We start from the raw sequence: 57,671 nt of genomic DNA, 5'->3' as shown, positions 1-57,671 counted from the left end.
ACACCCTTTTCACACCTGAAACATTATCCATCGGCCATCCCCCGGTCGTGGCCGCAGCACTCCATCCCGGGTAGGAAAATGCCTACCATGGGTGACCGGGTGCTGGCCTGTCTCGTTCAGATTCTGCCGGCGGACTTTCTGGCCGGCATGGAGGATTAACTACGTGGACGGGCGACAATCGTCAAACCGGCCAGTAGTTTTACTGAGGGAAGTTTGGCTGTCGCTGCGGGTTTTACGGATGGGTAACCCTGCGGTGCCAACGACGGACAGCGATTCTGTACATTCTGTTGAAAGAATTGCTGTCTCGTTAGTATCGATAACCATCCACCACTCAAGGAACGGGAAGGGGATTGCCATGCTCACGATGTCAGACCGGATCCGTGGGGCGCGGACCAGTGCAGGGCTGTCGCAAACGCAACTCGCGAATGAAACTGGCGTGAAAAGAAGTGCGGTAGCGCAATGGGAAAGAAAAGAGGGCACGCATCCGAGCGTCGAGCACCTGGCCCGCATTGCGGTGGTGACGCAGGTGCGTTTCGAGTGGCTGGCCACCGGGCGGGGCTGCGGCAAGGCCGATGGCGGCGAGTTGAGCGCCGCGGCGCCCACCGCCGATTACGCGCGCAACGACCTGGAGGGCAACATCCTGTCGCTGTTCCGGCGCCTGCCGCCGCGCAAGCGGCAGGTGGCGCAATCCATCATCGAAATGCTGGGTGTGTAGACAACGACGGTAGGTAACGACTGTTGGTCGTTACGCCGACATCGGCGGCAACGACCAGTCGATGCCGCCCAGGCCCCGTCGCTCCAGGTACTGGTTGGCCGACGAGAAGTGTCGGCATCCCAGGAAACCGCGATGCGCCGACAACGGCGATGGATGCGGTGCCTTGAGCACGCGGTGGCGGCCGGTATCGATCACCTTGCCCTTCTGCTGGGCGTAGCTGCCCCACAGCAGGAACACCAGGCCCTCGCGCTCGCGGTTGAGGGTATCCACGACGTGGTCGGTGAAGCCTTCCCAGCCGCGTTTCTGGTGGGAGCCGGCCTGCCCCTCTTCGACGGTCAGCACCGCGTTGAGCAGCAGCACGCCACGGCGGGCCCACGGCAGCAGGCAGCCATGGTCGGGGCGTGGCAGGCCGAGGTCGGCTTCCAGTTCCTTGTACATGTTCAACAGCGACGGCGGCACCGGCACGCCGGGCATCACCGAGAAGCTCAGGCCATGGGCCTGGCCCGCACCGTGGTACGGGTCCTGGCCCAGGATGACTACCTTGACCTGGTCGAACGGGGTGGCGTCGAACGCGGCAAAGATCTGTGGGCCTGGCGGGAACACGTGCGCGCCGGCCGCCTTGCGCTGGCGCAGGAAGGCCGCCAGGTCGCGCATTTCGGGGCGCAGCAGGTAATCGCCAATACGCGCCTTCCAGCTCGGTTCAAGCTGGATGGTCGGGTGTACGTCGTCGTTCATCGCACCAGGGGTTTGTCGTTGAGGCGTGACAGGCGCAGCTGGAACAGCACCTTGGTGACCAGCAGGCGCTCTTCGATCGGCTTCTGCACCAGGTCGTTGGCGCCGGCCTGCAGCAGCCCGGACTGGTTGAGCGGGTTGCCGTCGCCGGTCATCACCAGCACCGGCAGGCGCCGCTTGCCGTAGCCGAAGTCCACGCGCACGCGCTCGACCACATCCAGCCCACTCAGCTCGCCCTTCAGGGTGACGTCGGTAAGCACCAGGTCGATGCGGTGGCTGCTGCGCCCCAGCGATTCGGCGGTGAGCAGTGCGAACGCCTCTTCGGCGGTCATCACGTGCAGCACGTTCAGGCTCTGCCGTTCGAGCATGCGCTTGGTCGCTTCGGCGACCACGCGGCTGTCTTCCACGTACAGGATGGTGGCGCCGGGAATGGTTTCCGGCTGCACATAGCCACGGATGAAAGTCGCCAGGGCTTCATGGCCCAGCGCCTTGTCGAAATAATCGGTGACGTAATCGGTGAAACGGCGCTGCTCAAGGTGCTGCTGGGCATCACCGGAAACCACGATCACCGGCACGTAGGCCTGCCCGGCGGTTTCGCGTACCAGCCGGGCCAGGTCCAGGCCATCGCCATCACTGAGCGTCAGCGAGGTGGTGACCAGGTTGACCGGACCGGCGGCCAACGCCATGCGCGCATCTTCAATGCTGGCGCAGCCCACCACCTCGACCGCCGGCAGCTCGCGCTGCAACACGTCGGCGATGAGCTTGCGGACCAGCTTGGAACCATCGACCACCATGACGCGTGGTGCGTCGTCGACCAGGTGCTTCAGTACTTGCGGACGCATGCAGGGCAGGCCTCAGGTTTCGGTCGGACGGGTCTGGCGCAGGAAATGCCCCGTCACCAGCCACGCGCCCAGCCAGCCCAGCACGACAGTGCCGACCAGCACGAGCGAAGAATGCAACAGGTCCAGCCCATGCAGCACGAAGGGGCTGGCATAGCTCTGCGACAGCGCGGCCAGTGGCGGGCGCAGCGCGAGCCCGGCCCCACCGACCAGCGCCAGGGCCAGCGCACCGGCACCCAGCCCGTACCACGCGCCCAGGTAAAGGAACGGGCGGCGGATGAACCCATCGCTGGCGCCCAGCAGCTGCAGCACGCCGATTTCATCGCGGCGCGCCTGGATATCCAGCCGCACCGTGTTGCCGACCACCAGCGCCGCGCCCAAGCCCAGCAGCACCGACAGCACCTGCACCAGGCGCGTGCCGAAGCCCAGCCAGGCATCCAGGCGCTTGCGCCACAGCGCATCGTGCTGGACCAGATCGGCCTGCGGCATGCCTTCCAGCGACTGCGCCAGGCGTGCGTCGTCTGTACCGTTGGCCGGGGTGATGATCAGCAGCGATGGCAACGGGTTGTCGTGCAGCGCATCGATGGCTTCGCCCAGCCCGGCGCTGTCGCGCAGCTCGGCCAGGCCTTCGTCCGGCGAGCGCAGGGTCACCCCGGCCACATCGGCGCGACCGCGCAGCGTGTCGGCGACCTGACGGGCGGCGGCGGCGTCGACGTCGGTCTTCAGGAACAGGTTGATGTCGCGCGACTGCTGCACGCTGCCGGCGAAATGCTTGAGGTTGTCAAGCGCGATCGACAGCCCCAGCGGCAGGGCCAGGGCGAGCGCCATCACCATCACGGTCAACAGCGTGGCCCACGGCTTGCGCCAGGCACGGCCCAGGCTGAACACCACGCTGTGGCCGTGGTGGTGCAGCCACACGCCCAGGCGCGACGGCGCCGCGGCTTCCTTGTTGGTGGCGGTACTCATTCGGCCAGGTCCTGCGGCGAGATGTCGTCAATGAGCTTGCCGTGGTCCAGGATCAGCACGCGCTTGCGCATGGCGCGCAGCAGCGCCAGATCATGGCTGACCACCAGCACGCTGGTGCCGCGCTCGGGCAGTTCGGCGAACAGCGCCATGATTTCAGCGGCCAGGGTCGGATCGAGGTTGCCGGTGGGTTCGTCGGCCACCAGCAGCTTGGGCTCGCCGACGATCGCGCGGGCGATGCCCACGCGCTGCTGCTCACCCGCCGACAGCTGAGACGGCAGCGCCTTTTCCCGATGGCCAAGGCCCATGCGCTCGAGCACCGAACGCACGCGCTTGCCGATATCGCCCCGCCGGGTACCGCGCAGGATCAGCGGCAGGGCCACGTTTTCGGCAATGCTGCGGTCCATCAGCAGGCGGTGGTCCTGGTAGACCGCACCCACCGCGCGACGGTGGTGCGGGATATCGCCGCCGCGCACCTTGAGCAGGTTGCGCTCGTCGAACACCACCGCGCCACGGCTGGGCCGTTCGTCGAGGTGGATCAACTTGAGCAGGGTGCTCTTGCCGGCGCCGGAGTGCCCGGTCACGAACAGCATTTCACCGGGTGCGACATCGAAGCTGACGTCCACCAGAGCCTGGTGGCCGCCCGCATAGTGTTTGCTGACATTGTCAAAACGCAGGACGCTCATTCCTCCGATTATGCAGGAGGAGGATGGCGGCGTGGGAACGGCGTGTCGCCCGGCCACCGGCCGGGCGCTACCGTTGATCGGTTTTGGAATGCCGCCCCACCAACGGTGGGGGGCTACGCGGTAGGTAACGACCGTTGGTCGTTACGCCCCTGAAAGCATCCGGCGGATCTTGCGGCCGATGCGGGTCAGGAAGCCTGCACCCGGGTCGGCGGCCGGCGCGGTGTTGCGCATCGGCTTGGCGGTGACCTGCACCGGCGTGACCGACTGCGCGGCACCCTCGGCACCTTCCACCGGACGACCGTGGCGACGGCGGCGGCGCTTGCGCGGTGCACGCTCGCCCTCGGCCGCACCTTCCGGCGCACCTTCGGCGCGCGGCGGGCGCGGTGCCTGGGCAGGCTTTGCAGCCTCCACCGGTGCGGCGCCTTCCACGGCCACAGCGGGCTGCTCGCCTTCCACGCGCGGCTTGCGCGGGCCACGCGGACGGCGTTCGCCGCTGCGCTCACCACTGCGCTCGCCACGGCCACCGCCGGAACGGCTGCCGCTGGACGACCGACCGCCGCCGCGACGCTCTTCCTCTGCGGCGCGGGCTTCGCGCGCTTCGCGGAAGATCTGGCCGACGCTTTCGTTCTCGTCGCCTTCCTCGCCCGGCGCGGCCGGTGCGCGTTCCGGACGCGGCAGCGCGGTCAGGATTTCGCTGGTGACCGCTTCCACCGGGATCTTCTGCTCGATGTAGGCCTCGATATCCGGCAGGCCCATCGCGTAGCGTTCGCAGGCGAAGCTGATCGCATCGCCTTCCTCGCCCAGGCGGGCGGTACGGCCGATGCGGTGCACGTAATCTTCGGCGTCGAACGGCAGGTCGTAGTTGTAAACGTACTTGATGCCGTCGATGTGCAGGCCGCGCGCGGCAACATCGGTGGCCACCAGGATTTCCAGCTGGCCCTTCTGGAAGCGGTTGAGCAGGCTCTCGCGCTTCTTCTGCGGCACATCGCCGGAGAGCACGCCGACGCGGTAGCCGGCCTTCTCCAGCGAGCGCGCCACGCGCTCCACGAACACCTTGGTGTTGACGAACACCATGGTGCGCGCGCCTTCGCTGCGCGAGAGCAGGCCCAGCAACAGCGGGATCTTCTCTTCGTCGGCCGGGAAGTAGATGCGCTGGCGCACGCGCGCGGCGGTGATCGATTCGCTTTCCACCACCAGCTTCTGCGGCTCGTTCATGTGCTCATAGGCCAGCTCCAGTACGCGGTGGCTGAGCGTGGCGCTGAACAGCAGGGTCTGCCGGGTGGTGCGCTCGGGCATGCGGCGCAGCAGGAAGCGGATGTCCTTGATGAAGCCCAGGTCGAACATGCGGTCGGCTTCGTCGAGCACGCAGATTTCGCAGGCGTGCAGCGAGACCACCTTGTGCTGCTTGACGTAATCGATCAGGCGGCCCGGGGTGGCGATGATCACGTCCACGCCCTGCTGCAGCAGTTCGCGCTGCTTGTCGTAATCCACGCCGCCGTAGACCAGCGCAAAGCGCAGGCCGAGATCCGAGCCGAACTTCACCGCATCCTTGTGGATCTGGATGGCCAGTTCGCGGGTGGGCGCCAGGATCAGCGCGCGCGGGTCTTCCGGCTTGCGGTCGGCCAGCGCCGGGCGGGTCAGCAGCCGGTTCACCACGGCCACCAGGAACGCCAGCGTCTTGCCGGTACCGGTCTGGGCCTGGCCGGCGACATCGCCGCCGGGCAGTGCCACGGGCAGGGTCAGCGCCTGGATCGGGGTGCAGCGGGTAAAACCAGCGCCTTCAAGGCCAGCCTGCAGGGCCGGATGCAGCTCGAAGGAGGAGAAGGTCAAATCGGTCAGCGGTTTGTCGCTCATGAGTCCGTCTTGGTAAGGCCAGCCGACAGAGATGCGGGTGGCTTGCAATCTTGGGGGGCACCGTCGCCATTGGGCCCTGCGCCTGGGAAGGCGGAGGCCGGACCGAACCGGTCCCGGGGCGCCGCACAGTGGGCCAGTTTAACGCAAAGCGGCCGGCAAACCGGGGGAGGCCGTCGCAGACCCCCATGCGACGCCCCGGCCAGCCGTAGCGCCACGCCCTGCGTGGCGGCCTTTCACGGCCCCCACCCCCAGTTGAACGCCCGGATCCAGGGGGCTGGAACCGCCAGAGCCCCACCCGCATATCGTTCCCGCCTGCCCCGGCAAAGCGCGATGACGGTCACAGGATGATTCTTTCCAACCGGTGTCTGCCGCCTCGCGACGATAGGGGTACACTGCCGGCCGTGAGCGTCCAGGCATCCATCGGACGCACCGCTGGCCGCACCCGCGGCCACGAGGCAGCAGACGCGGACCAGGCCCCCAGCCCTGTCCAGGTTCAACCCCTCCGGCCCTGCCGGGTGCACTCCAAAACGAGAGACCAAGATGAGCGACAAGGTTGTACATGTCGGCGATGCCGACTTCGATAGCGCCGTGCTGAATTCCAAGGAACCGGTCCTGGTCGATTTCTGGGCCGAATGGTGTGGTCCCTGCAAGATGATCGCCCCGGCCCTCGACGAGCTGGCCGACGCCTACCAGGGCCGCGCCAAGGTCGTGAAGGTCAACGTGGACAACAACCGCGCACTGGCGGCCAAGTACCATGTGCGCTCGATCCCGTACCTGGTGGTGTTCAAGGGCGGTGAGAAGGTTGGCGAGCAGATCGGTGCCGTCGGCAAGGCCCAGCTGGCCGGCCTGCTCGACAAGGCCCTGGCCTGAGCCACCCGGCAGCCGGCCACCCCGGCTGCCCCGCGGGCCCCACGCCCGCATGAATGACCCTGCCCCACCCGGCTTGCGCGCTGCCGCGAGCCGGTGTTAGTGTCGGCATATCCGGCCGCATTCGCGCGCCGCATCTTCTGGACGACGTTTCTTTCCAGAATCCCTTCCCAACGTTCGCCGCCCCTGCCGGGCGCTCGCACCTTCCAGCGAGGAATTCAGCACTTGTCCGATATCACTACTTCCGAACCCGGGAGCGCCGACGCGCCCGCCGAGAAGCGCGTGCGCAAGCCGCGCGTCGCCAAGGCCGCTGCCAGCAGCGCCGACACCGGGTCTTCCCCCGAACAGAACGCCCTGCCCCTGGCTGCCGCGCCCGCCGCGCCGGCGCCGGCTGCACCGGCAGCGCCGCAGCAGGCCCCCCAGGCACCGGCCGCTTCCGGCGGCGATGCCCCGGCCCCGCAGGGCGGTGGCCAGGACGCCGCCGACGGCGGCCAGCGCAACAACAACAGCAACAACAACCCGCAGGGCGGCCAGAACCCGTACCAGCAGGGTCAGAACCAGGGCCAGGGCCAGGGCCAGAACCAAGGCCAGGGCAACCGCCGTGACCGTTTCCGCAATCGGCGTGACCGCGACCGCAATCGCGGCGGTGGTGGTGGTGGCTTCCGCGACGACGGCATGCCGCAGGACAATGGCGAACAGCAGCCGTTCGTGCGCAGCCAGCAGGCCAACGTGCCCGAGGGCTTCCCGGTCTATTCGCTGAGCGACCTCAAGCGCATGCCGGCCCAGAAGCTGCTGGAAATCGCCGAGCAGCTGCAGATCTCCGAAGGCGTGGCCCGCGCCCGCAAGCAGGACGTGATCTTCGCCCTGCTCAAGGTGCTCACCCGCCATGGCGACGGCGTGGCTGCCGACGGCGTGCTGGAAATCCTGCCGGACGGCTTCGGCTTCCTGCGCGCGGCTGAAGCCAGCTACCTGGCCGGCCCGGACGATACCTACATTTCGCCCAGCCAGATCCGCCGCTTCAACCTGCGCACCGGCGACCACCTGTCCGGCCGCATCCGCTTCCCGAAGGACGGCGAGCGCTACTTCGCGCTGTCGATCGTGGACACCATCAACGGTGAGCCGCTGGAAGCGTCCAAGAACAAGGTGCTGTTCGAGAACCTCACCCCGCTGTTCCCGCGCAAGCGCTTCACCCTGGAACGTGGCAACGGTTCGTCCGAAGACATCACCGGCCGCATCATGGATCTGATGGCACCGCAGGGTAAGGGTCAGCGTGCGCTGATCGTCTCCCCGCCCAAGGCCGGTAAGACCATGCTGATGCAGCAGGTGGCGACGGCGATCACCACCAACCACCCGGACGTGCACATGATCGTGCTGCTCATCGACGAGCGTCCGGAAGAAGTGACCGAAATGCAGCGCACCGTGCGCGGCGAAGTCATCAGCTCCACCTTCGACGAACCGGCCGCGCGCCACGTGCAGGTTGCCGAAATGGTGATCGAGCGCGCCAAGCGCCTGGTGGAACACAAGAAGGACGTGGTGATCCTGCTCGACTCGATCACCCGCCTGGCACGCGCCTACAACAACGTGGTGCCCAGCTCCGGCAAGGTGCTCACCGGTGGTGTGGACGCCAACGCCCTGCACCGCCCGAAGCGCTTCTTCGGTGCCGCCCGTAACGTTGAAGAAGGCGGCAGCCTGACCATCATCGCCACCGCGCTGGTCGACACCGGCAGCAAGATGGACGAGGTGATCTACGAAGAGTTCAAGGGCACCGGCAACAGCGAAGTGCACCTGAACCGTCGTATCGCCGAAAAGCGCGTGTACCCGGCCATCGACATCAACCGTTCGGGCACCCGCCGCGAAGACCTGTTGATCGAACCGGAGCTGCTGCAGAAGATCTGGATCCTGCGCAAGCTGCTGCACCCGATGGACGAAATCGCCGCGATGGAGTTCCTGCTCGACAAGATGAAGAACACCAAGTCCAACGACGAGTTCTTCGGTTCGATGAAGCGCTGACCGGCGCCAACATCGAAACAGGAAAAGGCCCCGCACTGCGGGGCCTTTTTCATGGCTGGGGACCCCAACCGATCGGCGCTGGCTGACGGTAGGTGCCGACCGTTGGTCGGCACGCCTCACGGCCGCATGCGATCCAGCAATGGTCCGAACTGCAGCGGCCCCAACGAGGCCACCGGTTCCAGCGGCGGCTCCACCACGCCCACTGCATCGACCTCGGCGGCGCCCTCCTGCACCGCCGTCCCATCCCCGTGTTCGAACCCGATCCCTGCCCGCACCATGGTCGCCACCCCGACCAGGATCAGCAGCGACAGCCCACCCAGAACATGCATCAGCGTCACATCGATTCCCCCGCGCCCGTGTAGCTCACACGCTACGCGTCACCCGGCGGGAATCCCCTGCAACAACTCCCATTTTCGCGGCAAACCCGACACATCCTGGCGTGGTAGCGCCGGCCGTTGGCCGGCCCATGCATCCCCTACCGCTTCACCGGCACTCCACCACACCCTCGGCCTTGTCCGCCTTCGTCGCCACCCGCACCTGGGTGAAGGCCGCCGCGAACGGCTTGTCCGCGCTGACCACGAACGGGGCTTCCACCGCGCCCAGGTCCACGCCCTTGCTGGCGAAGCAGGCCAGCGGAATGGTCACGGTGCGCTTCTGCCCCGCGGTGAGCGTTGCCAGCGCCGGGGCGATATCCACCCCGCCCTCGCAGCCGGTGCCGCACTGCATGGTCACCGTTACCGGCGAGGCGGGCGGGTGCTGCACCATCACGTCGAACTGCAACGCGCCGTTGCTGCGCGCCAGCGCGCCCAGGTTGCGCCGCGATGTGCTGCGCGCGATCAGCTGCGCGGGGGCCAGCCAGGTCACTTCGCGTGCGTCCTGCTGCGTGTTGATCTGCACCGTGCGCACGTCGGCCACCGGCGTGGCGGCGGGCCAGCGCAGGCTGGCGTTGAGATCGTTGCCGAGTGGCTGGGTGGCACCGCCGGCGGCGATGTGCAGCGAGAACGGCGCGGTATCGACGCGGTTGAAGATCGGCAGCGTGGTCACTTCACCGCAATGGTCCGGGTTGGTTTCGGGAAGGCGCGCGACCTGCGCGGGCTTGGCATAGCTCAGGCCATAGCCCAATTTGAACAGGTCCGGGCGCTTCGGGTCCGGGCGGTCGATCGGTGCCGGGCACGGCAAGCCCGGCCACGGGAAGCTGAGCCGGCCGTGGAAGTCATGCGCGGGCCTGCCGTCCTTGCCTGCCACCAGCACGTCGGTGATGCCCTTGCCTTCGGTACCCGGCAGCCACGCGGCAACGAACGCCTGCGACAGGTTGAGCAGGTCGTTGGTGTACATCGGGCGGCCGGAGAAGTACACGGTGACCAGCGGCTTGCCGGTGGCGGCGGCGGCCTTGAGCACGGCCAGGTCCTGCGGCTGCGCACGGCTGTGGCTGACCGTGTCCGAGGCGAGGATGTCGCCGTTGGTTTCGGCGTACGGCGTTTCGCCGATCACCGCGACCACCACGTCGAACGCCGACGCATCGATGCCCTTGGCATCGGCGCTGTAGGTCACCTGCTGCGTGCCCAGCTCGGCACGCAGCGCACCCAGCACCGAATCGGCATTGGGGAAATCGGCGTTCGTGTTCTCCGTGCCCTGCCAGGTCAGCGACCAGCCCCCGGCCTGGTCGGACAGGCTGTCGGCACTCTTGCCCACCACCAGCACGCGCGCATCGCGCTTGAGCGGCAGCACCTTGTCCTGGTTCTTCAGCAGCACCAGCGATTCGCGCACGGCTTCGCGTGCCAGTTCGCGGTGCTGCACGGCGTTGGCGTCGCCCGCGAAGCGGCTGTCGGACGGCTTGTGCTCGAACAGGCCCGCACGCAGCTTCACGCGCAGGATGCGGGTCACCGCATCGTCGATGCGCGCCATCGGAATCTCGCCGCTCTCCACCTGGGCGATGGTGTTGGCGATGAAGGCCTTCCAGTCGTCGGGCACCATCACCATGTCGATACCGGCGTTGATCGCCTGGGCGCAGCTGTCGTTGCGGCAGCCGGGTACCTGGGCGATGCCGTTCCAGTCGGAGACGACGAAGCCGTCGAAACCCATCTTTTCCTTCAGCGCGCCGGTAAGCAGCGCCTGGCTGCCGTGCATCTTGCCGTAGTCCACGCCGCCGGCACGGTCGTTCCAGCTGTTGAACGAGGCCATCACCGTCTGCACGCCTTCGCCCAGCGCACCGAAGTAGCCCTGGCCGTGCACGTTGATCATGGTGGCCTTGTCCACCGTGGCCTCGCCCTGGTCGCGGCCGTTGTCGGTGGCCCCATCGCCGATGTAGTGCTTGGCCGTGGCCACCACGTTGCCGTCGCCGGTGAAGCGGCCCTGCGCGCCCTTGACGTAGGCGGTGGCGTATTCGCGCACGATGGATGGGTCGGACGAGAAGCTTTCGTAGGTGCGGCCCCAACGCGGGTCATGTGCCACGGCCAGCGTGGGCGCGAACACCCAGCCGATGCCGGTGGCACGGGTGGCGCTGCCGGTGGCGGCGCCGATGCGCTCGATCAACGCGGCATCGCGGGTGGCGCCCAGGCCGATGTTGTGCGGGAACAGCGTGGCGCCGAACACATTGCTGTGGCCGTGCACGGCATCGGTGCCCCAGATCACCGGCACCGGGGTGCGTGCGTCGGTGGCCAGCGAGGCGGCGTGGTAGGCATCGGCCAGCTTCACCCAGTCGGCCACGCTGGCGTGCTTGTCCATGCCCGGCCACGAGCCACCGCCGTTGAGCACCGAGCCGATGTAGTAGGTACGCACCTGCTCCGGGGTGATCTGCTTGATCTCCGGCTGGGTCATCTGCCCGACCTTCTGGGCCAGGGTCATCTGCGCAAGGATGCTGCGCACGCGGCTTTCGATGGCCGGGTCGGAGGCGATCGCGCTGGTCACCTGCGGCCAGTCCTGCAGGCGCTCGGCGGCGGGCGCGGCGTGCGCTTGGGCGGCCAATGCCGTCAGGACACAGACGGTAAGAAGAGTCTTCCGGGCGCTGCTCACGTGCATCTACCTCCAAGAAAATGTGCGGATGATGGACCGGCTCGGGCTGCTTCAGCGCTTCCGGTGACAGCGCTGTCATATAAGCCGGGCGTAGCCCTGTCAACTGCTTGGCGAGCGCGTTGTCCTGGCATCCCCGTGATTGCTGGGCCTGCTGTCTTCGAATGGGAAGAGAATCCGCAGTTGCTGTTGCAGCGCCGCATGGAAATCCGGACCGTGCACGAATACCCCGCAACGTGGCACCATCCGCCTGCTTCGGTAATCCCGAAACGACTCAGGCGCATTACCATCGGCAGCGGCCGGCCGGGCTCTCCAGGAGGATCCATCGCACCATGCGTAGTCGTATCGAGGATGTCGCCGCCATTGCGGGCGTTTCGATCAAGACCGTATCGCGCGTGCTCAACAACGAGCCGAACGTACGGGTGGAAACGCGCGACCGCGTGCTCGCTGCGGTCTCCCGGCTGGGATACAAACCGAACCTGTCGGCGCGCAGCCTGGCCGGGCAGCGCTCGTATGCACTGGCGCTGGTCTACAACAACCCCTCGCGCAACTACCTGATGGAAATCCAGAACGGCATGCTGGAAGCCTGTCATGCCAACCACTACAACCTGATCCTGGGGCCGGTCGGCATCGGCCGGCGCACCCTGCCCGACCTCGCCGCACTGTTCGAGAACTCGAGGCCCGATGGCGTGGTGCTGATCCCGCCGCTGACCGACGATGCGGTGGTGCTGGCGTACCTGGAAGACAACGAGATTCCGTTTTCCAGCATCGCACCGCGCCATCCCGAAGGGCGCATCGGCGTGCGCATGGACGAAACCACCGCAGTGGTGGAACTGATCGGCCATCTGGTCGCGCAGGGCCACCGTCGCATCGCCCACATCAAGGGCCCGCGCGCACATGGCGCCTGCCAGTGGCGCCTGGCCGGCTACCGCCAGGCACTGCGCGAGGCCGGGATCGAGTACGACCCGGCGCTGGTGGTGAACGGCCAGTTCTCGTTCGAGTCGGGCATCGACGCGGCCAATGCGCTGCTGGACCTGCCCGAGCCGCCGACCGCGATCTTCGCGGCCAACGACGACATGGCCGCCGCGGTGTTCCGGGTGGCTGGCCAGCGCGGCCTGCGCGTGCCGCGCGACCTTTCCGTGTGCGGCTTCGATGACACGCCCATTGCCGGGCACATCTACCCGGCCCTGACCACCGTGCGCCAGCCCACCGACACGATGGGCCGGCTGGCCACCGAACAGCTGATCGAACGCATCCGCTCGCCGAAGGCCGGCCGCATGGTCACCGTGGACCATGCGGTGCTGGTGCGTGAATCCACCCACGCACCCCGGCGCCGTTGAAGGGTCAGGCGTAGCGGCGCGACCCGCGCCATGCATAGAACACGATGAACAGGTAGCACAGCATCGGCAGCAGGAACGAAGCCTGCAGCCCGTAGTGGTCGGCCAACCAGCCTACCGCCAGCGGAACCACCGCGCCGCCCACGATCGCCATCACCAGCAGGCTGGAGCCCTGCCCGGTGAGCGGGCCCAGGCCGCCGATGGCGAGCGCGAAGATGGTCGGGAACATGATCGAATTGAACAGGCCCACGCTGACCACGCTCCACTTCGCCAGCTCGCCGGTGCCGAGCATGGTCACCGCCAGCAGCCCCATCACCACCAGCGCGAACAGCCCGAGCAGGCGGCGCGGATCAAAGCGCGCCAGCAGGAACGTGCCGACCAGGCGGCCGACCAGCGCACCGCCCCAGTACAGCGACACATAGCGCGTGGCCTCCTGCTCGGTCAGGCCTTCGCCGATGCCGGGCATGGACAGGAAGTTGACCAGCACGCTGCCGATGGACACTTCCGCGCCCACGTAGAAGAAGATCGCCAGCACGCCGAAGGCCAGGTGCTTGTGGCGCAGCACCGCACCGAGCGTGCCCTGCTCCTTGCTGTCTTCCACCCCGGCAATGCTGGGCAGGCGGAACATCCAGATCGCCGCGGCCAGCACGAACAAGGCGATGGCCAGGCCGAAGTACGGTACCTGCACTGATTGTGCTTCAGCGGCGCGGTAAGCCAGCGCTTCGGCCTGCGGCAGCAGCGCCAGCTGGTCGGCGCTGCGCGGTTCGGCCGCCAGGATCAGCAGGCCGCCGAACAGCGGGGCGATGGTGGTGCCCAGCGCGTTCATCGACTGGGCCAGGGTGAGCCGGCTCGAGCTGGTCTGCTCCGGCCCCAGCAGCGCCACATACGGGTTGGCCGCGACCTGCAGCACGGTGATGCCGGTGGCCAGCACGAACAGCGCGCCCAGGAACAGCCCGTATACATGCAGCGCGGCCGCCGGCCAGAACAGCAGCGCGCCGACCCCGGCGATCGCAAGACCGGCCACGATGCCGCGCTTGTAGCCCACCGCAGCCACCAGCCGGCCCGCCGGCAGCGACATCAGGAAGTACGCGCCGAAGAAAGTGAACTGGATGAGCATGGCCTGCACCCAGGTCAGCGAGAACGCAGCCTTGAGGTGCGGAATCAGGATGTCGTTGAGGCAGGTGATGAAGCCCCACATGAAGAAGATCGCCGTCACCACGGCCAGCGCCATGCGTGTGCTCTGTACGTGCTGCCCGCGAACCACGGTGGAAGTGTCCATTGCCTGTCCTTCTGATGGGAATGCCAGCCATGCGGCGGCCAGACATGGAACCTGCTTGGCGTCCTGTTGTCCAGCGCTGTCAGACAACCGGTCAGGACATGCGACAGTGGCCGGCGCCCACTCGCAAACGGGTTTCGCGCAGTTTCGTTCTGCACTGCACAACGAGCAGGGCCGACTGAATCGGGCGCGTGACGTCCCGGCAAAACAGGGCTGAAAGGCCCGCATTGCAGGGTTTGGCGCGTATACAGCGACCCGCCCCGGGACACACAGGGACACCCACGCGCGACACCGCGAACGATGCGCTTCATGGCAGTTTGTTGACAACGCTGTCAGGCATCGGCCCAATCCGCCCACATCGTTGTTGAATCGTGTCAGACGCCGTAGGACTGCCATTACCGATTTCCCTGGGGAGGGAGCTGCAATGAAGACGTACAAGGCCGTACCCCGCAAGGCAATGCTCACTTCCGCGCTGCTCGCCGTGTTGGCCGGGCCGGCGTGGGCCCAGGACACCACCCGCGACGGCGCTGCGTCGTCGTCGGAAGGGCTGGATCCGGCCACGCTTGATACGGTGCAGGTCACCGGTATCCGTGGCAGCCTCACTTCGTCCATGAACCTCAAGCGCGACAGCCAGGGTGTGGTGGACGGCATCGTGGCCGAGGACATCGGCAAGTTCCCCGATACCAACCTGGCCGAATCGCTGCAGCGCATCAGCGGCGTGTCGATCGACCGCACCTCCAGCGGCGAAGGCTCCAAGGTGACCGTGCGCGGCATCGGCCCGGACTTCAACCTGGTGCTGCTCAACGGCCGCCAGATGCCGGCCTCCAACCTGGGCAACGGCGGCGCCGGCCTGTCCGGCTCGCGCTCGTTCGATTTCGCCAACATCGCCTCCGAGTCGATCTCGGCGGTGGAAGTGTTCAAGACCACCCGTGCCGACAACCCGACCGGTGGCATCGGTGCCACGATCAACGTCAAGACCCTGCGCCCGCTCGAATCGGCGCCGGTGGTGAGCGTCGGCCTGAAGGCCGTCAACGACACCTCCAACGACAACCTGCCCAGCACGCTGCAGGGTTCGAAGTACACCGGTGAGATCTCCGGCATCTTCAGTGACACCTATGCCGATGGTCGCGTGGGCGTGATGCTGAGCGGCAGCTACCAGGAGCGCGATTCCGGCTTCAACCAGGCCACGGTAGCCGAAGGTTGGGCCACGTTCGAAGGCGACAACACCACTGACTGGCGCGTGCTGCCGCAGCCGGGCCAGGGCTACGCGGACCGCATCCAGAACCGTCCCGGCCCCGATGACGTGTACGGCCGCCCGCAGAACACCGCCTACAACGTCAACGGCGTGCAGCGCCAGCGCACCAACGGCCAGGCCACCCTGCAGTGGAAGCCGGTCGACAACGTGACCACCACGCTGGATTACACCTATGTGGAAAACAAGGTGCAGCAGCAGCGCAGTGAGCTGTCGGTGTGGTTCAACTACGGCCCCGGCGACAGCATCTGGACCAACGGCCCGGTCGCCGCGCCGATCATCTACAGCGAAGACATGGTCAATTCGGACGTGTCGATGGGTGGTGCGCAGCTGGCCACGAAGAACACGCTGGACTCGCTGGGCTTCAACGTGGAGTGGGAAGTCAACGATGCGTTGACCCTGAACTTCGACGCCCACCATTCCACCGGCGAATCGCAGCCCGACAGCCCGTATGGTTCGGCTGGCGTGCTCGGGGTTGCCGCGTTCGTGCGCGGCAAGACCACGGTCGACTACAGCGGTGACCTGCCGATCATCAACATCGCATTGCCGCCGGGCGGCGTGCAGGCGGCCGATGCCCTGGTCACCGGCTCGGTGTTCCAGAACAGCTACAACAAGTCCGAGGTGGAACAGTACCAGGGCCGCGGTACCTTCCAGTTCGCCGACTACTCCGCGTTGGACTTCGGCGTGGGCTACACCGACGTCAAGAACCGTTCGGCCTCGGCGATCATGCAGCGCAATACGTGGGGCGGCCTGGGTACCCCGGCCGACTACGATGACAGCATCTGGTATGCCGACGACATGGCCAGGTACTTCGATGCGTTCTCGGGACACGACGATCCGCGCCTGACCGGCCAGTTCCTGGTATTCGACTTCGACAGGCTGATCAACCGCGCCGCCCAGGTCGGCACCGCGTCCGACCCGGCCTGCCCGACCTGCTACGTGGCTCCCACCGAGTATTCGCAGGACATCCGCACCAACGAGAAGTCCAAGAGCGCGTTCCTGCAGTACCGCACCACGTTCGACTGGTCGATGCCGCTGAACGTGGCCGTCGGCGTGCGCTATGAGCAGACCGACGTGGATTCCACCGCGATGGTGCGCGTGCCCAACGGGATCAGCTGGAGTTCGGCGAACGAGCTCAACATCGAATACGCCAGCGAAAGCGGCTTCATCAGCGACAGCGGCAAGTACGACTACGTGCTGCCCAACCTGGACCTGAAGCTGGACATCAGCGATACGCTGGCGCTGCGCGGCAGCTACAGCCGCAGCCTGGGCCGCGCGGGCTGGGACCAGATCCAGAGCGGGCAGTCGCTGGCCGACATCGTGCGCACCCAGGGTGGCAGCGGGTCGCGCGGCAACCCGGCGCTGGAGCCGCTGCTGTCGGACAACTTCGACCTGTCGCTGGAGTGGTACTACGGCGAATCCAGCTACGCCTCGGTCGGCTTCTTCCGCAAGAACATCAAGAACTTCATCAGCAACACCATCGTCCGCGAGAACACCGGCAACCTGCACACCCCGGTGGGTGGCGCCTACTGGAACGCAGCGCTGGCAGCCGGCTGCGGGGTGAGCGACATGCCCTGCATCCGCGATTACATCTTCACCAACTTCAACGGCCAACCGGGCGTGACCGCCACCGGCACCAACTCGGCCGGCCAGCTCACCGGCACCATCGTCGGGCAGCCTGGCGATCCGATCGCCGGCTTCGACATCACCCTGCCGGCCAACCAGCGTTCGGACCATCTCGATGGCTGGGAAGTGGCGGTGCAGCACCTGTTCGGCCAGTCCGGCTTCGGCCTGGCGGCGAACTACACCAAGGTGAAGTCGGGGCTGACCTTCGACAACCAGAGCCTGGGCGACCAGTACCCGATGGTGGGCCTGAGCGATTCGGCCAACCTGGTGGCGTTCTACGACAAGCACAACTGGCAGATCCGTGCGGCCTACAACTGGCGCGACAAGTTCCTCAACGGCATCGGCGGCCAGGGTCCCAACCCGAACTACACCGATGATTACGGCCAGCTCGACCTCAACATCAGCTACGCGGTCAGCGAGCAGCTGTCGCTGAGCCTGGAGGCAATCAACCTCACCGACGAGACCATGCGTACCTACGCACGGCATACCAACATGCTGCGCTACGCCACCCAGACCGGCCCGCGCTACATGTTCGGCGTCCGCTACAAGTTCTGAGCAGCAGCGGTGTGGCGGGTCTACACTCGCCACACCGCCACCGCCTGCAAGCGACCCTGCCATGCCTGCCACGCCCGGTCCGATCGACGAAGTGCGCGACCTCGACCGCCACCGGCTGGCCGGGGTTCTCCCGGGCTGGACCACGCCCAAGGTGATCCGCGGGCTGGTGGCGGACTGGCCGATGGTCGGCGCCGCCCGCGACTCGGCCGATGCGGCGGTCGCCCACCTCAAGCAGTACGACCACGGCACCCTGCCGGTTACCGCCACGACCGCGCCGCCCGCAGCAAAGGGGCGGATCTTCTACAACGCGGACATGAGCGGCTTCAACTTCCGCCGCGAGCAGATCGCGCTGAAGGTGGTGCTCGATACGCTGCTCAAGTACCGCAGCACGCCCGAACCGCCCACCATCTACGTGGCCTCGACCACGCTGGACAGCTTCCTGCCTGGCTTCCGCCAGGACAATCCGCTGGCGCTGGGCGTGGACGGACCGCTGGCCAGCATCTGGATCGGCAACCGCTCGCGCATCGCCGCCCACCATGACGTGCCGGACAACCTGGCCTGCGTCGCCGCCGGCCGCCGCCGGGTCACCCTGTTTCCGCCCGATCAGATCGGCAACCTGTATGTCGGCCCGCTGGATTTCACCCCGGCCGGCCAGGCAGTGAGCCTGGTGGACTTCGCCGAACCGGACCTGGACCGCTTCCCGCGCTTTGCCCGGGCCATGGCCAGCGCCCAGGTGGCCGAGCTGGGGCCCGGTGATGCCGTGTTCATTCCTTCCCTGTGGTGGCACCACATGGAAGGGCTGGATGATTTCAACGTGCTGGTGAACTACTGGTGGCGTCCGGTGCCGGCCTGGATGGACCCGCCGATGAACGCCCTGATGCTGTCGCTGCTCGCGCTGCGCGGGCTGCCGCCGGCCCAGCGCAGGCACTGGCGGGCGCTGTTCGACCACTACGTGTTCGGCGCCGATGGCGAAGCCAACGCACATATTCCCGACAGCAAGCGCGGCGTGCTGGGTCCGCTGGATGAGGGCATGGCGGCCAATGTGCGCAGCGTGCTGCGCAAGCGGATGGAACGCTGAGTCCGGACCTCCCCCTTTGGGCGGTGAATCCGTGATAATCCGCGCCGGGATCCCCTCATCCGCCCCGTTGCAGCCTCATCGGTAGGACCGGTTGGCGCAGCATCCTGCCGGTCACTCTGCCATGCCCCTGCTGTCGTCCCGCCTCAACCTGGGCAAGCTGATCCTGGCGCTTGCCCTGCTCAGCGCGCTGGTCGCCCTGGCCAACACCCTGCACGCCAGCTACCGCGTGCAGCGCGAACAGCTGATCGGCACCACGCTCGAATCCAACCGGGTGTACGCCAGCAAGCTGGCCGAGAGCACCCAGAACTTCGTGCTGTCGGCCCAGCAGCAGTTGGCCTATGCCGCCACCGGCCTTAGCCAGCGCGCGCACACCCCGGCCGAGCTGGAAGCCGAAGCGGCGCGCCTGCAGCTGCAGACCAACAGCTTCAACTCGGTACTGATCGTGGACCCGGCCGGCACGGTGCTGGCCACCTCGCCGCTGAGCCTGTCCCTGCAGGGGGTGGTGCTCAACAGCCAGGGCAACAGCGAGGCGCTCAAGCGCCGCGAGCCGTACATCAGCGATCCGTACGAGTCGGCCACCGGCCGCCTGCTGGTCGCCATCTCGCACCCGATCTTCGACCCGCAGGGCCAGTACAAAGGTTATGTGAGCGGCACCATCTACCTGCGCCAGCGCAGCATCCTGCAGAGCCTGCTGGGCAAGCACTACTACCGCGACGGCTCGTATCTGTACGTGGTGGACCGCAATGGCCGCATCCTGTACCACATCGAACCCACCCGGGTTGGCCAGTTCGCCCTGGAGAACCCGGCGGTGAAGGCGGTCAGCCAGGGCCACTCGGGCGCGCAGGAAGTGCGCAACAGCCACGGCGTGCTGATGCTGGCCGGCTACGCGCCGGTGCCCAGCGTGGGCTGGGGCGTGGTGGCACAGCGCCCGACGGAGGCCACGCTGGCACCGCTGTCGCGCTTGATGAAGGCGGTGATCTGGAATGCCATTCCGCTGGGCGTGCTGTCGCTGCTGGTCACCTGGTGGTTCGCCCGGCGCATTTCGCTGCCACTGTGGCAGATGGCGCGCAATGTGCAGAACCGCGACACCGGCATCGCCATCCGCCACGTGACCGGCATCAAGGCGTGGTACTACGAGGCCGCGCACCTCAAGCAGGCGCTGCTGTACAGCTTCAACCTGCTGCAGGACCGTATCGGCAAGCTCAACCGCGCCAGCATGACCGACCCGCTCACCGGCCTGCAGAACCGGCGCGGCCTGCAGGAAGGGCTGGAAGACTGGCAGGCACGCGGGCAGCCGTTCGGGATCATCGCGCTGGATATCGACCGCTTCAAGACCATCAACGACCGCTTCGGCCATGCGGTCGGCGATGCGGTGATCCTTCGCATCGCCCAGCTGATGCGCGACGATTCGCGCGACACCGACCTGCTGTGCCGCAATGGCGGCGAGGAGTTCCTGATCCTGCTGCCCGGCATCGACGTCACCGCCAGCGCGGGCATCGCCGAGCGCCTGCGCCTGCAGGTGGAAGCAGAAGTGTTCGAACAGGTCGGCACGGTAACGGTATCGCTGGGCGTGGCCCACTACCCGTCCTACCACGAGGACCCGCAGCAGGCGCTGCGTCTGGCCGACAAGGCGCTGTACATGGCCAAGGAACAGGGTCGCAACCGGACCGTGGTGTATCCAGCGCCGGACGGCCCGGCCGGAAGCTGATGCTGAAACCGGGTCGACGCGCGGCGCCGATCCGGTGTTTCAGCTGCTTACCCGCCCAGCGGGGTCAGCAGCCGCGGGCCAGTGCTGACGTCGGTCATGTACACGCCGCCGACCGCCAGCAGGCCAGCCACATCCTGTTCGCCGGGTCCGGCCTCCCGCCAGGGCGCATGCGCGCGCGGGCCCGGAATGTAGACGTTCCACTGGCCGTAGCCGCGCGTGACTTCGCCGAAGTCGAAGCTGACCGGCACGCGCACGGACCAGAACGGCTTGTCCTTCTCGTCACCCGTGCTGGGGGCGCGGAAGCTCCAGCGATGTGCGGCGTCCACGCTCTGCTTCGCGAACGCCTCGCGCAGCCGCTCCATGCGACGCGCGTCACCGAGCACGCGCAGGTTGACCTGTTCGGCGATCACATCCATGACCTTGCCGTCACGGCCGACTTTCACGATCAACATCACATCGCCACTTCCGCCCATGTTCAGTGCGACCGAGGGAAACCGCGGCGGCGCCAGCGTGATCGAGGTGACCTGGTCGGTGCTTGTGGCGTCGTACCCGCCAAAGGTCGCGGCGTCGAGTGTGACCATGTCCTTGCCGTCGGGCCCGATGTTGGCGACCAGGCGGATGGACACCTGGGTGCGCGCACGCACGGGCTTGCCATCGCGCACGATCGGCTCGAAGCGCCAGGTCTGCACGGAGCGGTCAACGAAGCTGGCCAGTTCTGCCGGCACCTTTTCGCGCTGGTCCAGCACGAAGCCTTCCACCTGCCCTTCGGTACCAATGTTGACCTGCCCGGTCAGCACCATGCTGCCTTCGGCGGTCCTGCGCATTTCGCTGCGTGTCTGTGCGGCGGCGTCCGGTGCGGCGGCGACGATGCTGCCGCCAAGTGCCAGGGCCAGTGCCAGGTGAAGGGAACGACGCATTGCACGACTCCTTGTGATCAGATGCCCAACGGGGTGAGCAGGCGCGGACCGTCATCCAGGTCGGCCATGTAGATGCCGCCCGCAGTCAGCAGGTCCGGTGCGGCGTCCTCGCCGGCCTGCGAGGTACGCCACGGCGCGCGCTCGCGCGGGCCGGGAATATAGGCTTCCCACGTGCCGTAAGGCGTGCGTTCGCCCATCATGTAGCGGACCGGGATCCGCACGGTCCACGACTCGGCATCCTTGAGCCTGCCGGTGGTCGGCGGGCGGAAGGTCCAGCTGCGCGCCGCGGACACCGATGCACGGGCAAACTCGTTGCGCACCTGCCGCATCTGGTTTTCCTTGCCCACCACGCGCAGGTTCACCTGCTCGGCGACCACATCGGCCACGGTACCGTCGCGGCCGACCTTCACCAGCAGCAGCACTTCGCCCTTGGCGCGCATGGCAGCGAGATTCCTGGGGTAGGCCGGCAAGCGGAGCTCGCTGGAGGTCACGCGGCTGGTGTTTTCCGGGTCGTACTTGCTGAAGCTCGCACCCGCCACGCGCACGGTGTCGCCCGCGCCGCCCGGACCGGGCTGGGAGAGCAGGCGCAGGGTCACCGGCGTCTGTGTGGCGACCGCCGTGCCGTTGTCCACGACCGGCTGGAACTGCCATGCCTGCACCTGGCGCTGCACGAATGCCGCCAGATCGGGAGGCAGCGTGTCGGAGTGGTCCAGCTGGAAGCCGGTGACGTGCCCGTCGGTACCGATATCGATCTTGCCGGTCAGCGTCATGCTGGCTTCGGCGGTCTCACGCACCGAACGCGCGGTCTGTGCAGCGGTATCGGTTGTCGCGACCAGCCCGGTGCCGCCCAATGCGAGGGCCAACGCCAGAATATGGGGATAACGCATCTCACCTGCTCCTTGTGGATGAACCCCGAGGATAGCCCAGCGATGTGTCAGGGGGAAATCAGGCCAGGCGATGATGGGCTGCATAGGGCGGGGTATCGGGATAATCGCCGGCCACGAACCGCGCCTGCAGCCCCTGCCACCATTGGGGATCGAACAGATGCGCATGGTGTTCGCGCACGGCGGCAAGCTCGTCGGCGGGCAACCCCATGAAGGGTGCGAAGCGCTCCGGGAACACATCGCGTGGGCCCACGTGGAACCACGGCTCATCGGCCATGGCTTCGTCCGCATTGCGCGGTGTCGGCCAGGCGCGGAACACGCAGTCGCTGACGAGGCACAGCTCGTCGTAGTCATAGAACACCGCGCGCCCATGCCGCGATACACCAAAGTTCTTGGGCAGCATGTCACCGGGGAAAATGTTGTTGCGTGCCATGTCGGTGATGGCCTGCGCGTAATCCAACGCGGCGGCGCGGCGGGCTTCGGCCGTCTGCTCGCGCAGGTACAGGTTGAGCGGGCGGAAACGGCGCTGCACGTAGCACAGTGCGATCACCAGCGAATCGCCGTCCTCACGCACGCTGGCCGCGCACTGGCTCAGCAGTTCTTCGCGCAGCGCCGGCGAGAAGCGGGCCTTGGGAAAGCGCAGGTGCCGGTAGGGTTGCGCGTCCAGCAGGCGCCCGACGCGATCCAGGTTGAACACCAGCGCGTACTTTTCCTCCACCTGGTGCCGGGTCATGGTCTTGGGCCAGGCGAAGCGGTCGCGGATCAGTTTGAACACCAGTGGGTAACTGGGCAGCGTGAACACGGCCATGACCATGCCCGGTGTGCCATCGGCATGCACCAGCTGTTCGTCGGGGTGGTCATGGAAGTGCCGGAAGAAGGTCCGGTAGCGCTCGGTCTTGCCCTGCTTGGCTCGGCCCAGCACGGTGTAGATCTCATCGATCGGCTTGGCCGGCAGCAGGCTGCGCAGGAACACCACCGCATCTCCCACCGTGGCCAGGTCGGCCTGGAAGTAGCTGCGTGACACGCCGAACAAGTGCGCCACATCACGACGCCGGGTCAGCACGGCTTCGGCACGCAGGCCGTTGTCGTCGTTGACCAGCGCGATCACGCAGGGAGAGAAGCGGTGTTCGCCGAACACCCGCCCCACCAGGTAGGCGCGACGCTCGCGGTAGAACACGGTATCCAGCAACTCGATGCTGCGGACCGGCTGGGTACCCCAATGCTGCAGGTCGTCCTGCAGGCGCACGGCAATGGCCGCCGCACAGCGCAACTGGTGCGCATAGGGCACATCGAAGCGATAGTCACCCAGCACCCGCATGAAGGCCTCGGCCGGCCGCGTCGCCGACAGCGCGTAGGTATGCCGCGCGACCGGATGGGTGATGGCGTCGGATGGCTCCACATCCATCGCCATGAACTCCACTGCGGCATCCACGCCCTCAGTAGCGAACAGGCGCCGGGCCAGCGTGTTGTAGAAGGTTTTGTACAGTTCTGCGTCGATCAATCCACCCACCAGGCCTGCGTAGGCCCTCCGGATCTGCAGCCACAGCGCGCGCTCACCCACGGCCTCACGCGCAGCCCGCCGCAGCACATCCACCGTCTCAGCAATGCAGCGGTCATACAGCCCGATGCGTTCCACCGCATCCTGCCGCGCCCCGTTCCAGTCGCGGGTCTCGAAGCGCACCCGCGCGCGGCGGGTCACCCCGGCGAAACGCGCGTGGTAATCCTCGAAGGCATCACGGATCAACGCCGCCAACCGCGTGGCGAGCGCTTCGTCATCAGGGGATGGGGCAACAGGCATGCAGGGCAACCGGGAAGACCACCCCAACCATAGTGGGGCGGCCCATGGCCGGCAAGCGATCCCATCCCGGGCTGCCACCGACCACCCGGGGTGGCCGGCAGCAGCGTCAGGTCTTACAGCGCCAGGGACGCCTCCACGTCCTGCACCCGGCGCCGTGCCAGTGCCAGGTTGGACTTGTTGCGGTCCAGTACCAGGTAGAGGAACAGTCCCTTCCTGGAGGCCACCGGGCGCATGATGTGGTACGCCTTGCCCAGCGAGATCAGGATGTCCTCGATGGTGTCGTTGAGGTTCAGCGACGCGGCGGTCTTCATCTTCGCCCGGATCACTTCGGTGTTGCCTGCTGCCGCCACTTCCATGTCCATGCCCGAGCCGGCTTCGCCCAGCAGCATGCCGCTTTCGTAGTCCACCAGTGCCACCGCCTGCGCGCCGTCGATGGTCATCAGCGCGCTCAAGGTTTCGCTCACACCTGCCATGTTGCACCCCTTTGGTTGTCGAGCCCCTAGTTCCCCTGCGGATCGGCTCGTGATCCGCTGAGTTCGGCCATGATGTTGCGGCCACATTCCTTTGCACTCCAAAGCACCTTGCCGGTCACGCAGCGCGTGTCGCAGGCGGCCATCAGCAACAGCGGTGCGGGCGCGCACGGCAGCGCCAGCATCAGCACCTTGCCCTCGCCGGCTTCCAGCATCAGCACTTCCAGTTCGCCCAGCGACAGCTCGCGGCCCACGGCGGCGGCCAGTGCCAGCATCGCGCTGGTCATTGCCGCCAGGCGCTCGCCGTTACCGTGGCTGCCGGCGGCCGGTACCAGCGCGAAGCCATCCACGCTGGCCAGTACCGCGCTGCGCACCCCATTGAGCGTGTCGGCGAACGCTTGAAGATGCTGGGCAACACGGTCGCGCACGGCCGGATCCAGCCGGCGCACATCCTGTCCGTCAGCCATGGGCCAGCACCAGGTCGCGGGTTTCCATCTCGCTCATCAGCACGTCCATCAGGAAGAGTCCTTGTTCGCGTTCGCGTGCGTCCACCGGCATCACCGGCAGCAGTCGGTCATCCCAACCCGCGACCGTCGCGCAGGAATCGAGGTCGAAGTCCGGGGCGAGGTCCATGCGCGAAACGCCAATCACGGCCGGCACCTGCGTGGCATGCTCGCGCAGCACACCCAGATAGCCCTGCAGTTCTTCCACTGCCGTGTGACGAGTGGCATCCAGCAGCAGCACCACGCCACTGGCGCCCTTCAGCAGGATCGGCCAGATGAAGTCGAAGCGCTGCTGCCCGGGCGTGCCGTAGAGCCGCAGGCGGTCGCCGTTGGGCAGGTCGATATCGGCGTAGTCCATCGCCACCGTGGTGGAGGCCTTGTCGGCGCCGGCGCGGTCGCTGTTGTGCACGTCGGTATCCACCACCGCGCCTGCGGCGATGGCGCGCACCAGGGTCGACTTCCCGCACCCCATGCCTCCCAGCACCACGATCTTGTGTTCGCGCACGCTCAGCCCCCGCCACGCTGGCGAACGCTGCGCCACATCCGGGCCAGCAGGGTGCCGCCGCCCTCCCCTGCACGCAGCGGCACGCTGCTGGCCGGCGCATCTTCCAGCGCGGCGTAGCCACACAGGTACGCCGGGTGCATGAAGCTGCGCACCGCATCCGGTACCACGTCCAGCAGGGTGGCGCACTCGTCCACGCTGCACGCGCGCTTGAGCAGCAGCGAACACAGCCGGAAGCTGTCGTGCTGGTGGCCCAGCACGCGGAAGTCGGGCCAGCGCAGCAGCTTCACCCGCGCACCGCGTTGCAGCCGGGCATCCAGGTCATGCCAATGCGCGGGGCGTTGGCCCCATTGCCACAGCAGCGGGCGCAGCGGCTGGCGCGGCAGCGTGCCGCCCAGTTCCTGGTAGCGGCGTTCGGAAAGCCCGTGCAGTGACAGCGCTTCAAACTGGTCTGACAGAAGCTGGGCAAGGCTGCAGGGGTCGGTACCGGGCAGCACCACCATCTGATCCTGCGCGAAATCCAACAGCAGGGTGGGCACTTCGTTGAGCACCAGCACCGCGTGGCCCTGCCGCGAGGGCAGGCGCTCGCGCAGCGCGCGGGTGATCGCCTTGGCGCCCTGCGCCGCGCACGGTTCGTCGATCCGCAGCGGCGCACCAGGCATCTGCCGCAAGGCGTCTTCGATGGCGTGGTCGTCAAGTACGCCGTGATCGTCGCCCTGTCCCTGGTGCAACTGCCCGTTCTGGTCTTCCACCCAGACCTGGATGCGCGGTCGCTCGCGTACCATGCGCAGCGCGGCGTTGCGCAGTGCCGGCGTGTCCTTGATCACCAGCAGGTCGCACTCGTCGAGGTCGCGGCAGCTGCGTACCGTATCGGCCGGCAACGAGGCGGCCACGCGCAGGCGCTGCAGCAACGCCCGTTCTCCCTGGACATCCGATCCGACCACCAGCACCCTGGCCATGCCCTTCCCCTGGCTTGTGAGAGATCACAGCTACTGCGGAACGCTCGCCGATAGCCTATGCCAAGGATCTCGCGCAGTTCGGTGACGGATTGCTCACTTCGCGTTGGCGAAACGGTCGGATCCTTCCGGTATGCGCGCCTTGGCAGCATGCAGGTTTCATGCCTTCTTTACCTGTTGCGGCTGGCGAGAGAGTGCCAGAACCACCCGGACGGGTGTCACGTATTTGCGGGCAAAAAAAAGGAACCCGCGCCAGGCACGGGTTCCTCGGTTACTGCCTTGGTGCCGGAGGCTGAAGGCTTACAGCGCGGCCAGTGCGTCGTTGAACGTGCTGCTCGGGCGCATCGCCTTGCTGGCCTTGGCCACGTCCGGGCGGTAGTAACCGCCGATGTCGACCGGCTTGCCCTGCGCGGCGATCAGCTCACCGACGATGGCCGCTTCATTGTCCGACAGCGCCTTGGCCAGCGGGGCGAAGCGGGCCTTCAGCGCGGCATCGTCATCCTGCGCGGCCAGGGCCTGGGCCCAATACAGCGCGATGTAGAAGTGGCTGCCACGGTTGTCGATGCCACCGAGCTTGCGCGAGGGCGACTTGTCGTTGTCCAGGAACTGGCCATTGGCCTGGTCCAGGGTCTTGGCCAGCACGGTGGCACCGGCGTTGTCGTAGCGGTTGCCCAGGTGCTCGAGCGAGGCGGCCAGGGCCAGGAATTCACCCAGCGAATCCCAGCGCAGGTAGTCCTCTTCCACGAACTGCTGCACGTGCTTGGGAGCCGAACCACCGGCGCCGGTTTCGAACAGACCACCACCGGCCATCAGCGGCACGATGGAGAGCATCTTGGCGCTGGTGCCCAGTTCCATGATCGGGAACAGGTCGGTGAGGTAGTCGCGCAGCACGTTGCCGGTCACCGAGATGGTGTCTTCACCCTTGCGGATGCGGTCCAGCGAGAACGCGGTCGCTTCCACCGGAGCCAGGATGCGGATGTCCAGGCCGTTGGTATCGTGGTCCTTGAGGTAGGTCTCGACCTTGGCGATCACCTGCGCATCGTGCGCGCGCGAGGCATCCAGCCAGAACACGGCCGGGGTGCTGCTCAGGCGGGCGCGGTTGACGGCCAGCTTGACCCAGTCCTGGATCGGGGCGTCCTTGGTCTGGCACATGCGCCAGATGTCGCCGGTCTGCACGGCGTGTTCGAACACCACGTTGCCGGCATCGTCGGTGACGCGCACGGTGCCGTCGGCCGGAATCTGGAAGGTCTTGTCGTGCGAGCCGTATTCTTCGGCCTTCTGCGCCATCAGGCCGACGTTCGGCACCGAGCCCATGGTGGCCGGGTCGAACGCGCCGTGGGCGATGCAGTCGTCGATCACGGCCTGGTATACACCGGCGTAGCAGCGGTCAGGAATGACAGCCTTGGTGTCCTGCAGCTTGCCGTCGGCATTCCACATGCCACCGGAGTCGCGGATCATGGCCGGCATCGAGGCATCGACGATGACGTCGCTGGGCACGTGCAGATTGGTGATGCCCTTGTCGGAATTGACCATGGCCAGGCCCGGACGCTTGCCGTATTCGGCAGCCAGGTCGGCCTTGATCGCTTCCTGGGTGGCGTCAGGCAGCTGCGGCAGGCGCGCGTACAGGTCGCCGATGCCGTTGTTGGGGTCGAAGCCAGCCTGCTTGAGCACGTCGGCGTGCTTGGCCAGCACGTCCTTGTAGAACTCTTCGACGACCACGCCGAACATGATCGGGTCGGACACCTTCATCATGGTGGCCTTCAGGTGCAGCGAGAACAGGACGCCCTTGGCCTTGGCATCGGCGATCTGCGCCTGCACGAACGCGGCCAGCGCGTTGCGGCTCATCACGGCGGCATCGACGATCTCACCGGCCTTGACGGCGGTCTTTTCCTTCAGCACGACGGTGGTGCCGTCGGCCTGCTGCAGTTCGATCTTCAGGTTGCCGGCGGCGGCCAGGGTGGCCGACTTTTCGCTGCCGTAGAAATCGCCGCCGTCCATGTGCGAGACGTGCGACTTCGATTCGTTGGACCACTTGCCCATGCGGTGCGGGTGCTTGCGGGCGTAGTTCTTGACCGACAGCGGCGCGCGGCGGTCGGAGTTGCCTTCGCGCAGCACCGGGTTCACCGCGCTGCCCTTGACCTTGTCATAGCGCGCCTTGATGTCGCGAGAGACGTCGTCAGTGGGCACGTCCGGGTAGTTGGGCAGGGCATAGCCCTGGTCCTGCAGCTCCTTGATGGCCGCCTTGAGCTGCGGCACCGAGGCGCTGATGTTGGGCAGTTTGATGATGTTGGCGTCCGGGGTGGTCGCCAGCTGACCCAGTTCGGCCAGGTGGTCGGCTTCCTTCTGGTCGTCCTTCAGGAAATCCGGGAACAGCGCCAGGATGCGGCCGGACAGCGAGATGTCACGGGTTTCCACTGCGATGCCGGCGGTGGCAGTGTAGGCCTCGACGATCGGCAGCAGCGACTGGGTGGCCAGGAACGGGGCTTCATCGGTAAGCGTGTACAGAATCTTGGGCGTGTTCGACATGGGGGACAGTGCTCTCCGGGTAACCCCCGCATTGTCGCGGTTTCAGCCCCGGGGAGCAAAGCGGGGCCATACGCGGTGGTATTGGAACGCTGTATGGAAAACAAAAAGACGCAGCCTCGCGGCTGCGTCCATCGTGAGCCCGTGCCGGGAGAGAGTCGGCGGGACTTACTTGACCTCAAACTCCTGCGGCGTTCCGGCCGCCTTACCATCTACCGTGACTTCCGCGCGGTACTTGCCCGCCGGCCAGCCATTGGCATTCGTGAAGCTGATGTTGGTGGTCTCATCGCCAGTGGTGTTCAACACCTGGCTCTGTTCGCCCGCCACCTGGCCGTCCTGATAGGTCAGCTTGGCGCCAACGTTGGCGTTGGTGGCCGTGCCTGCGGTGCGGACCGAAATGATGATCACGTCTTTCGGAGCAAACAGTGCTGCCGCCGCGACGGTCTTGTCGGCCGCAGCGGTCTTGCCGACAGTTACGCCGGAAACGTTGACCGGCGCGGCGGCCGTCATCGGCTGCGGTGCGGCGGGCTCGACCGGCGTCGTCGCTACCGGGGCAGCCGGCTGCGCGTTGTTGGCGACCGATTCTTCCTTCTTCTTGCAGCCGGCCAGCGCAACGGTGGCCAGCAGGGCAGCAAGTACGGCGGTACTGATGGACGTCTTCTTCATGGAATTCCTCCCTGGGAATCAATAATGGACAGCAGGCGGAGCGGGCTTAGTCTTTAGGCGGCAGTTTGAGCGTCTGGCCCGGGAAGATCTTGTCGGGGTCATCCAGCACGTCACGGTTGGCCTCGAAAATCTTCTTCCAGGCGTTGCCATCGCCCAGCTCGTTCTTGGCAATCTTCGACAGCGAGTCACCGCTCTTGACGGTGTAGGTGCTACCCCCCACCTTTTCGGCGGTGGTATCCACCGAAGCGGTCACGCCGGAGAAATCTGCCTTTTCCACCTTCTGCGCGGTGGTATCCACGCTGGAGGTGACGCCGGAGAAATCGGCCTTCTTGTCGGTACTCATCCACACGCTCCCGTCTTGAATAGAACGACCTGGATCGCACGGTGTCACAGGCCTTGTTAATGGGGCATGGCGCAGGCGTGAAGACGCTGGACGTATTTCTGAACGGGGCGCTGGAGGGGCCGCCGGCCACGCTAAAATGGCGCCATGAATACCCCCCAGGACTCCAGCCTCGGTCGCGAGGTTGCTTACCCCTCCCAGTACGATCCCGCCCTGCTCTTCCCCATCCCGCGCCGCGCCGCGCGCGAGGAGATCGGCGTGGACGAGGCCAACCTGCCGTTCGTCGGCCATGACCGCTGGCAGGCCTATGAGCTGAGCTGGCTGGACCGGCGCGGCAAGCCACGCGTCGCCGTGGCCACCATCAGCGTGCCGTGCACCTCGCCGAACCTGATCGAATCCAAGTCGTTCAAGCTCTACCTCAACTCGCTCAACAGCACGCGCTTTGACGATGACGAGCAGGCCCGCCAGCGCATTGCCGGTGACCTGTCGGCCTGCGCCGGGGCGGTGGTGAACGTGGTGTTCGGAGTGCCGCTGCTGGTGGAAGCGGCCGAAGGCGAATCACTGGATGAGCTGGATGTGGCGATCAAGCGCTACGGCCCGCCGGCGCCGGAGTACCTGTCGGCCAATGCCGGCCAGGTGGTGACCGAGACCCTGAGTTCGGCGCTGCTCAAGTCCAACTGCCCGGTCACCGGCCAGCCGGACTGGGCCAGCGTGAGCGTGCGCTACCGCGGCCCGCGCATCGACCGCGAAGGCCTGCTGCGCTACCTGGTGAGCTACCGCGAGCATGCCGAATTCCACGAGCAGTGCGTGGAGCGCATCTTCAACGAGCTCACCCTGCGCTGCCAGCCGGAGTGGCTGGAAGTAGAGGCGCGCTACACCCGCCGCGGCGGGTTGGACATCAACCCGTGGCGGGCCAGCGCCGGCATCGAGCAGCCGGCGCGGACGGTCCGCGACCTGCGCCAGTAGCGCACGACCGTTGGTCGTGCGACCTCAGCCCGGCGTCGGGCTGTTGAGGAAATCCAGGCTCACCTGCAACAACGCCCGCAGGCCCACATCCAGTGCTTTCTCATCGAGCAGGAACTTCGGGGAGTGGTTGGCCGGGGCCTTGGCCGGGTCGATCCCTTCGCTGGTGGAGCCGACGAAGAAGAACATGCCCGGCACCTGCTGGGCATACAGCGAGAAGTCTTCGGCGCCCATCTGCAGCGGCGGCTCGTAGACGTTGCCTTCGCCGACCACGGCCTGCAGGCTGGGCAGCATGCGCGCGGTCAGGGCCGGGTCGTTGACCGTGGCCGGGTTGCCCTCGGCTTCGAAGATTTCCGTCTCGGCCTTGGCGCCATGCGCGGCGGCGGTGTGCTCGGCCACGTTGCGCAGGTCGGCGAAGATCTGCTGGCGCATGCCTTCGTCGAAGGTACGGATGGTGCCCACCATCTCCACTTCGTCGGGAATGATGTTGTAGCGGATGCCGCCCTTGATCGCGCCGAAGGACACCACCGCCGGCTGCTTGGAGATGTTGGAGCGGCGGCTGACGATGGTCTGCGCGGTGCCCACCAGGTCGGCGGTGGCCACGATCGGGTCGACCCCGTTCCACGGCGCAGAACCATGCGTCTGGCGGCCGATCACCTTGATCCCGAAGCGGTCCGAGGCCGCCATCAGCGGGCCACCGCGGACGGCGATCTGCCCGGCCTGGACGCTGGAGAACACGTGCAGGCCGAACACGGCATCCGGCTTGAAGTCGGCAAACAGGCCTTCCTTGAGCATCAACGCGGCACCGCCCTCTTCCGGCGGCGGCGCGCCTTCTTCGGAAGGCTGGAAGATCAGCATCACTTCGCCGGGCAGGTTCTCGCGCATCTTCACCAGCGCGTCGGCCACGCCGAGCAGGGTGGCGGTGTGGGCGTCATGCCCGCAGGCGTGCATCACGCCCACCGGTTCGCCGCGATAGGTGCTGGTGGCCTTGGAGGCAAACGGCAGGCCGGTCTGTTCGGTCACCGGCAGCGCGTCCATGTCCGCGCGCAGGGCGATGCGCGGGCCGGGCTTGCCGCCCTTGATGATGGCCACCACGCCGTGATGGGCGATGCCGGTCCTGGGCTTCAGGCCCATCGCACGCAGCTGTTCGGCCACCTTGGCCGAGGTGCGCTCTTCGCGGTTGGACAGCTCCGGGTGCTGGTGGAAGTCGCGGCGCCACTGCACTACCTGGGCCTGCAGACGAGCGGCGGCGGCGGTGACTTCCGGGCGTTCTGCCGGGGCGGTGGCGGCCAGCGCGGGCGAGGCGAGCAGCAGGGCGGACAGCAGCAGCGACAGACGGGGCATTCGGGTCTCCGACGGGGTTCCAGGGGCTTGAACCTGAATGTAGGGCATCGGGGTGGTTTTCGCTGTAACTTTCGGCGCCCGGGAACGTTGTCCGGGAAAGCAACCGTCGTCGGTTGAACCTTGTCGGCGCTTGCGGGTCTGACCGCCCGTCCCATTTGTCATGCATTAAAGGACACGGGTGGCGGGTATGCTTTGCCACTGCCAACCGGGCCCCGCCCTTCGCCAGCCTCAGGAGTTTTGAATGTCGCGTTTCTGGAAGATCGTGCTGCTGGTGATCGCAGTGCTGGTGGTGGGGCTGGTCGGCATGCACCTGCTCAACGGTGGCAAGGGCAAGGATGCCAAGCCAGGTGCGCAGGCCGAGGCCGGCAAGGACGGCGAACGCGATACCGGCCCGGTGCCGGTGACGGTGATCGACGCGGCCCGCCAGGATGTGCCGGTCTACGCCAGCGCGCTTGGCACGGTAAGCGCGATGAACACCGTGACCGTAAGCCCGCAGGTGGGCGGCCAGCTGATCAGCCTGAACTTCAAGGAAGGCCAGGAAGTGAAGCAGGGCGACCTGCTGGCGCAGATCGATCCGCGCACGCTGCAGGCCAGCTATGACGAAGCGGCAGCGGCCAAGAAGCAGAACCAGGCCCAGCTGGCCACGGCGCGCTCGAACTACCAGCGCTCCAATTCGCCCGAATACCGCCAGTACGTCGCCAAGACCGACCTGGACACCCAGCGCAACCAGGTGGCCCAGTACGAAAGCGCGGTGGCGGCCAATGAGGCCAGCATGCGCGCGGCCCAGGTGCAGCTGCAGTACACCCGCGTGACCGCGCCCATCTCCGGCATTGCCGGCATCCGCGCGGTGGACGCCGGCAACGTGGTCAGCGCCGGGACCGCACTGGTCACCCTGACCCAGATCCACCCGATCCACGTGGTGTTCAACCTGCCCGAACGCCAGCTGCCGGACGTGCGCCAGGCCCAGCAGGCCGGCCCGGTGACCATCGCCGCGCTGGACCGCAACGACTCGCACGTACTCACCGATGGCGGAACGCTGGACGTGGTGGACAACCAGATCAGCAGCGACAGCGGCACCTTCCGCGCGCGCGCCCTGTTCGATAACCAAGACAACACCCTGTGGCCGGGCCAGTTCGTCAACGTGCGCATGCAGCTGCGCACCATTGCCGGCGGCGTGGTCATTCCCACTCAGGCCGTCATGCGCGGGCCCGATGGCGAGTACGTCTATATCGTCAAGCCGGACAACACGGTGGCCATGCAGACCGTGAAGAGCGGCGTGGAAGTGGGCGACAGCAACATCCAGATCACCGAAGGTCTCAAGGGCGGTGAGCGCGTGGTCAGCGAAGGCCAGTTCCGGCTCAAGCCGGGAAGCAAGGTCACCGCGCTGAAGCCGGGCGAGACGCCGGCCGCGCCGACCGAGGCCGAACTCAAGGCCGCCGCGCAGAAACAGGGCCCCGGTGGGCGTCGTGGCGGCGGCCCGCGCTGACCGCGCACGCCGTGTCCCCAACGCTGGCCAGGTGGCCGGCGTTCGCCTCCCGCATCGCCGTCTGACGTAACAGCAAGGATCCGCCCGTGGGCTTTTCGACGATTTTCATCCGCCGCCCCATCGCCACCTCGCTGCTGATGGCGGGCCTGCTGCTGCTCGGCATCCTCGGCTACCGCCAGCTGCCGGTGTCGGCGCTGCCGGAAATCGACGCGCCCAGCCTGGTGGTCACCACCCAGTACCCGGGTGCCAATGCGACCACCATGGCCTCGCTGGTGACCACGCCGCTGGAGCGCCAGTTCGGGCAGATCTCCGGGCTGGAGCTGATGACCTCCGATTCGTCGGCCGGCCTGTCCACGATCATCCTGCAGTTCTCGATGGACCGGGACATCGACATCGCCGCACAGGACGTGCAGGCCGCGATCCGCCAGGCCACCCTGCCGTCATCGCTGCCCTACCAGCCGGTCTACAACCGGGTGAACCCGGCCGACGCGGCGATCATCACCCTCAAGCTCACCTCCGACACGCGCCCGCTGCGCGATGTGAACAACTACGCCGACTCGATCCTGGCCCAGCGCCTGTCGCAGGTGCAGGGCGTGGGCCTGGTGTCGATCGCCGGCAACGTGCGCCCGGCCGTGCGCATCCAGGTCAACCCGGCGCAGCTGTCCAACATGGGCCTGACCCTGGAAGACCTGCGCAGCGCGCTGACCCAGGCCAACGTCAACGCGCCCAAGGGCTCGCTCAACGGCAAGACCCAGTCCTACAGCATCGGCACCAACGATCAGCTGACCAGCGCGGCGGAGTACCGCGAGACCATCATCAGCTACAAGAACGGCGCGCCGGTGCGGCTGGCGGACGTGGCCGAGGTGGTCGACGGCGTGGAGAACGACCAGCTCGCCGCCTGGGCCGATGGCAAGCCGGCCGTACTGCTGGAAATCCGCCGCCAGCCCGGTGCCAACATCGTGCAGACGGTGGAGCGCATCCGCGCATTGATGCCGCAGCTGCAGAACGTGCTGCCGGCCGACGTGCACCTGGAAGTGTTCTCCGACCGTACCGAGACCATCCGCGCCTCCGTGCATGAAGTGCAGTTCACCCTGATCCTGACCATCGGCCTGGTGGTGGCGGTGATCTTCGTGTTCCTGCGCCGCCTGTGGGCCACGATCATTCCCTCGGTGGCGGTGCCACTTTCGCTGGCGGGCACGTTCGGGGTGATGGCGTTTGCGGGCATGTCGCTGGACAACCTGTCGCTGATGGCGCTGGTGGTGGCCACCGGCTTCGTGGTCGACGATGCGATCGTGATGATCGAGAACATCGTGCGCTATATCGAACAGGGCAAGAGCGGCCCGGAAGCGGCCGAGATCGGCGCGCGCCAGATCGGCTTCACCGTGCTGTCGCTGACCGTGTCGCTGGTGGCGGTGTTCCTGCCGCTGCTGCTGATGCCCGGCGTCACCGGCCGCCTGTTCCACGAGTTCGCCTGGGTGCTGAGCATCGCGGTGGTGCTGTCGATGCTGATCTCGCTGACCCTCACCCCGATGATGTGCGCCTACCTGCTCAAGCCCGACGCGCTGCCCGAAGGCGAGGACGCCCATGAGCGTGCGCATGCGGCCGGAAAGCAGACCGTGTGGAGCCGCACCGTCGGCCTGTACGAACGCAGCCTGGACTGGGTGCTGGACCACCAGCGCATGACCCTGGCGGTGGCCGCCGGCGCGCTGGTGTTGACCGTGGTGCTGTACATCGTCATTCCCAAGGGCCTGCTGCCCGAGCAGGACACCGGGCTGATCACCGGCGTGGTCCAGGCCGACCAGAACATCGCCTTCCCGCAGATGGAGCAGCGCACCAAGGCCGTGGCCGAAGCGCTGCGCAGGGACCCGGCAGTGACCGGCGTGGCCGCCTTCATTGGCGCCGGCAGCATGAACCCCACGCTCAACCAGGGCCAGTTGTCGATCGTGCTGAAGGAGCGCGGCGACCGCGACGGGCTGGAAGACATCCTGCCGCGCCTGCAGAAAGCCGTGGCCGGCATCCCCGGGGTGGCGCTGTACCTCAAGCCGGTCCAGGACGTGACACTGGATACCCGCGTGGCCGCCACCGAGTACCAGTACTCGCTGTCGGACGTGGACAGCGCGCAGGTCGCGCTGCAGGCCACCCGCCTGACCGAGGCGCTGCGCCAGCGTCCGGAACTGGCCGACGTGGACAACAACCTGTCCAACCAGGGCCGCGCGCTGGAGCTGAACATCGACCGCGACAAGGCCAGCGTGCTGGGCGTGCCGATGCAGACCATCGACGACACGCTGTACGACGCCTTCGGCCAGCGCCAGATCTCGACCATCTTCACCGAGCTCAACCAGTACCGCGTGGTGCTGGAAGTGGCGCCGGAGTTCCGCACCAGTACCGCCCTGATGAACCAGCTGGCGGTGGCCTCCAACGGCGCCGGCGCGCTGACCGGCAGCAATGCCACCAACTTCGGCCAGGTCACCTCGTCCAACTCCTCCACCGCCACCGGTATCGGCGCGCAGAACACCGGTATTCCGGTGGGTGCGGGCAACATCATTCCGCTGGCCGCGCTGGCCGAGGGCAAGGTCACCAGCACCCCGCTGGTGGTCAGCCACCAGCAGCAGCTGCCGGCGGTGACGGTCTCGTTCAACATCGCCCCGGGCTACTCGCTGTCCGATGCGGTCAAGGCGATCGAGGAAACCCGCGCCAGCCTGGACATGCCGGCGCAGGTGCACGCGCAGTTCATCGGCAAGGCCGCCGAGTTCACCGGCAGCCAGACCGACGTGGTGTGGCTGCTGCTGGCCTCGCTGGTGGTGATCTACATCGTGCTGGGCGTGCTGTACGAGAGCTACATCCACCCGATCACGATCATCTCCACCCTGCCGCCGGCCGGCGTGGGCGCGCTGCTGGCGCTGATGGTGTGCGGGCTGAGCCTGTCGGTGGATGGCATCGTCGGCATCGTGCTGCTGATCGGCATCGTCAAGAAGAACGGCATCATGATGGTGGACTTCGCCATCGAGGCGCGCCGCGCCGGAGCCAACGCGCACGAAGCGATCCGCCGCGCCTGCCTGCTGCGCTTCCGCCCGATCATGATGACCACCGCCGCGGCCATGCTGGGCGCGTTGCCGCTGGCGCTGGGCACCGGCATCGGTTCGGAGCTGCGCCGCCCGCTGGGCATCGCCATCGTCGGCGGCCTGCTGATCTCGCAGCTGGTCACGCTCTACACCACGCCGGTGATCTACCTGTACATGGAGCGCTACTCCGAATGGCTGCGCCAGCGCCGTGAACAGCGCGCGCTGCGCAACGCCACCGCACAGGACCGCGCGTGAACATCTCCGGCCCGTTCATCCGCCGCCCGATCGGCACCGCGCTGCTGGCCATCGGCCTGTTCGTGGTCGGGTTGATGTGCTACCTGAAGCTGGGGGTGTCGGCGCTGCCGAACATCCAGATCCCGGTGATCTTCGTGCACGCCAGCCAGTCCGGCGCGGACGCCACCACCATGGCCTCCACGGTCACCGCGCCGCTGGAGCGCCACCTGGGCCAGCTGCCCGGCGTGGACCAGATGCGCTCGTCCAGCTCGGAAGGCAGCTCGCTGGTCTTCATGATCTTCCAGAGCGGGGTCGACATCGATTCGGCCGCGCTGGACGTGCAGACCGCGATCAACTCCGCCCAGGCCGACCTGCCCTCCGGGCTGGGCTCGCCGATGTTCCAGAAGGCCAACCCGAACGACGATCCGGTGATCGCCATTGCGTTGACCTCGCAGACGCAGTCGGCCGATGAGCTGTACAACGTGGCCGATTCGCTGCTGGCCCAGCGCATCCGCCAGATCAGCGGGGTGTCGTCGGTGGACATCGCCGGCGCCTCCACCCCGGCGGTGCGGGTGGACGTCAACCTGCGCCTGCTCAATGCGCTCAACCTCACCCCGGATGACCTGCGCAATGCGGTGCGCGCCGCCAACGTGACCTCGCCCACCGGCTTCCTGACCGATGGCAACACCACCACGGCGATCATCGCCAACGATTCAGTGGCGCGCGCGGCCGACTTCGCCAACCTGGTGATCAAGACCCAGGATGATGGCCGGGTGATCCGCCTGAAGGACGTGGCCAACGTCTACGACGGCCAGCAGGATGCCTACCAGGCCGCGTGGTTCGACCACAAACCGGCGGTGGTGATGTACGTGTTCACCCGCGCCGGGGCCAACATCGTGGAGACGGTGGACCGGGTCAAGGCGCAGATCCCGATGCTGCGCGACTACCTGCAGCCGGGCACCACGCTCACCCCATACTTCGACCGCACCCCGACCATCCGCTCGTCGCTGCACGAAGTGCAGATCACCCTGCTGATCAGCCTGGCGATGGTGATCCTGACCATGGCGCTGTTCCTGCGCCGGCTGGCACCGACCCTGATCGCGGCGATCACCGTGCCGCTGTCGCTGGCCGGTGCGGCACTGGTGATGTACGTGTTTGGCTTCACCCTGAACAACCTGAGCCTGCTGGCGCTGGTGATCGCGATCGGCTTCGTGGTCGATGACGCGATCGTGGTGATCGAAAACATCATGCGCCACCTCGACGAAGGCATGCCGCGCATGCAGGCGGCCCTGACCGGCGCCCGCGAGATCGGCTTCACCATCGTCTCCATCACCGCCTCGCTGGTGGCGGTGTTCATTCCGCTGCTGTTTGCCAGCGGCATGGTCGGTGCGTTCTTCCGCGAGTTCACCGTGACCCTGGTGGCCGCCATCGTGGTCTCGATGATCGTCTCGCTCACGCTCACCCCGGCGCTGTGCAGCCGCTTCCTCAGCGCCCACACGGAGCCAGACAAGCCATCGCGGATCGGCCGCTTCCTGGATGCCACCCACGACCGCATGCTGCGCGTGTACACCGTCTGCCTGGACTTCTCGCTGCGCCACGCGCTGCTGCTGTCGCTGACCCCCATCCTGCTGATCGTGGCCACGGTGATGCTGGCGGGCGCGGTCAAGAAGGGCTCGTTCCCGCCGCAGGACACCGGCCTGATCTGGGGCCGTGCCAACTCCAGCGCGACGGTATCCTTCGAAGACATGGTCAACCGCCAGCGCCGCATCACCGACATGCTGATGGCCGACCCGGCGGTGAAAACCGTGGGCGTGCGCCTGGGTAGTGGCCGCCAGGGTTCCAGCGCGCAGTTCAACATCGAGCTGAAGACCCGCAAGGAAGGCCGACGCGAAACCACCGCCGAGGCGCTGGCCCGACTGAGCGCCAAGGCCGATCGCTACCCGGACCTGGAACTGCGCCTGCGCGCGATCCAGGACCTGCCCAGCGACGGAGGCGGCGGCAACAGCCAAGGCGCGCAGTACCGCGTGTCGCTGCAGGGCAACGACCTGGCCCAGCTGCAGGAATGGCTGCCCAAGGTGCAGGCCGCACTGAAGAAGAACCCCATGCTGCGCGACGTCGGCACCGACGTGGACACCGCCGGGCTGCGCCAGAACATCGAGATCGACCGGGCCAAGGCCGCGCGCCTGGGCGTGTCGGTCGGCGCGATCGATGGCGCGCTGTACGGGGCGTTCGGCCAGCGGCAGATTTCGACGATCTACTCGGACATCAACCAGTACAGCGTGGTGGTCAACGCACTGCCGGAGCAGACCGCCACCCCGCGCGCGCTGGATGAGATCCACGTGCGCGCCGGCAACGGCGAGATGATCCCGATCACCGCCGTTGCGCGCCAGGTACCCGGGCTGGCCCCGCCGCAGATCACCCACCAGAACCAGTACACCACGATGGACCTGAGCTACAACCTGGCCCCGGGCGTGAGCACCGGCGAAGGCGAGGCGCTCATCAAGGCCACCGTGGACGGGCTGCGCCTGCCTGGCGACATCCGCATCAGCGATGGCGGCGGTTTCAACGTGCAGCTCAACCCCAATTCGATGCTGATCCTGGTGCTGGCCGCCATCATCACCGTGTACCTGGTGCTGGGCATGCTGTACGAAAGCCTGGTGCACCCGGTGACGATCCTGTCCACGCTGCCGGCGGCGGGCGTGGGCGCGCTGCTGGCGCTGTTCGTGACCAATACCGAACTGTCGGTGATCTCGATGATTGCGCTGGTGCTGCTGATCGGCATCGTCAAGAAGAACGCGATCATGATGATCGACTTCGCCGTGGTGGCCCAGCGTGAGCACGGCAAGAGCCCGCTGGAAGCGGTGCGCGAGGCCAGCATCGTGCGCTTCCGCCCGATCATGATGACCACCATGGTGGCGATCCTGGCGGCGGTGCCGCTGGCGATCGGCCTGGGCGAAGGGTCCGAGCTGCGTCGCCCGCTGGGCATCGCGATGATCGGCGGGTTGCTGTTCTCGCAGAGCCTGACCCTGCTGAGCACCCCGGCGCTGTACGTGATCTTCTCGTGCCTGCAGCAGCACTGGCGCGGCTGGCGCGCGCGCCGGCGCGAGAAGGCCTTGGTAAGGCGGGCAGCGCGCGCGTAACGCCCGCCGCTGCGCGGCGCGGCACGACCAACGGTCGTGCGCTACCGCGTTCATGACGATCATTTGACGCGGACCACTCAAAAGAGAACAATCCGCATCAGCCACGGTCCTGCCGCGCCTCGCGCACCGCGCTGTTTCCGCCTTCGCGGGCAGTGCCCCGACTCAGCCACGCCCTCTTCTTCCGCTTTCAACTGATCGCGGACGGTGTGCTGCTGTCCGCAGAGGACCCCCACTCGATGCCTGCTTCCGTATTTCCGCGCCGCGCCCTGCGCCCAGCCCTGCTTGCCCTGTCGCTGTCGCTGGCCTGCGCGGCCCACGCCCAATCCCGCTCGGCCACCGAGCTGGACGCGGTGAAAGTCACCGCCGAACGCACCCACACCGAGACCGGCGCCCTGGGCGACCGCCCGGTACGCGATACCCCGTTCGCGATCTCCGTCATCGGCCGCGAGGACATCGAGAAGCGCCAGGTGGTCTCGCTGGGCGAGGCGTTCCTGACCGACCCGTCAGTGGTCACCCAGGTCAGCGCCTACGCCAGTGGCTGGAGCTCGCCGATCCGCAACCGCGGCATCGATCTCAGCTACGACAGCTACCGCGTCAACGGCCTGCAGGTGTCCTCGTGGGGTACCGAGTGGCCGCTGGAAGTGATGGAACAGGTGGAACTGCTCAAGGGCCCGGGCAGCTTCATGTACGGCTTCGGCCAGCCCGGCGGCATCATCAACTACGTCACGAAGAAGCCCACCGATGCCCCCACCTTCTCCGCGCAGCTCGGCTGGCGGGAACAGGGCATCGTCAGCGGCCAAGTCGATGTCGGCGGCCGCTTCGGCAACGAAGACATGTTCGGCTACCGCTTCAACGCCTACCAAGAGAAGGGCGAAACCTTCAACGGTGGCGAAGTGAACCGCAAGGTCGGTGCGCTGTCGCTGGATGCACGCCTGGGCGATGCGCTCACCTGGACCTTCGATGGCGTGTTCCAGGAGCGCGATCTCAGCGAGGAATCGCCGCAGTACTACTTCATCGGCCTGACCGAACTGCCGCGCCCGATCGCCGGCGATGTCAACAACGCCATTCCGGGCACCTTCTACGACACCCGCTCCAGCCTGCTCTCCACTGCACTGAACTGGCAGATCAACGACGACTGGAAGGCCAGCCTGAGCTATGGCTACACCTCGTCGTGGAACGACGTGAACAAGATCTTCGCCTACATCGACGACGTCAATGGCGACTACGACGTCAACGTCTACGAGCTCGGCGGCAAGAGCGAGTGGAAGCTGGCCCAGGCCATCGTGCAGGGCCGCTTCCAGACCGGCCCGCTGTCGCACCAGGTCGTCGCCGGCGTCTCGCACCAGACCGGGCTGGGCTGGGACCGCCCATACGAATGGAACACCATCGGCCGTGGCAACCTCTACCAGCGCCCCACCCTGCGCCATGACGCCGTCGGTTCGCAGGAGCTCACCCGCGGCAGCGAAACCGTACAGCAGGCGGTGTTCGTCAGCGATACGGTGGATTTCGGCCACGGCTGGTCGGTGCTGGCCGGTGCGCGCTACAACGACTTCGAGACCAAGGGCGCCTACCACACCTACCCGGTCACCCCGACCTACGCGGTGATGTTCAAGCCGGCCGATACAGTCACGCTCTACACCAGCTACGTCGAATCGCTGGAAGCGGGCAGCCGGGTGGGCAGCGACTACATCAACGCCGGCGACGTGCTCGATCCGACCATCAGCAAGCAGTTCGAGATCGGCGCCAAGATCGAGTACCCACGCTGGAACGCCAACGCGGCTGCGTTCCGACTGGAGCGCGGTGCCAACATCGACCGCCTGACCAGCGGCGGCAAACTGCTGGTGCAGGACGGCATCACCCTGTACGAAGGCGTGGAAGTCAGCGGCGACGTCCGCCTGACCGATGCCTTCACCCTCGGCGGCGGCGTGACCTGGCTGGACCCGACCTACGACAAGCTCTCGCCCGACAGCAGCACCCAGGAAGGCAACCGCACCGCCGGCGCAGCGCGCTGGAACGGCGTGGTGCACGCCGACTACAGCGTGCCGCAGGTGGAAGGCCTGGGCCTGTACGCCCTGGCCCGCTACTACGGCGACGTGTACTACGACGCCGACAATACCCTCAAGCTGCCCGACTACACCCTGGTCAACGCCGGCATCGGCTACCGCATGCAGGCCAACGGCCACCCGGTCACCTGGCGCGCCAGCGTCGAAAACCTCACCAACAGGAAGTACTGGTCCAACGCCGGCATCGGCCTGCCGCGCACGTTCGCGGTCAGCGTCAGGTTTGATCTGTAAGCGAAGGGCGTAACAGCCTGTCGTTTCATTTTTTGCGAGCGGTGAGGCCGGCGGGGGTGGGTACCTGCCAACCGGCTATGTCGGCTTCACCGCGATGACGCAATAATGAGGCGCCACCGCCCGACGAGTCCGCATGTCCGCCCGAGAATCCCGCCTGAGTCGCCTGTGGGCGCATGAGAAGGCCAGCTACGGGCTGCGGGTGTTCATTGCGTTGTCCGTGGCCATGGGCGTGTGCTGGCACCTGGACCAGCTGCCTGCGCTGCCCGGCGTATTCCTCGGCATCATCGCCAGCGCCATTGCCGAGACCGACGACAACTGGTGGGGCCGCACCAAATCCGTCGCCCTCTCCCTGCTGTGCTTCGTGGTGGCCGCCGCCGCCGTGGTCGAGCTGTTCGCCTGGCCGTGGCTGTTCATTGCGGCCCTGGCCCTGTCCACCTTCAGCCTGACCCTGCTCGGGGCGCTTGGCGAACGCTACGCCTCCATCGCCCAGGCCACCGTCACCCTGGCCATCTACACCATGATCGGCCTCGAACAGCACGGGGCCGACGACCGCGCCCAGGCCATCAGCGCCGTCAGCCACCTGCTGGCCGGCGCCCTCTGGTACGGCCTGCTGTCCATCCTGTGGACCGCCCTGTTCGCCAACCGCCCCGTGCGTGAACGCCTCGCCCGCCTCTACCTTGAACTCGGCCGCTACCTTCAGCTCAAGGCCGACCTGTTCGAACCGGTGCGCGATGCCGACGTGCAGAAGCGCCAGCTGGCCCTGGCCGAACAGAACCGCCGCGTCGTCGAAGCGCTCAACATCGCCAAGACCGCCATCCTGGCCCGGTTCGGCCGCTCCGGCCGCCCGGGCGTGCAATCCGGCCTGTACCTGCGCCTGTACTACATGGCCCAGGACTTCCACGAACGCGCCAGTTCCTCGCACTACCCCTATGGCGCACTCACCGACGCCTTCTTCCACAGCGACGTGCTCTACCGCTGCCAGCGCCTGCTCGCCCTGCAGGGCGAAGCGTGTGCCAACCTGGGCACCGCCATCCGCATGCGCCGGCCGTTCCAGTACGGCGACCGGACCCGCCAGGCCACCGCCGACCTCACCGATTCCCTCGCCTGGCTGCGCGCCCAGCACAACCCCCAATGGCAGCGCCTGCTCTCCTCGCTGGAACTGCTTGGCCACAACCTGCAGAGCATCGAACGCCGCCTGTCCGAAGCGGCCCAGTCCGAATCCACCCTGGACAACGTCGACACCCGCCTGCGCGACACCAACCCGCATACCCTGCGCGAAATGGGCGTGCGCATCCGCCAGCAGCTCACTCCCGGCTCGCTGCTGTTCCGCCACGGCCTGCGCATGGCGCTGGCGCTGATCGTGGGCTTTGCCGCCATCCGCCTGTTCAATGCCCAGAACGGCTCCTGGGTGCTGCTCACCATCGTGTTCGTGTGCCGCCCCAACTTCGGCGCCACCCGCCAGCGGCTGGCCCAGCGCATCGCCGGCACCCTGATCGGGCTGGTGCTCACCTGGGCGCTGATGCAGCTGTTCCAGGACCTGCGCATCGAATTGTTGATCGCCCTGCTTTCCGCGCTGCTGTTCTTCTTTACCCGCAGCGACCGCTACCTGGTCGCCTCGGCCGCGATCACCGTGATGGCACTGACCTGCTTCAACCTCATCGGCGATGGCTTCCTGCTGATCTGGCCGCGGCTGGTCGATACCCTGCTGGGCTGCGCGATCGCCGCCGCCGCCGCGTTCCTGATCCTGCCCGACTGGCAGGGCCGCCGCCTCGACCTGGTCATGGCGCGCGTGCTTGAACGCTGCGCCGGCTACCTGCAGGCGGTGCTGGGCCAGTACGGCAGCGGCATGCAGGACGACCTGGCCTACCGCATCGCCCGCCGCGACATGCACAACGCAGACGTCGCCCTGTCCACCGCGCTGTCCAACATGCTGCGCGAACCGGGCCACGTGCGCGGCAACCTGGACGCCGGCTTCCGCTTCCTGGCGCTGTCCAACACCCTGCTTGGCCACCTGTCCGCGCTCGGCGCCCACCGCGCGCAGCTGGACAGCTATGCGCAGGACCCCCTGGCCCGTTCCAGCGGCGAACGCGTGCAGCAGGCCATGCAGCAGATCGCCGGCGCGCTGGAACGGCGCGAACCGGTGGACGAGGCCGCCAACGAGGGCGACCGGGCCCTGGCCGAGCAGCTGGAGCAGCTCAATGATGAGATGCCGCCGAAGCTGCAGCTGATCCGCACCCAGATCGGCCTGATGCTGCGCCTGCTGCCCAAGCTGCGCGCCGCCGCGAACGAAATAGGGACCGGGGCTGCGTGATAGGCTGCGCCGGTTCGCAAGGAGATTCCATGTCCGGCCACAGTCAGTTCGCCCTGCTCCGCCAGCGCCGCTTCCTGCCCTTCTTCATCGTGCAGTCGCTGGGGGCGTTCAACGACAACGTATACCGCCAGGCCATCATCGGCCTGCTGTTCTACCTCGGCGTGAGCCAGGCCGAGCAGTCGCTGTACACCACGCTGGCGCCGGCCATCTTCATCCTGCCCTACTTCCTGTTCTCCGCCCTGGCCGGTCAGATCGCCGAGAAGCTGGAGAAATCGCGGCTGATCGTGATCACCACCACGATGGAGATCGGGATCATGACCCTGGCCGCGGTCGGCTTCCTCACCCAGAGCATGCCGATCCTGCTCGTCGCCCTGTTCTGCACCGGCCTGCAGTCCACGCTGTTCGGCCCGGTGAAGTACTCGGTGCTGCCCTCGGTGCTCAAGCCCGAAGAGCTCACCGGCGGCAACGGCCTGGTCGAGATGGGCACCTCCATGTCGATCCTGACCGGCATGATCAGCGGCGGCATCATCTTCACCCTGGCCGGCAGTTTCGGTCCGATCGTGGCGGCAACGGCAGTGATCGCGCTGGCCATTGCCGGCAACATCACCGCGCGCATGATCCCGAAGGTCGATGCCGGCGCGCCCGACCTGAAGATCAACTGGAACCCCATCCCGGAATCGCTGGCGGTGCTGCGCCTGGCCAAGAAACAGAAGGCCGTGGCCAATGCCATCCTCGGCGTGTCGTGGTTCTGGTTCGTCGGCACCATGCTCACCTCGCAGCTGCCCACCTATGCGGTGGTCAACCTGGGCGGCGAACCGACCCTGTACATCTTCGCGCTGGCGCTGTTTTCGATCGGCACCGGCGTGGGCTCGCTGCTGTGCGAAAAGCTGTCCGGCCGCACCGTGGAAATCGGCCTGGTGCCGTTGGGCGCCTTCGGCATGACCGCCTTCATGCTGGACCTGTACTTCGCGCGCGCCGGCACCGCCACCACGGCGGGCCTGGGCGTGGCCGCCTTCGTGGCCGCACCGGGCAGCGTGCGCATCATCGTCGACCTGGTAGGCATCGGTCTGTTTACCGGCTTCTTCGTGGTGCCGTTGTTCGCGTTGATCCAGAGCCGCACGCCCAAGTCGGAAATGTCGCGCGTGTTCGCCGCACTCAACATCCAGAATTCCGGCTTCATCGTCGCCGCGGCGATGATTGCGCTGGCCACGCAGAAATTCCTGCACTGGACGATCCCGCAGCTGTTCCTGGCGCTGGCGATCGCCAATGCGGTGGTGGCGGTCTACATCTTCACCATCGTGCCCGAATTCCTGATGCGGTTCCTCAGCTGGGTGATGGTGCGCTTCCTGTACCGCCTGCGCCTGCATGGCATTGAAGCCAACGTGCCGGATGAAGGCGCCGCGCTGATCGTCTGCAACCATGTCAGCTACATGGACGCGCTGATCCTCTCGGCGACGATCCCGCGCCCGGTGCGCTTCGTCATGTATTACAAGATCTTCAACATCCCGGTGATGCGCTGGATCTTCCGCACCGCCAAGGCCATTCCGATTGCCGGCGCGCGCGAGGACCCGGCGCTGATGCAGGCCGCGTTCGATGAAGTGGACAGCGCGCTGGCCGACGGTGAGCTGGTCTGCATCTTCCCCGAAGGCGCGCTGACCCGCGATGGCGAAATGGCCGCCTTCAAATCCGGCGTGGAGAAGATCCTCGAGCGCCGGCCGGTGCCGGTGGTGCCGATGGCACTGCGCGGCATGTGGGCCAGCATGTGGAGCCGGCGCGATACGCGCTTGGGGCGCATGCGGGTGCCGCGCCGCCTGCGCGCCCACGTCGAGGTCATGGCCGGCCCGCCGGTCGACGGCGCAGCGGCCACCGCCGAGGGGCTGGAAGCGCAGGTCAGAACACTGCGCGGCGATCAAGGCTGAAAGCGACCAGATCAGGGTATTCCGCAAAGAAATCCATTGCGGCGCTCATGTAAACGCATACATCGGCGGGAACATCGGGTAGATTACCGCCCATAGGGGGTGTCACTTGGCGTTGGGAGATGCCAAGGGACAACCAATGGAATGGAGTCGTACTTGAATCATCTGCCGCCACCGACCCCGTCGGGCGTTGTCGTCCCCAACCATCTGGTCTGGGCGATCCTGACAACGTTGTTCTGCTGCCTGCCGTTGGGCGTGGTGTCGATCGTGTACGCGGCCCAGGTCGATGGCCGCCGCGCGGCCGGCGACCTGGCCGGTGCCTACGACGCATCGCGCAAGGCCGGTGGATGGGCATTGGCATCGGCGCTGGCCCTGCCGGTACTGCTGCTGTTGTGGTTTGGCCTGTTTGGCGGCATGGCCGCGCTGGGCGCTCTTTCCGACCTGTGAAACACCCTTCGTTCAACCCACCCAAGAAAATGGAGCTTCACTGATGAACGCCACTGCCCCGCAAGTCCCCAACCACCTGGTCTGGGCCATCCTGACCACCCTGTTCTGCTGCCTGCCGGCCGGCATCGTCTCGATCGTGTATGCCGCCCAGGTCAATGGCAAGCTGGCCTCGGGTGACATCGCCGGCGCGCAGGAATCGTCGAACAACGCCAAGAAGTGGGCCATGTGGTCGGCCATCATCGGCGTCGTGGCCATCGTGCTCTACATCATCCTGGTGGTGGTGATGGGCGTTGGCGGCGCAATGAGCGGCGGCAACTACTGATCGCCCCCTTGGACGGCCCGGTCCGGCGCCCGCGCAGGGTGCCCGGCTCGGGCCGTTCTGCCGTCATGAGCCTGCCTTCCCGTTCCACCCTGTCGCGCTGGGCGCCGCTGGCCGTCACGGCCGGGCTGGCCGTGGGCGCAACCGCAGTGCTGCGTCATGTCAGCCCGTATGCCAGCAACAGCCCGCTGCCGGGTTGCCCGCTGTATGCGTTGACCGGGTTGTACTGTCCCGGCTGTGGCAGCACCCGCTGCCTGTATTCGCTGGTCCACTTCGACTGGTCCGGCGCGATGGCGATGAATCCGCTGCTGGTGATCTCGCTGCCATTCCTGCTGTTGATGCTGCTCAACAACGCAGGCGTGCGCATGCGCGCACTGGACCCGCTGATGCGGGTGCTGGCCAATCCCACCTTCTGGCTGGTGCTGCTGGTCGGCTATGCAGTGCTGCGCAACCTGCCATGGATGCCGTTCGCGCTGTTGGCGCCCTAGGTCACCCAACCGGCGATGACCAGCAACGCAAGCGCTGCCATCCACAACAACAGCATGCGCCAGACCAGGCTCATCGCATCGCGCAGCTCCGGCAGGCGGCGCCACACCGGCACCATGCCCGCATCGCTGTAATCGTGCGCGTCTTCGCGCAGTTCGGCACTGACACTGGCGCGCGCCACGGCGCCCAGAAAATCGGTGGACGCGGCCCAACTACTGCCGTGCGCCTCGCGCCAGGCCTTGAAGGCCGTATCGAAGTTACCCACCAGCGCCATCGACAGCGACATCAGCTGCGCCACCGGCCACTCCAGCCACGACAGCAGCTGGCGTGCGCCCACCACCGTCTCCACGTCGGCCAACGAGCGCATCGGCCCCACGGCCAGCAGCGCGAGCAGGCGGTACGCCAGCGCGCCTGCCGGGCCCAGCAGCAGGAACCAGAACAGCACCGCGAACCAGCGCCGCAGTGCGTTGAGCACGGTGGCTTCCACCAGCGAGGGCACGTCCTCGTGCAGGCTGCCGCCGGCGGACTGCAGTTGGCCGATGGCCGAATGCCGGGCGTGCGCGTCATCGGCGTCGATCACCGCTTCCACGTCGCGGTCCAGGTCGCGCGGACCCCAGCACATCACCAGCGTGGCGATGCCCAGCAGCAGCGACGGCAACCCGAACAGGCGGTCATGCAGCGCCCATTGCAGCAGGGCCAGCACCAGCACGAACGGAACCACCGCCACCAGCCAGCCGTGGCGCCCACGCCAGAAGCCGGTTTCGGCCGCGTGAGCGTTCAACCACTGCAGCCAGCGCCGGTACCAGCCGAATCGACGCAGCGACACGGCCGCGGCCGGCGCGACGTGGCCCAGGGCCAAGGCGACCAGTACTGCGACCAGGGTGGTGAACATGGCGGCCTCCGTTCGGTTTCTGGGCGCTACTATGCCTTGGGACCCGGCAATTCCCCGGGTCACAGGTAATGTATGCCGCCCCGTGTTCAGGCAGCGGCAACGTGGTGCCCGGGTCAGCTCACCTGGCTGCGGTACCAGTGCTCGATCAGGCTGCGTGAAATCGAGATCGGCGGCGACAGGCGGATGCCCACCCCATCGTCCTCGATGTCACGGGCCAGCGCCGCGCCCACTTCCTCGGCAGTGAACCAGCGCGCGTCTTCCAGCTCGCCATCCACGGTGGGCACGTCGTCTTCGGCCGTGGCGCTGAAGCCGAGCATCAGCGCGCCCGGGAACGGCCATGGCTGGGTACCGAGGTAGCGACAGCTGCGCACCCGTACCTTGCTTTCCTCAAAGACCTCGCGGACCACGGTCTGTTCCAGCGATTCGCCGGGCTCCACGAACCCGGCCAGCACCGAGTAACGGCGCGGGGCCCAGTTGGCCTGGCGGCCGAGCAGCAGGCGCCCGTTGCTTTCCACCGCCACGATCACCGCCGGGTCCACGCGCGGGTAGTGTTCGGTGCTGCACGCGACGCAGCGGCCGATGAAGCCCCCCCGGGTGAAGGCCACGGCGCCGCCGCACACGCCGCAGAAGCGGGTGCGGGACTGCCAGTACGACATGCCGCGGGCATAACAGAAGGCGCTGGCATCGGCGGCCGACCAGGTGGTGGCCGATTCGCGCAGGTCCACGCGCTGGGGCGCCGCGATATCGACGGCGGCCGATTCGACCGAGAACCACGCCTGCTCGCCGCGCAGGCCGAGGAAGATGGCCGTGCCGGGGCCGCCCCCGACCTGGGCGCCGGTCAGCGCCAGCGGCTGGCCGTCGTCACCGGCCAGCGCGCGGCCATCGGGATCCAGCACCAGCACGTGCGCCTGCGGCCACAGCCGCAACAACGCATCGGCGTCGTCGCGCAGGGTATCGGCGCGTTCAAGGGGGTCGGTGGTGAAAGCAAAACCGGCAAGCGGCAAGGAGACATTGGACATCCCTGAAGCCTGCCGCGATTCAACCGGAACAGCAAGCGGTGCCGTGCGGCACCGCGGTGGCGATCACATGCTGAAACTGCTGCCGCAGCCGCAGGTGGTCTTCGCATTCGGATTGCGGATCACGAACTGCGCGCCGGTCAGGCTTTCGGTGTAATCCACTTCGGCGCCCATCAGGTACTGCAGGCTGAGCGGATCGACCAGCAGGGTGACGCCGTTGGTGTCCACGGCCAGGTCATCCTCGGCGCGGTTCTCGTCGAACTCGAAGCCGTACTGGAAACCGGAACAGCCACCGCCCTGGATGTAGACGCGCAGGGCCAATACATCGCTGGCCTCGTCCTGGATCAGTTCCTTGACCTTGGCCGCAGCGGCTTCGGTGAAGTTCAGGGGACGGTCCAGCGACTGGTAATTCGGCGCAGCGGCGGGGGTGGGGGCGCCGGGCAGGGAAACTAGCGTGCTCATGCCCCCAGCATGGGGGTGCATGGGCACGCTTTCAAGCACCGGCCGTTCAGGCCATGGCGTCGGCCAGCTTCCTGCGCGCGTTGCCGTCCTTGCCGTCCTTGCGGTCGGCACTGTCGTCGGCCGGCGGCGGCAGCGCCATCTGGGCGCCACCATGGATGAGACGGCCGGTCAGCTGGGCGCCTGCGTTCATTTCCACCACCTGGTAGTGGACATTGCCGGTGACCCGGGCGCTGGGGGTCAGCTCGACCCGCTCGCTGGCGTGCACGTCGCCATCCAGGCGGCCACTGAGCACCACCACGTGGGCGCGGATCTCGCCTTCGATGCTGCCCTGCTCGGCCAGCGTGAGAGTGGCCGTGGTCGCGCCTTCCTGGGCGATCACCTTGCCCAGGATGGTGCCTTCCACATACAGGCCACCGCTGAATTCCACGTCTCCCCGGATCACCACCTGCGCGCCGATCAGCGCGTCCACGACCAGATGCCCGTCGCGGTTGGATTTGTTGCTGCCAAACATGGGCTTACTCCCCTTCTTTTGCCGTTGCTGCAGCCGGTGCTCCGGACTGCTTCCAGTCGAATACCTGGGTGGCGCCCCCTGCGCCGCTTCCCAGCGTGACCCGCACACGTTGCGGGGTGAAGTCCTTGGGCAACATGACGCTGCCGGTGAGCTGCTGGAAGTACCGGAAGGAATACTCCTGGCCCGGCACCTTGGTGCGCTGGTGCAGCTCGTCCCAGCTGACCGAGGTCAACTTGCCGTCCTTGACGCCTTCAACCGTAAACCGCATCTGGCCCTGGCTGATCGCGCCACGGTTGAGGTTCTGGGTCAGCACTACGGCGTACTGCCAGGTGCCCGCCGTTTCCGGCGAAAATTCAATGGAATGGGTGTTCAGGCCCTTGCGCTGGCTGGTGGACCCGACCAGGCGTTCGTAGAAGGCCACGTCGGCACGCAGGCCGGCGATTTCCTCGTCGCGCTCGCCCAGCGAGGTCTGCACCTCGTTGTTGGCCGCGCGGCTGATCCGGTCCGACGCCTGCAGGGTGGCCTGGGTCTGCTGCAGTTCCACCACCTGCTTCTGCAGCGTTTCGGCACGCGCTTGGGCGGCGTCCAGCTGGCGGCCGGCGTCACCGCCGGGGCCGGCGGTCCAGCGCCCCAGCAGCGCGGCCAGGACCAGGCTGGCCAGCCAGATGCCGGCCAGGATCAGCAGCCGGCGGCGATCGGGCGCCACCGGGGTTCCGGGGCGGCGGATCTGGATGCGGGAAGGTGTCGGGTTGTTCATGGCGAATACGGCGGCACCGCAGCTTGGGCGATACCGACACGGCCCCTGTCGGGAAGAGCGACTGCTTAGTGTAAGTCAGGGTTGGCACATTTTTCGCCCCTGACCCCCTGCGGGGCAGTAGCGTTCAGGGACGTCATCCCCGATAGTGTGGGCCTGTGCACACTTTCGCCGGAGCGCCTGCCATGACCGAGGCCCACCTGTTCGTGATCGGCATCCTGCTGGCCTGGCTGGCCGGCATCCGCGTGTACCTCACGGTGTTCGGGGTGGGCCTGGCCGGCATGCTGGGCTGGGTCGAGCTGCCGCCGGCGCTGCAGGCGACCGAGTCGTGGTGGGTGCTGGGCACCTCGGCCGCGCTGGCCATCACCGAATTCTTCGCCGACAAGATCCCCGGGGTGGACTCGGCCTGGGACCTGGTGCAGACCCTGGCCCGGGTACCGGCGGGCGCCTTCCTGGCTGCAGCCACGCTCTCGCCCACGGGCGAACTCAGCACCACGGCGCTGGCCGCAGGTGCCGGCGTGGCCCTGGCCAGCCATGGCCTGAAATCGGGTACCCGCGCCCTGCTCAATACCTCGCCCGAACCGGCCAGCAACTGGGTCGCCTCGGCCGCGGAAGACACGGTGGTGGTGGGCGGCCTGGCGTTGGCGCTGGCGCACCCGTGGCTGGCATTGATCGTCGTGGTGGCCTGCAGCCTGGTGGGCGCGCTGGTGGTCTGGCTGGTCTGGCGCACCCTGTGGAAGGGCATGCGCTGGCTGCTGCGGCAACCGGCGGGAAAGCCCGGGGCACTGGCCGACCGCGATGCCGCATAATCGCGCCGCAGACTGGGAGTACTGATGGCCGTCCAAGACAACGCTGTTGCATCCACCCGCGCCACCCGCGCCGAAACCCCGCCCGCCGATCATTGGCAGCGCTGGGCCAGCGCCGACGCGCCCGCCGTGGCGCCCGCGCCCAGCAACGTGGTGCCGCTCAACGCTGCCGCCGCCGCTGCCGTGTCCACCCCGCCGGTGCTGCCGCCATCGCAGTGGCAGCAGGACGATGCCACTACGCCGCCGCTGGGCAGCGAGGCGCCCTACCGTGTGCTGATCGTCGAAGACGACCGCTCGCAGGCCCTGTTCGCACAGAGCGTGCTGCATGGCGCCGGCATGGAAGCGATCGTGCACAGCGATGCCGAAGGCGTGCAGCAGGTGATCAACGAACAGCGCCCGGACCTGATCCTGATGGACCTGCACCTGCCCGGCCTGGATGGCATGCGCCTGACCGCGCTGATCCGCCAGCAGCCCGGCCAGCAGCTGCTGCCGATCGTATTCCTCAGCGGCGACCCGGACCCGGAGCGCCAGTTCGAAGTGCTCGACAGCGGGGCCGATGATTTCCTGAGCAAGCCGATCCGACCGCGCCACCTGATTGCCGCCGTGTCCAACCGCATCCGCCGCGCCCGCGCGCAGGCGGCGCTGCAGCCGGGTGCGCAGGGCGCGCCGGCCATGAACAACCCGGAGACCGGCCTGCCGACCCGCCACCACGTGATGCATCAGCTCGGCGCGGCGCTGGCGCACGGCGAGCATGGCGGCCTGTTTTTCATCGAGGTGGCCAGTGCCCTGGGCCTGCGCGAACGCTACGGCTATGCCGCGTTCGAACGGCTGATGGTGCAGGCCGCGCAGCGGCTGGCCGACAACGCGCACCCGCACCTGCTGGCGCGCCTGAACGACAACAGCTTCCTGGTCGTGGCGCGTGGCCTGGACGAAGAATCACTGGACGCGATGGCGCACCAGCTGCGCGATGAACTGTCCGCGCGCTCGTTCGTGATCCGCGATGAGGAATCGGTGCACCTGCGCGGCGTGGTCGGGCATGCCCAGCTCTCCGGTGGCTTTGGCGATGCCGGCACGGCGCTGGAAGCGGTGGAGCGCACCACGCTGCAGGCGCGGCTGCTGCCCTCCGGCGTGGCCGCGCATGTGCGCCGCGAGGACGTCGCCGCGCAGGAACACCTGGCCATGCTCGAAGGTCAGCTGGAACCGGCCTACCAGCCGATCGTGGCGGTGGCCGGTGGCAACACCGCCCAATACCAGGTGCTGCTGCGCCTGCGCCAGGCCGATGGCAGCGTACTCAACGCGGGCCAGGTGATCCCCGCTGCGGAAGCGGCCGGTCGAATCGCCGACCTCGACCAGCAGGTGCTGGACCATGCGCTGGGCCTGCTCGATCTGTACCGGCACGCGACCCAGCCGCTGAGCCTGTTCGTGTCGCAGTCGCTGCGCACCCTGGCCCGCGATGCTTTCGCCGACTGGTTGCTGGAAACGCTGCAGCAGCGTGGGCTGCCCGGCAGCGCGCTGGTCATTGACGTGCGCCTGCCCGACGCACTGATCCACACCGTCACCCTGCAGCAGTTCTGCTCGCGCATGAGCGCGGCCGGGGTGCGCTTCTGCCTGAGCCAGTTCGAGCCCAGCGGTGAAGCCAATGCCCTGCTTGGCCAGCTGCCGCTGGCATTCGTGCGGATGGCCGCCCGTTTCTCCAGCAGCCATGCCAACCAGCAGACCCGCGATGAACTGCGTGGCGCGATCGATGCCGCGCACCGTGCCGGGGCACAGATCATCGGCCAGCAGATCGAAGACCCGCAGGCCGCAGCGGCGATGTGGATGGGCGGGGTCGATTTCATCCAAGGCAACATGGTGCAGTCGGCCGGGAGCGAGCTGAACTTCGACTTCCACACCGCGGTGCTCTGACCATGACGGCCCAAGGACGGGTTCCCTTCGCACTGTGGCTGGCGGCGATCGCGGCCGCCCTTGCCGCTACCGCCAGCGGCATGGCCGCCGCCGGCGCCAACGGCCCATGGCCGATCATTGCCGCTGCCACCGCCGCAGTGGCGCTGATCGCCGCGCTGGTCGGCGTGAGCCGCTGGCGCGAGGTGCAGGCGCAGCTGGCCCTGGGGCAGCGCCGCCACGAGGCGCTGGCCGTTGAGCGCGACCACCTGCAGCGCGCCATGCAGCAGCAGGACATGCTGGAACAGGAGCTGCTGCAGGCCAAGCAGGCGGCCGAGGCCGCCGCGCTGGCCAAGGGCGAGTTCCTGGCCACCATGAGCCACGAGATCCGCACGCCGCTCAACGGCATCCTGCCGATGCTGGACCTTATCGCGCGCGGCCAGCTGGGCACCGACCAGCGGCAGATGCTGCAGACCGCCACGGTCAGTTCGCAGCAGCTGCTGCGCATCGTCGATGACATCCTGGATTACTCCCGGCTGGAGGCCAAAGGCCTGGACCTGGAAATCACGACGTTCAACCTGCGCGAGCTGCTGGAGGGCATCGTCCAGCTCATGCAGCGCAGCGCTGAAGCCAAGGGCCTGGCGGTGTCGCTGGAACTGGACCCCGCCGTGCGCCTGTCGGTGCGCGGCGACCCGGTGCGGCTGCGCCAGGTGCTGGGCAACCTGATGGTGAACGCCATCAAGTTCACCGAGCGCGGCCAGATCCGCCTGCGCGTGACCCGCCAGGGCGAGACCGCCAGCCAGCACCAGCTGCGCTTCGAAGTCATCGACACCGGCATCGGCATCGACGGCACCCTGCAGGCGCGCCTGTTCCAGTCCTTCAGCCAGGCCGATGCCTCCACCACGCGCATCTACGGCGGCACCGGCCTGGGCCTGGCCATCTGCAAGCGCATCATCGACCTCATGCACGGCAACATCGGGGTGAGTTCGACCCCGCGCCACGGCGCCACGTTCTGGTTCGAGATTCCGCTGCTGAAGGTCGTCGGCGACCTGCCGGCCGCGCCGCTCACCACGCGCGCCCTGCTGGTCAGCGAAGACCCGCTGCTGGTGCAACGCCTGCAGCGCGTGCTGCAGCACCACGACATCCGCCTGCACACGGTGGACAGCGCATCCGCCGCGCTGGACATCCTGCGCGCGCCGGTACGCCCGGGGATCGAGCCGGACCTTGCCTGGGTGATCGCCGACACCCATGCACTACGCCACGGCGCCACCGCCCTGCACCGCGCGGTGCTGCACGATGCCCGCACGCCCACCCCGCGCCTGCTCTGGCTGCAGGGCGACGAGCCGCTGGCCGCGCTGCTGCGCGAGAACACCTGCGTGTTGCCGCGCGAGGCCGGTGACGTGGACCTGCATGCGGTGCTGCGCCCGGCATTGGCCAGTGCGCGCCCGGCCCCCCTGCTGGCCAGCGTGGAGCCGTACAGCGGTCCAGTGGACGCGCCGCAGCTGGGCCTGCGCCTGCTGCTGGTGGAAGACAACAGCGTCAACCTGCTGGTCGCCCAGCGCCTGCTGCAGGTGCTGGGCTGCACCGTCACCACCGCCACCGATGGCGAACAGGGCCTGCATCAGCTGCAGACCCGCGCCTTCGACCTGGTGCTGATGGATTGCCAGATGCCGGTCCTGGATGGCTACAGCGCCACCCGTCGCTGGCGTGAGCAGGAAGCGGCGGAAGGCCGCACCCGGCTGCCGATCGTGGCGATGACCGCCAACGCGATGGCCGGCGACCGCGAGCGCTGCCTGCAGGCGGGCATGGACGATTACCTGTCCAAGCCGGTCAACCGCGAGTCGCTGCAGGCCTGCCTGCTGCGCTGGCAGTTGACGATGGAAGACAACGCCGCCGACGCGCGCAATACACCCGCGCCGGCGCGGGCTCCGGCACCCACCCCATTGCCGCCGCCCCTGCCGCCGCCGGCCGCAGACAACGGCAATGACGACGTCTCGCCCGGGGTGCTCGACACCGGTGTGCTGGATGAGCTGCAGGAGGTGATTGGTGCGGAGACCGCCACCATCATCGCCGTGTTCCTGGAAGACACCCCGCCCTTGATCCGGCAGCTGCAGGACGCGTCGGTGGCCGCCGACCTGGAAACGCTGCGCGCGCTGGCGCACAGCCTGAAGTCGGCCAGTGCGAACGTGGGGGCGATGGCGTTGTCGGTGGCGGCACGTCGGATTGAACACGACGCCCGCGCCGGCACGCTGGAGCGCCCGGCCGTGGCCGTGGCGCTGCTGATTGCCGAATACGCGCGTGCACGGCTGGCGCTGGCCGGCTACCAGGCCGGCATCGGCGCCACGGCCGCGCGCTGAATCAGTCTTCCAGTTTGGTGAGCAGGTAATTCGGCTCGCCGATGCGCTCGATCAGTTCCAGCTGGGTTTCCAGCCAGTCGATATGCTCTTCCTCGTTGTCGAGGATCTTCACGAACAGCTGGCGGCTGACGTAATCGCCTACCGAATCGGCATAAGCCACCGCTTCGCGCAGGGTGACGGTGCCTTCGCGCTCAAGCGCCAGGTCGCACTGCAGGATCTCGGTGGGGTTCTCGCCGATGCGCAGCTTGCCCAGCGCCTGGAAGTTCGGCAGGCCTTCAAGGAACAGGATGCGATCGGAGAGCACGTCAGCGTGCTTCATCTCCTCGATCGATTCCTTGTACTCGTGGTCGGCCAGTTCCTTCAGACCCCAGTTCTTCAGCATCTTGGCATGCAGGAAGTACTGGTTGATCGCGGTCAGCTCGTTGTAGAGGACCTTGTTGAGGAATTCGATGACCTTCGTGTCGCCTTTCATGACCCTGCTCCTGCAGCGTGAAAACGCCGGCACTGTAGCGCGTTGCGCTGACCGATGAAGGAACGCGAATCAACCTTAGTTGCGCAATCCCGCCAGAAGTCGTTTTATTCACGTAACGTGAAATCCACCGGATGGAAGGCGCATGAACAAAGGATACGTGTGGCGACCGGGTACAGGCATCGACCCTGCGGCGCTCGCTCGGCTTCGTGACCATTACCCCATGCCGAAGACTCCCATGGGCGAGGCCTGGTTCATGGGAGATGATCGCCGCCACTTCCCTGAGCTGATGGGCGACCTGGACGCACTGCCGGCCCGCGACATCCTGGCGCCACTCGCAGAGATCGCGTCGGGCGTCGTGTCGTTCGGCCAGCGGCAGGAGTGGCGCAACTGGTTCCACTACCTGCTTGCACAGCGCGTGCCCGATGGCCGCGAATGGGTGGGCGAGACACTGA

Annotated in this window: 46 protein-coding genes; 21 read left to right on the top strand and 25 right to left on the bottom strand. The window is 67.2% G+C overall.

Features of this window, described 5'->3' with window-relative positions; all coding sequences use genetic code 11:
- The first annotated feature begins 355 nt into the window (after positions 1–355).
- Positions 356–715, top strand: a complete 360-nt coding sequence (locus KVS69_RS08900) for a helix-turn-helix transcriptional regulator (RefSeq protein WP_217537802.1) — start codon at positions 356–358, stop codon at positions 713–715.
- Between the two features lie 30 nt (positions 716–745).
- On the opposite strand, the gene ung is transcribed toward KVS69_RS08900, so the two are convergent.
- From ung to rhlB, 5 genes are all read right to left on the bottom strand, one after another.
- Positions 746–1,450: a uracil-DNA glycosylase gene (gene ung, locus KVS69_RS08895; RefSeq protein ID WP_093534854.1), complete on the bottom strand. Its 705-nt coding sequence runs from the start codon at positions 1,448–1,450 to the stop codon at positions 746–748.
- On the bottom strand, positions 1,447–2,289 hold the full coding sequence (locus tag KVS69_RS08890; RefSeq protein WP_068854238.1) for a response regulator: 843 nt from the start codon (positions 2,287–2,289) through the stop codon (positions 1,447–1,449). The genes ung and KVS69_RS08890 overlap by 4 nt, the downstream gene beginning before the upstream one ends.
- A gap of 12 nt (positions 2,290–2,301) precedes the next feature.
- Positions 2,302–3,252, bottom strand: coding sequence for a permease-like cell division protein FtsX (ftsX, locus tag KVS69_RS08885; RefSeq protein WP_093534856.1), 951 nt, complete (start codon positions 3,250–3,252; stop codon positions 2,302–2,304).
- A complete protein-coding gene (ftsE, locus tag KVS69_RS08880; protein WP_068854240.1) occupies positions 3,249–3,935 on the bottom strand; it encodes a cell division ATP-binding protein FtsE in 687 nt (228 codons plus the stop codon). The genes ftsX and ftsE overlap by 4 nt, the downstream gene beginning before the upstream one ends.
- A 141-nt stretch (positions 3,936–4,076) precedes the next feature.
- Entirely contained in the window at positions 4,077–5,789 is a 1,713-nt protein-coding gene (rhlB, locus tag KVS69_RS08875; protein WP_184125885.1) for an ATP-dependent RNA helicase RhlB, read from the bottom strand.
- A 540-nt stretch (positions 5,790–6,329) separates the two neighbouring features.
- On the opposite strand from rhlB, the gene trxA reads away from it, so the two are divergent.
- Together trxA and rho are read left to right on the top strand one after the other, a co-directional pair.
- Positions 6,330–6,659 carry a thioredoxin gene (gene trxA, locus KVS69_RS08870; RefSeq protein ID WP_068854242.1) on the top strand — a complete coding sequence of 110 codons (330 nt, stop codon included), beginning with the start codon at positions 6,330–6,332 and terminating at the stop codon, positions 6,657–6,659.
- Positions 6,660–6,881: 222 nt separating this feature from the next.
- The gene (gene rho / locus KVS69_RS08865; protein ID WP_217537801.1) at positions 6,882–8,666 is read left to right on the top strand and encodes a transcription termination factor Rho; all 1,785 of its coding nucleotides are present in this window, start codon (positions 6,882–6,884) and stop codon (positions 8,664–8,666) included.
- Positions 8,667–8,782: 116 nt separating this feature from the next.
- On the opposite strand, the gene KVS69_RS08860 is transcribed toward rho, so the two are convergent.
- Positions 8,783–8,995 carry a hypothetical protein gene (locus KVS69_RS08860; RefSeq protein ID WP_217537800.1) on the bottom strand — a complete coding sequence of 71 codons (213 nt, stop codon included), beginning with the start codon at positions 8,993–8,995 and terminating at the stop codon, positions 8,783–8,785.
- 154 nt (positions 8,996–9,149) lie between these two features.
- Entirely contained in the window at positions 9,150–11,678 is a 2,529-nt protein-coding gene (locus tag KVS69_RS08855) for an exo 1,3/1,4-beta-D-glucan glucohydrolase (RefSeq protein WP_217537799.1), read from the bottom strand.
- A 329-nt stretch (positions 11,679–12,007) separates the two neighbouring features.
- Between KVS69_RS08855 and KVS69_RS08850 the strand changes: the two genes are divergently transcribed.
- Positions 12,008–13,015, top strand: a complete 1,008-nt coding sequence (locus tag KVS69_RS08850; RefSeq protein WP_095363122.1) for a LacI family DNA-binding transcriptional regulator — start codon at positions 12,008–12,010, stop codon at positions 13,013–13,015.
- 4 nt (positions 13,016–13,019) lie between these two features.
- Here the strand turns inward: KVS69_RS08850 and KVS69_RS08845 are convergent, their stop codons facing one another.
- On the bottom strand, positions 13,020–14,291 hold the full coding sequence (locus KVS69_RS08845) for a sugar MFS transporter (protein ID WP_217537798.1): 1,272 nt from the start codon (positions 14,289–14,291) through the stop codon (positions 13,020–13,022).
- A gap of 421 nt (positions 14,292–14,712) precedes the next feature.
- Here KVS69_RS08845 and KVS69_RS08840 point away from each other — a divergent pair, with 421 nt between their 5' ends.
- The 3 genes from KVS69_RS08840 (at position 14,713) to KVS69_RS08830 (ending at position 20,507) form a co-directional block, all read left to right on the top strand.
- On the top strand, positions 14,713–17,721 hold the full coding sequence (locus tag KVS69_RS08840) for a TonB-dependent receptor (protein WP_217537797.1): 3,009 nt from the start codon (positions 14,713–14,715) through the stop codon (positions 17,719–17,721).
- A 61-nt stretch (positions 17,722–17,782) separates the two neighbouring features.
- Positions 17,783–18,799, top strand: a complete 1,017-nt coding sequence (locus KVS69_RS08835) for a cupin-like domain-containing protein (protein ID WP_217537796.1) — start codon at positions 17,783–17,785, stop codon at positions 18,797–18,799.
- A gap of 121 nt (positions 18,800–18,920) precedes the next feature.
- On the top strand, positions 18,921–20,507 hold the full coding sequence (locus KVS69_RS08830; protein WP_217537795.1) for a sensor domain-containing diguanylate cyclase: 1,587 nt from the start codon (positions 18,921–18,923) through the stop codon (positions 20,505–20,507).
- 47 nt (positions 20,508–20,554) lie between these two features.
- Here KVS69_RS08830 and KVS69_RS08825 read toward each other — a convergent pair whose 3' ends face one another.
- The 10 genes from KVS69_RS08825 to KVS69_RS08780 all read right to left on the bottom strand — a co-directional run bounded on the left by KVS69_RS08825 (position 20,555) and on the right by KVS69_RS08780 (position 30,069).
- The gene (locus KVS69_RS08825) at positions 20,555–21,424 is read right to left on the bottom strand and encodes an energy transducer TonB (RefSeq protein ID WP_217537794.1); all 870 of its coding nucleotides are present in this window, start codon (positions 21,422–21,424) and stop codon (positions 20,555–20,557) included.
- A 17-nt stretch (positions 21,425–21,441) separates the two neighbouring features.
- Positions 21,442–22,311 carry an energy transducer TonB gene (locus tag KVS69_RS08820; protein ID WP_217537793.1) on the bottom strand — a complete coding sequence of 290 codons (870 nt, stop codon included), beginning with the start codon at positions 22,309–22,311 and terminating at the stop codon, positions 21,442–21,444.
- Between the two features lie 58 nt (positions 22,312–22,369).
- A complete protein-coding gene (aceK, locus tag KVS69_RS08815; RefSeq protein ID WP_217537792.1) occupies positions 22,370–24,106 on the bottom strand; it encodes a bifunctional isocitrate dehydrogenase kinase/phosphatase in 1,737 nt (578 codons plus the stop codon).
- Positions 24,107–24,219: 113 nt separating this feature from the next.
- Entirely contained in the window at positions 24,220–24,579 is a 360-nt protein-coding gene (locus tag KVS69_RS08810) for a hypothetical protein (RefSeq protein WP_068854836.1), read from the bottom strand.
- A 26-nt stretch (positions 24,580–24,605) separates the two neighbouring features.
- A complete protein-coding gene (locus KVS69_RS08805) occupies positions 24,606–25,043 on the bottom strand; it encodes a roadblock/LC7 domain-containing protein (protein WP_184125894.1) in 438 nt (145 codons plus the stop codon).
- Entirely contained in the window at positions 25,036–25,584 is a 549-nt protein-coding gene (locus KVS69_RS08800) for an ATP/GTP-binding protein (protein WP_068854255.1), read from the bottom strand. Before KVS69_RS08800 ends, KVS69_RS08805 begins: the two co-directional genes overlap by 8 nt.
- 2 nt (positions 25,585–25,586) lie before the next feature.
- Positions 25,587–26,540, bottom strand: a complete 954-nt coding sequence (locus KVS69_RS08795) for a hypothetical protein (protein WP_217537791.1) — start codon at positions 26,538–26,540, stop codon at positions 25,587–25,589.
- A gap of 297 nt (positions 26,541–26,837) precedes the next feature.
- Positions 26,838–29,063 (bottom strand): NADP-dependent isocitrate dehydrogenase, encoded by a 2,226-nt coding sequence (locus KVS69_RS08790; protein WP_217537790.1) that lies wholly within the window; start codon positions 29,061–29,063, stop codon positions 26,838–26,840.
- A gap of 165 nt (positions 29,064–29,228) precedes the next feature.
- A complete protein-coding gene (locus tag KVS69_RS08785) occupies positions 29,229–29,726 on the bottom strand; it encodes a hypothetical protein (RefSeq protein WP_217537789.1) in 498 nt (165 codons plus the stop codon).
- A gap of 46 nt (positions 29,727–29,772) precedes the next feature.
- A complete protein-coding gene (locus KVS69_RS08780; protein WP_068854260.1) occupies positions 29,773–30,069 on the bottom strand; it encodes a LysM peptidoglycan-binding domain-containing protein in 297 nt (98 codons plus the stop codon).
- Positions 30,070–30,213: 144 nt separating this feature from the next.
- On the opposite strand from KVS69_RS08780, the gene queF reads away from it, so the two are divergent.
- A complete protein-coding gene (gene queF / locus KVS69_RS08775) occupies positions 30,214–31,032 on the top strand; it encodes an NADPH-dependent 7-cyano-7-deazaguanine reductase QueF (RefSeq protein ID WP_217537788.1) in 819 nt (272 codons plus the stop codon).
- A gap of 24 nt (positions 31,033–31,056) precedes the next feature.
- Here the strand turns inward: queF and KVS69_RS08770 are convergent, their stop codons facing one another.
- The gene (locus KVS69_RS08770; protein WP_217537787.1) at positions 31,057–32,373 is read right to left on the bottom strand and encodes a M20 family metallopeptidase; all 1,317 of its coding nucleotides are present in this window, start codon (positions 32,371–32,373) and stop codon (positions 31,057–31,059) included.
- A gap of 241 nt (positions 32,374–32,614) precedes the next feature.
- On the opposite strand from KVS69_RS08770, the gene KVS69_RS08765 reads away from it, so the two are divergent.
- From KVS69_RS08765 to KVS69_RS08725, 9 genes are all read left to right on the top strand, one after another.
- Entirely contained in the window at positions 32,615–33,859 is a 1,245-nt protein-coding gene (locus tag KVS69_RS08765) for an efflux RND transporter periplasmic adaptor subunit (RefSeq protein ID WP_068854263.1), read from the top strand.
- A gap of 86 nt (positions 33,860–33,945) precedes the next feature.
- Complete coding sequence (locus KVS69_RS08760; protein WP_093534898.1) at positions 33,946–37,176, top strand: efflux RND transporter permease subunit; 3,231 nt, start codon at positions 33,946–33,948, stop codon at positions 37,174–37,176.
- Positions 37,173–40,295, top strand: a complete 3,123-nt coding sequence (locus tag KVS69_RS08755; RefSeq protein WP_217537786.1) for an efflux RND transporter permease subunit — start codon at positions 37,173–37,175, stop codon at positions 40,293–40,295. Before KVS69_RS08760 ends, KVS69_RS08755 begins: the two co-directional genes overlap by 4 nt.
- Positions 40,296–40,531: 236 nt before the next feature.
- On the top strand, positions 40,532–42,589 hold the full coding sequence (locus tag KVS69_RS08750; protein WP_217537785.1) for a TonB-dependent receptor: 2,058 nt from the start codon (positions 40,532–40,534) through the stop codon (positions 42,587–42,589).
- 133 nt (positions 42,590–42,722) lie between these two features.
- Positions 42,723–44,900, top strand: a complete 2,178-nt coding sequence (gene yccS / locus KVS69_RS08745) for a YccS family putative transporter (protein WP_217537784.1) — start codon at positions 42,723–42,725, stop codon at positions 44,898–44,900.
- A gap of 29 nt (positions 44,901–44,929) precedes the next feature.
- Entirely contained in the window at positions 44,930–46,819 is a 1,890-nt protein-coding gene (locus tag KVS69_RS08740) for an MFS transporter (RefSeq protein WP_217537783.1), read from the top strand.
- Between the two features lie 162 nt (positions 46,820–46,981).
- Positions 46,982–47,263: a CD225/dispanin family protein gene (locus tag KVS69_RS08735; protein WP_237334373.1), complete on the top strand. Its 282-nt coding sequence runs from the start codon at positions 46,982–46,984 to the stop codon at positions 47,261–47,263.
- Between the two features lie 43 nt (positions 47,264–47,306).
- Positions 47,307–47,585: a CD225/dispanin family protein gene (locus tag KVS69_RS08730; protein WP_068854269.1), complete on the top strand. Its 279-nt coding sequence runs from the start codon at positions 47,307–47,309 to the stop codon at positions 47,583–47,585.
- A gap of 65 nt (positions 47,586–47,650) precedes the next feature.
- The gene (locus KVS69_RS08725) at positions 47,651–48,070 is read left to right on the top strand and encodes a DUF2752 domain-containing protein (protein ID WP_184125906.1); all 420 of its coding nucleotides are present in this window, start codon (positions 47,651–47,653) and stop codon (positions 48,068–48,070) included.
- Here the strand turns inward: KVS69_RS08725 and ampE are convergent.
- The 5 genes from ampE to KVS69_RS08700 all read right to left on the bottom strand — a co-directional run bounded on the left by ampE (position 48,067) and on the right by KVS69_RS08700 (position 51,706).
- The gene (ampE, locus tag KVS69_RS08720) at positions 48,067–48,960 is read right to left on the bottom strand and encodes a regulatory signaling modulator protein AmpE (RefSeq protein WP_217537782.1); all 894 of its coding nucleotides are present in this window, start codon (positions 48,958–48,960) and stop codon (positions 48,067–48,069) included. The two genes, KVS69_RS08725 and ampE, sit on opposite strands and share 4 nt — an antisense overlap.
- 113 nt (positions 48,961–49,073) lie before the next feature.
- Complete coding sequence (nudC, locus tag KVS69_RS08715) at positions 49,074–49,979, bottom strand: NAD(+) diphosphatase (RefSeq protein ID WP_217537781.1); 906 nt, start codon at positions 49,977–49,979, stop codon at positions 49,074–49,076.
- Positions 49,980–50,042: 63 nt separating this feature from the next.
- Positions 50,043–50,438 (bottom strand): iron-sulfur cluster insertion protein ErpA, encoded by a 396-nt coding sequence (erpA, locus tag KVS69_RS08710; RefSeq protein ID WP_217537780.1) that lies wholly within the window; start codon positions 50,436–50,438, stop codon positions 50,043–50,045.
- A gap of 46 nt (positions 50,439–50,484) precedes the next feature.
- Entirely contained in the window at positions 50,485–50,949 is a 465-nt protein-coding gene (locus KVS69_RS08705; RefSeq protein ID WP_068854274.1) for a polymer-forming cytoskeletal protein, read from the bottom strand.
- Positions 50,950–50,953: 4 nt separating this feature from the next.
- Entirely contained in the window at positions 50,954–51,706 is a 753-nt protein-coding gene (locus KVS69_RS08700; RefSeq protein WP_068854275.1) for a DUF6776 family protein, read from the bottom strand.
- A gap of 182 nt (positions 51,707–51,888) precedes the next feature.
- Between KVS69_RS08700 and KVS69_RS08695 the strand changes: the two genes are divergently transcribed.
- Genes KVS69_RS08695 through KVS69_RS08685 form a run of 3 tightly spaced genes read left to right on the top strand, consistent with a single transcriptional unit; the run spans position 51,889 to position 56,747 of the window.
- Complete coding sequence (locus KVS69_RS08695) at positions 51,889–52,512, top strand: DUF4126 domain-containing protein (protein ID WP_068854276.1); 624 nt, start codon at positions 51,889–51,891, stop codon at positions 52,510–52,512.
- Between the two features lie 24 nt (positions 52,513–52,536).
- Positions 52,537–54,414: an EAL domain-containing response regulator gene (locus KVS69_RS08690; protein WP_217537779.1), complete on the top strand. Its 1,878-nt coding sequence runs from the start codon at positions 52,537–52,539 to the stop codon at positions 54,412–54,414.
- A gap of 38 nt (positions 54,415–54,452) precedes the next feature.
- Positions 54,453–56,747: a hybrid sensor histidine kinase/response regulator gene (locus KVS69_RS08685; protein WP_217537812.1), complete on the top strand. Its 2,295-nt coding sequence runs from the start codon at positions 54,453–54,455 to the stop codon at positions 56,745–56,747.
- A gap of 1 nt (position 56,748) precedes the next feature.
- On the opposite strand, the gene bfr is transcribed toward KVS69_RS08685, so the two are convergent.
- Positions 56,749–57,219, bottom strand: coding sequence for a bacterioferritin (gene bfr / locus KVS69_RS08680; RefSeq protein WP_068854278.1), 471 nt, complete (start codon positions 57,217–57,219; stop codon positions 56,749–56,751).
- Between the two features lie 220 nt (positions 57,220–57,439).
- Here bfr and KVS69_RS08675 point away from each other — a divergent pair.
- Positions 57,440–57,671, top strand: a 232-nt coding sequence (locus KVS69_RS08675; RefSeq protein WP_217537778.1) for a hypothetical protein, incomplete at its 3' end; no start/stop codon positions are given.

The organism is Stenotrophomonas sp. GbtcB23, assembly GCF_019091045.1.
GTDB classification, from domain to species: Bacteria; Pseudomonadota; Gammaproteobacteria; order Xanthomonadales; family Xanthomonadaceae; genus Stenotrophomonas; species Stenotrophomonas rhizophila_A.
The sequence above is the reverse complement of the archived record's forward strand: the minus strand, read 5'-3'. Positions and strand labels throughout refer to the sequence as shown.

What these genes read in the sequence shown, in the direction of transcription:
- bfr (WP_068854278.1), bottom strand. Translation starts at nt 57,219, where the DNA reads ATGAAAGGCGACACGAAGGTCATCGAATTCCTCAACAAGGTCCTCTAC.
- KVS69_RS08840 (WP_217537797.1), top strand. Translation starts at nt 14,713, where the DNA reads ATGAAGACGTACAAGGCCGTACCCCGCAAGGCAATGCTCACTTCCGCG.
- KVS69_RS08730 (WP_068854269.1), top strand. Translation starts at nt 47,307, where the DNA reads ATGAACGCCACTGCCCCGCAAGTCCCCAACCACCTGGTCTGGGCCATC.
- KVS69_RS08825 (WP_217537794.1), bottom strand. Translation starts at nt 21,424, where the DNA reads ATGCGTCGTTCCCTTCACCTGGCACTGGCCCTGGCACTTGGCGGCAGC.
- KVS69_RS08835 (WP_217537796.1), top strand. Translation starts at nt 17,783, where the DNA reads ATGCCTGCCACGCCCGGTCCGATCGACGAAGTGCGCGACCTCGACCGC.
- KVS69_RS08695 (WP_068854276.1), top strand. Translation starts at nt 51,889, where the DNA reads ATGACCGAGGCCCACCTGTTCGTGATCGGCATCCTGCTGGCCTGGCTG.
- KVS69_RS08900 (WP_217537802.1), top strand. Translation starts at nt 356, where the DNA reads ATGCTCACGATGTCAGACCGGATCCGTGGGGCGCGGACCAGTGCAGGG.
- KVS69_RS08810 (WP_068854836.1), bottom strand. Translation starts at nt 24,579, where the DNA reads ATGGCAGGTGTGAGCGAAACCTTGAGCGCGCTGATGACCATCGACGGC.
- KVS69_RS08765 (WP_068854263.1), top strand. Translation starts at nt 32,615, where the DNA reads ATGTCGCGTTTCTGGAAGATCGTGCTGCTGGTGATCGCAGTGCTGGTG.
- KVS69_RS08820 (WP_217537793.1), bottom strand. Translation starts at nt 22,311, where the DNA reads ATGCGTTATCCCCATATTCTGGCGTTGGCCCTCGCATTGGGCGGCACC.
- KVS69_RS08830 (WP_217537795.1), top strand. Translation starts at nt 18,921, where the DNA reads ATGCCCCTGCTGTCGTCCCGCCTCAACCTGGGCAAGCTGATCCTGGCG.
- KVS69_RS08740 (WP_217537783.1), top strand. Translation starts at nt 44,930, where the DNA reads ATGTCCGGCCACAGTCAGTTCGCCCTGCTCCGCCAGCGCCGCTTCCTG.
- KVS69_RS08850 (WP_095363122.1), top strand. Translation starts at nt 12,008, where the DNA reads ATGCGTAGTCGTATCGAGGATGTCGCCGCCATTGCGGGCGTTTCGATC.
- KVS69_RS08790 (WP_217537790.1), bottom strand. Translation starts at nt 29,063, where the DNA reads ATGTCGAACACGCCCAAGATTCTGTACACGCTTACCGATGAAGCCCCG.
- queF (WP_217537788.1), top strand. Translation starts at nt 30,214, where the DNA reads ATGAATACCCCCCAGGACTCCAGCCTCGGTCGCGAGGTTGCTTACCCC.
- KVS69_RS08785 (WP_217537789.1), bottom strand. Translation starts at nt 29,726, where the DNA reads ATGAAGAAGACGTCCATCAGTACCGCCGTACTTGCTGCCCTGCTGGCC.
- aceK (WP_217537792.1), bottom strand. Translation starts at nt 24,106, where the DNA reads ATGCCTGTTGCCCCATCCCCTGATGACGAAGCGCTCGCCACGCGGTTG.
- KVS69_RS08705 (WP_068854274.1), bottom strand. Translation starts at nt 50,949, where the DNA reads ATGTTTGGCAGCAACAAATCCAACCGCGACGGGCATCTGGTCGTGGAC.
- KVS69_RS08860 (WP_217537800.1), bottom strand. Translation starts at nt 8,995, where the DNA reads ATGCATGTTCTGGGTGGGCTGTCGCTGCTGATCCTGGTCGGGGTGGCG.
- KVS69_RS08750 (WP_217537785.1), top strand. Translation starts at nt 40,532, where the DNA reads ATGCCTGCTTCCGTATTTCCGCGCCGCGCCCTGCGCCCAGCCCTGCTT.
- KVS69_RS08690 (WP_217537779.1), top strand. Translation starts at nt 52,537, where the DNA reads ATGGCCGTCCAAGACAACGCTGTTGCATCCACCCGCGCCACCCGCGCC.
- yccS (WP_217537784.1), top strand. Translation starts at nt 42,723, where the DNA reads ATGTCCGCCCGAGAATCCCGCCTGAGTCGCCTGTGGGCGCATGAGAAG.
- erpA (WP_217537780.1), bottom strand. Translation starts at nt 50,438, where the DNA reads ATGAGCACGCTAGTTTCCCTGCCCGGCGCCCCCACCCCCGCCGCTGCG.
- KVS69_RS08700 (WP_068854275.1), bottom strand. Translation starts at nt 51,706, where the DNA reads ATGAACAACCCGACACCTTCCCGCATCCAGATCCGCCGCCCCGGAACC.
- rhlB (WP_184125885.1), bottom strand. Translation starts at nt 5,789, where the DNA reads ATGAGCGACAAACCGCTGACCGATTTGACCTTCTCCTCCTTCGAGCTG.
- KVS69_RS08845 (WP_217537798.1), bottom strand. Translation starts at nt 14,291, where the DNA reads ATGGACACTTCCACCGTGGTTCGCGGGCAGCACGTACAGAGCACACGC.
- trxA (WP_068854242.1), top strand. Translation starts at nt 6,330, where the DNA reads ATGAGCGACAAGGTTGTACATGTCGGCGATGCCGACTTCGATAGCGCC.
- KVS69_RS08780 (WP_068854260.1), bottom strand. Translation starts at nt 30,069, where the DNA reads ATGAGTACCGACAAGAAGGCCGATTTCTCCGGCGTCACCTCCAGCGTG.
- ftsX (WP_093534856.1), bottom strand. Translation starts at nt 3,252, where the DNA reads ATGAGTACCGCCACCAACAAGGAAGCCGCGGCGCCGTCGCGCCTGGGC.
- KVS69_RS08805 (WP_184125894.1), bottom strand. Translation starts at nt 25,043, where the DNA reads ATGGCTGACGGACAGGATGTGCGCCGGCTGGATCCGGCCGTGCGCGAC.
- KVS69_RS08770 (WP_217537787.1), bottom strand. Translation starts at nt 32,373, where the DNA reads ATGCCCCGTCTGTCGCTGCTGCTGTCCGCCCTGCTGCTCGCCTCGCCC.
- KVS69_RS08795 (WP_217537791.1), bottom strand. Translation starts at nt 26,540, where the DNA reads ATGGCCAGGGTGCTGGTGGTCGGATCGGATGTCCAGGGAGAACGGGCG.
- ampE (WP_217537782.1), bottom strand. Translation starts at nt 48,960, where the DNA reads ATGTTCACCACCCTGGTCGCAGTACTGGTCGCCTTGGCCCTGGGCCAC.
- KVS69_RS08890 (WP_068854238.1), bottom strand. Translation starts at nt 2,289, where the DNA reads ATGCGTCCGCAAGTACTGAAGCACCTGGTCGACGACGCACCACGCGTC.
- nudC (WP_217537781.1), bottom strand. Translation starts at nt 49,979, where the DNA reads ATGTCCAATGTCTCCTTGCCGCTTGCCGGTTTTGCTTTCACCACCGAC.
- ung (WP_093534854.1), bottom strand. Translation starts at nt 1,450, where the DNA reads ATGAACGACGACGTACACCCGACCATCCAGCTTGAACCGAGCTGGAAG.
- ftsE (WP_068854240.1), bottom strand. Translation starts at nt 3,935, where the DNA reads ATGAGCGTCCTGCGTTTTGACAATGTCAGCAAACACTATGCGGGCGGC.
- KVS69_RS08725 (WP_184125906.1), top strand. Translation starts at nt 47,651, where the DNA reads ATGAGCCTGCCTTCCCGTTCCACCCTGTCGCGCTGGGCGCCGCTGGCC.